Annotated in this window: 43 protein-coding genes and 2 pseudogenes (2 of these 45 cut by a window edge); 22 read left to right on the forward strand and 23 right to left on the reverse strand. The window is 72.2% G+C overall.

The window, feature by feature from the left end:
- On the reverse strand, positions 1–151 hold the 5' portion of the coding sequence (locus tag ACTJJZ_RS02760; protein ID WP_440719636.1) for a winged helix DNA-binding domain-containing protein. Its footprint begins 920 nt before the window's first position; 151 of the gene's 1,071 nt are visible here — the first part of the coding sequence; its start codon is at positions 149–151; its stop codon lies beyond the left edge, outside the window.
- Positions 152–339: 188 nt separating this feature from the next.
- Here ACTJJZ_RS02760 and ACTJJZ_RS02765 point away from each other — a divergent pair, with 188 nt between their 5' ends.
- From ACTJJZ_RS02765 to ACTJJZ_RS02775, 3 genes are all read left to right on the forward strand, one after another.
- Positions 340–1,749 carry a ferredoxin reductase family protein gene (locus tag ACTJJZ_RS02765; protein WP_440719637.1) on the forward strand — a complete coding sequence of 470 codons (1,410 nt, stop codon included), beginning with the start codon at positions 340–342 and terminating at the stop codon, positions 1,747–1,749.
- Between the two features lie 19 nt (positions 1,750–1,768).
- Positions 1,769–2,332, forward strand: coding sequence for an FMN-binding protein (locus ACTJJZ_RS02770; protein WP_440719638.1), 564 nt, complete (start codon positions 1,769–1,771; stop codon positions 2,330–2,332).
- A 77-nt stretch (positions 2,333–2,409) separates the two neighbouring features.
- The gene (locus tag ACTJJZ_RS02775; RefSeq protein WP_440719765.1) at positions 2,410–3,171 is read left to right on the forward strand and encodes an FAD:protein FMN transferase; all 762 of its coding nucleotides are present in this window, start codon (positions 2,410–2,412) and stop codon (positions 3,169–3,171) included.
- Between the two features lie 11 nt (positions 3,172–3,182).
- Here the strand turns inward: ACTJJZ_RS02775 and ACTJJZ_RS02780 are convergent, their stop codons facing one another.
- The 6 genes from ACTJJZ_RS02780 to ACTJJZ_RS02805 form a co-directional block, all read right to left on the reverse strand.
- On the reverse strand, positions 3,183–4,196 hold the full coding sequence (locus tag ACTJJZ_RS02780; RefSeq protein ID WP_440719639.1) for a sensor histidine kinase: 1,014 nt from the start codon (positions 4,194–4,196) through the stop codon (positions 3,183–3,185).
- A complete protein-coding gene (locus ACTJJZ_RS02785) occupies positions 4,193–4,861 on the reverse strand; it encodes a response regulator transcription factor (protein WP_440719640.1) in 669 nt (222 codons plus the stop codon). Before ACTJJZ_RS02785 ends, ACTJJZ_RS02780 begins: the two co-directional genes overlap by 4 nt.
- Before the next feature lie 149 nt (positions 4,862–5,010).
- The gene (locus ACTJJZ_RS02790) at positions 5,011–6,462 is read right to left on the reverse strand and encodes a glyceraldehyde-3-phosphate dehydrogenase (protein ID WP_440719641.1); all 1,452 of its coding nucleotides are present in this window, start codon (positions 6,460–6,462) and stop codon (positions 5,011–5,013) included.
- A gap of 276 nt (positions 6,463–6,738) precedes the next feature.
- Positions 6,739–7,713: an N-acetylmuramic acid 6-phosphate etherase gene (gene murQ / locus ACTJJZ_RS02795; RefSeq protein WP_440719642.1), complete on the reverse strand. Its 975-nt coding sequence runs from the start codon at positions 7,711–7,713 to the stop codon at positions 6,739–6,741.
- Positions 7,703–8,596: an N-acetylglucosamine kinase gene (locus ACTJJZ_RS02800; protein ID WP_440719643.1), complete on the reverse strand. Its 894-nt coding sequence runs from the start codon at positions 8,594–8,596 to the stop codon at positions 7,703–7,705. The genes murQ and ACTJJZ_RS02800 overlap by 11 nt, the downstream gene beginning before the upstream one ends.
- 56 nt (positions 8,597–8,652) lie before the next feature.
- Positions 8,653–9,303 carry a hypothetical protein gene (locus ACTJJZ_RS02805; RefSeq protein ID WP_440719644.1) on the reverse strand — a complete coding sequence of 217 codons (651 nt, stop codon included), beginning with the start codon at positions 9,301–9,303 and terminating at the stop codon, positions 8,653–8,655.
- A gap of 91 nt (positions 9,304–9,394) precedes the next feature.
- Between ACTJJZ_RS02805 and ACTJJZ_RS02810 the strand changes: the two genes are divergently transcribed.
- Entirely contained in the window at positions 9,395–9,979 is a 585-nt protein-coding gene (locus ACTJJZ_RS02810; protein WP_440719645.1) for a TetR/AcrR family transcriptional regulator, read from the forward strand.
- Between the two features lie 322 nt (positions 9,980–10,301).
- Positions 10,302–12,296 carry a primary-amine oxidase gene (locus tag ACTJJZ_RS02815; protein WP_440719646.1) on the forward strand — a complete coding sequence of 665 codons (1,995 nt, stop codon included), beginning with the start codon at positions 10,302–10,304 and terminating at the stop codon, positions 12,294–12,296.
- A gap of 342 nt (positions 12,297–12,638) precedes the next feature.
- On the opposite strand, the gene ACTJJZ_RS02820 is transcribed toward ACTJJZ_RS02815, so the two are convergent.
- On the reverse strand, positions 12,639–13,568 hold the full coding sequence (locus tag ACTJJZ_RS02820) for a LysR family transcriptional regulator (RefSeq protein WP_440719647.1): 930 nt from the start codon (positions 13,566–13,568) through the stop codon (positions 12,639–12,641).
- A 77-nt stretch (positions 13,569–13,645) separates the two neighbouring features.
- On the opposite strand from ACTJJZ_RS02820, the gene ACTJJZ_RS02825 reads away from it, so the two are divergent.
- The 7 genes from ACTJJZ_RS02825 (at position 13,646) to ACTJJZ_RS02855 (ending at position 22,337) form a co-directional block, all read left to right on the forward strand.
- Positions 13,646–15,412, forward strand: coding sequence for an FAD-binding protein (locus ACTJJZ_RS02825; protein WP_440719648.1), 1,767 nt, complete (start codon positions 13,646–13,648; stop codon positions 15,410–15,412).
- A 246-nt stretch (positions 15,413–15,658) separates the two neighbouring features.
- A complete protein-coding gene (locus ACTJJZ_RS02830) occupies positions 15,659–16,615 on the forward strand; it encodes a helix-turn-helix domain-containing protein (protein WP_440719649.1) in 957 nt (318 codons plus the stop codon).
- Between the two features lie 145 nt (positions 16,616–16,760).
- Entirely contained in the window at positions 16,761–17,579 is an 819-nt protein-coding gene (locus ACTJJZ_RS02835; RefSeq protein WP_440719650.1) for a MoaF C-terminal domain-containing protein, read from the forward strand.
- Between the two features lie 130 nt (positions 17,580–17,709).
- Positions 17,710–18,876: an ABC transporter substrate-binding protein gene (locus ACTJJZ_RS02840; RefSeq protein WP_440719651.1), complete on the forward strand. Its 1,167-nt coding sequence runs from the start codon at positions 17,710–17,712 to the stop codon at positions 18,874–18,876.
- A 119-nt stretch (positions 18,877–18,995) separates the two neighbouring features.
- Entirely contained in the window at positions 18,996–19,856 is an 861-nt protein-coding gene (locus ACTJJZ_RS02845; RefSeq protein ID WP_440719652.1) for a branched-chain amino acid ABC transporter permease, read from the forward strand.
- Positions 19,843–21,648, forward strand: coding sequence for a branched-chain amino acid ABC transporter ATP-binding protein/permease (locus ACTJJZ_RS02850; RefSeq protein WP_440719653.1), 1,806 nt, complete (start codon positions 19,843–19,845; stop codon positions 21,646–21,648). The genes ACTJJZ_RS02845 and ACTJJZ_RS02850 overlap by 14 nt, the downstream gene beginning before the upstream one ends.
- Positions 21,645–22,337 (forward strand): ABC transporter ATP-binding protein, encoded by a 693-nt coding sequence (locus ACTJJZ_RS02855; protein WP_440719654.1) that lies wholly within the window; start codon positions 21,645–21,647, stop codon positions 22,335–22,337. Before ACTJJZ_RS02850 ends, ACTJJZ_RS02855 begins: the two co-directional genes overlap by 4 nt.
- 59 nt (positions 22,338–22,396) lie before the next feature.
- Here ACTJJZ_RS02855 and ACTJJZ_RS02860 read toward each other — a convergent pair whose 3' ends face one another.
- Complete coding sequence (locus ACTJJZ_RS02860; protein ID WP_440719655.1) at positions 22,397–22,738, reverse strand: GNAT family N-acetyltransferase; 342 nt, start codon at positions 22,736–22,738, stop codon at positions 22,397–22,399.
- Positions 22,739–22,858: 120 nt separating this feature from the next.
- On the opposite strand from ACTJJZ_RS02860, the gene ACTJJZ_RS02865 reads away from it, so the two are divergent.
- Positions 22,859–24,286: a DUF222 domain-containing protein gene (locus tag ACTJJZ_RS02865; protein ID WP_440719656.1), complete on the forward strand. Its 1,428-nt coding sequence runs from the start codon at positions 22,859–22,861 to the stop codon at positions 24,284–24,286.
- A gap of 211 nt (positions 24,287–24,497) precedes the next feature.
- Here the strand turns inward: ACTJJZ_RS02865 and ACTJJZ_RS02870 are convergent, their stop codons facing one another.
- Positions 24,498–24,983 carry a DUF3465 domain-containing protein gene (locus ACTJJZ_RS02870; protein ID WP_440719657.1) on the reverse strand — a complete coding sequence of 162 codons (486 nt, stop codon included), beginning with the start codon at positions 24,981–24,983 and terminating at the stop codon, positions 24,498–24,500.
- A gap of 76 nt (positions 24,984–25,059) precedes the next feature.
- Here ACTJJZ_RS02870 and ACTJJZ_RS02875 point away from each other — a divergent pair, with 76 nt between their 5' ends.
- Positions 25,060–25,872: a potassium channel family protein gene (locus ACTJJZ_RS02875; RefSeq protein ID WP_440719658.1), complete on the forward strand. Its 813-nt coding sequence runs from the start codon at positions 25,060–25,062 to the stop codon at positions 25,870–25,872.
- A 57-nt stretch (positions 25,873–25,929) separates the two neighbouring features.
- On the opposite strand, the gene ACTJJZ_RS02880 is transcribed toward ACTJJZ_RS02875, so the two are convergent.
- Together ACTJJZ_RS02880 and ACTJJZ_RS02885 are read right to left on the reverse strand one after the other, a co-directional pair.
- The gene (locus tag ACTJJZ_RS02880) at positions 25,930–26,739 is read right to left on the reverse strand and encodes an SDR family NAD(P)-dependent oxidoreductase (RefSeq protein ID WP_440719659.1); all 810 of its coding nucleotides are present in this window, start codon (positions 26,737–26,739) and stop codon (positions 25,930–25,932) included.
- A gap of 49 nt (positions 26,740–26,788) precedes the next feature.
- Positions 26,789–27,535 carry an SDR family NAD(P)-dependent oxidoreductase gene (locus tag ACTJJZ_RS02885; protein ID WP_440719660.1) on the reverse strand — a complete coding sequence of 249 codons (747 nt, stop codon included), beginning with the start codon at positions 27,533–27,535 and terminating at the stop codon, positions 26,789–26,791.
- Between the two features lie 260 nt (positions 27,536–27,795).
- Here ACTJJZ_RS02885 and ACTJJZ_RS02890 point away from each other — a divergent pair, with 260 nt between their 5' ends.
- The 3 genes from ACTJJZ_RS02890 (at position 27,796) to ACTJJZ_RS02900 (ending at position 31,915) form a co-directional block, all read left to right on the forward strand.
- Positions 27,796–29,238, forward strand: a complete 1,443-nt coding sequence (locus tag ACTJJZ_RS02890; RefSeq protein ID WP_440719661.1) for an APC family permease — start codon at positions 27,796–27,798, stop codon at positions 29,236–29,238.
- A 195-nt stretch (positions 29,239–29,433) separates the two neighbouring features.
- Positions 29,434–30,267: a molybdenum cofactor biosynthesis F family protein gene (locus tag ACTJJZ_RS02895; RefSeq protein WP_440719662.1), complete on the forward strand. Its 834-nt coding sequence runs from the start codon at positions 29,434–29,436 to the stop codon at positions 30,265–30,267.
- Position 30,268: 1 nt separating this feature from the next.
- A complete protein-coding gene (locus ACTJJZ_RS02900; protein WP_440719663.1) occupies positions 30,269–31,915 on the forward strand; it encodes an amidohydrolase in 1,647 nt (548 codons plus the stop codon).
- A gap of 130 nt (positions 31,916–32,045) precedes the next feature.
- Here ACTJJZ_RS02900 and ACTJJZ_RS02905 read toward each other — a convergent pair whose 3' ends face one another.
- The 3 genes from ACTJJZ_RS02905 to ACTJJZ_RS02915 form a co-directional block, all read right to left on the reverse strand.
- Entirely contained in the window at positions 32,046–32,678 is a 633-nt protein-coding gene (locus ACTJJZ_RS02905; RefSeq protein WP_440719664.1) for an HAAS signaling domain-containing protein, read from the reverse strand.
- Positions 32,675–33,034, reverse strand: coding sequence for a PadR family transcriptional regulator (locus ACTJJZ_RS02910; RefSeq protein WP_440719665.1), 360 nt, complete (start codon positions 33,032–33,034; stop codon positions 32,675–32,677). Before ACTJJZ_RS02910 ends, ACTJJZ_RS02905 begins: the two co-directional genes overlap by 4 nt.
- A 74-nt stretch (positions 33,035–33,108) precedes the next feature.
- Positions 33,109–34,362, reverse strand: coding sequence for an FAD-dependent monooxygenase (locus ACTJJZ_RS02915; protein ID WP_440719666.1), 1,254 nt, complete (start codon positions 34,360–34,362; stop codon positions 33,109–33,111).
- A gap of 107 nt (positions 34,363–34,469) precedes the next feature.
- Between ACTJJZ_RS02915 and ACTJJZ_RS02920 the strand changes: the two genes are divergently transcribed.
- The 4 genes from ACTJJZ_RS02920 (at position 34,470) to ACTJJZ_RS02935 (ending at position 39,098) form a co-directional block, all read left to right on the forward strand.
- On the forward strand, positions 34,470–35,051 hold the full coding sequence (locus ACTJJZ_RS02920; protein WP_440719667.1) for a TetR/AcrR family transcriptional regulator: 582 nt from the start codon (positions 34,470–34,472) through the stop codon (positions 35,049–35,051).
- Between the two features lie 68 nt (positions 35,052–35,119).
- Complete coding sequence (locus ACTJJZ_RS02925; RefSeq protein ID WP_440719668.1) at positions 35,120–36,658, forward strand: class I adenylate-forming enzyme family protein; 1,539 nt, start codon at positions 35,120–35,122, stop codon at positions 36,656–36,658.
- Positions 36,655–37,944, forward strand: coding sequence for a beta-ketoacyl-[acyl-carrier-protein] synthase family protein (locus ACTJJZ_RS02930; protein ID WP_440719669.1), 1,290 nt, complete (start codon positions 36,655–36,657; stop codon positions 37,942–37,944). The genes ACTJJZ_RS02925 and ACTJJZ_RS02930 overlap by 4 nt, the downstream gene beginning before the upstream one ends.
- A complete protein-coding gene (locus ACTJJZ_RS02935; protein ID WP_440719670.1) occupies positions 37,941–39,098 on the forward strand; it encodes an acyl-CoA dehydrogenase family protein in 1,158 nt (385 codons plus the stop codon). Before ACTJJZ_RS02930 ends, ACTJJZ_RS02935 begins: the two co-directional genes overlap by 4 nt.
- Before the next feature lie 136 nt (positions 39,099–39,234).
- Here the strand turns inward: ACTJJZ_RS02935 and ACTJJZ_RS02940 are convergent.
- The 3 genes and pseudogenes from ACTJJZ_RS02940 to ACTJJZ_RS02950 all read right to left on the reverse strand — a co-directional run.
- Positions 39,235–40,734: pseudogene (locus ACTJJZ_RS02940) on the reverse strand (GMC family oxidoreductase); the annotation flags it as partial.
- Complete coding sequence (locus ACTJJZ_RS02945) at positions 40,731–42,164, reverse strand: aldehyde dehydrogenase family protein (RefSeq protein ID WP_440719671.1); 1,434 nt, start codon at positions 42,162–42,164, stop codon at positions 40,731–40,733. The pseudogene ACTJJZ_RS02940 and the gene ACTJJZ_RS02945, both read right to left, overlap by 4 nt.
- Before the next feature lie 111 nt (positions 42,165–42,275).
- A complete protein-coding gene (locus tag ACTJJZ_RS02950; RefSeq protein WP_440719672.1) occupies positions 42,276–43,415 on the reverse strand; it encodes a DUF998 domain-containing protein in 1,140 nt (379 codons plus the stop codon).
- Positions 43,416–43,480: 65 nt separating this feature from the next.
- Between ACTJJZ_RS02950 and ACTJJZ_RS02955 the strand changes: the two genes are divergently transcribed.
- Positions 43,481–44,131, forward strand: a complete 651-nt coding sequence (locus tag ACTJJZ_RS02955; RefSeq protein WP_440719673.1) for an HAD-IA family hydrolase — start codon at positions 43,481–43,483, stop codon at positions 44,129–44,131.
- A 54-nt stretch (positions 44,132–44,185) separates the two neighbouring features.
- Here the strand turns inward: ACTJJZ_RS02955 and dhaM are convergent, their stop codons facing one another.
- The 5 genes and pseudogenes from dhaM to ACTJJZ_RS02980 form a co-directional block, all read right to left on the reverse strand.
- A complete protein-coding gene (gene dhaM / locus ACTJJZ_RS02960) occupies positions 44,186–44,995 on the reverse strand; it encodes a dihydroxyacetone kinase phosphoryl donor subunit DhaM (RefSeq protein WP_440719674.1) in 810 nt (269 codons plus the stop codon).
- A 21-nt stretch (positions 44,996–45,016) separates the two neighbouring features.
- Positions 45,017–45,661: a dihydroxyacetone kinase subunit DhaL gene (gene dhaL, locus ACTJJZ_RS02965; protein WP_440719675.1), complete on the reverse strand. Its 645-nt coding sequence runs from the start codon at positions 45,659–45,661 to the stop codon at positions 45,017–45,019.
- A gap of 109 nt (positions 45,662–45,770) precedes the next feature.
- Positions 45,771–46,766, reverse strand: a complete 996-nt coding sequence (dhaK, locus tag ACTJJZ_RS02970) for a dihydroxyacetone kinase subunit DhaK (RefSeq protein ID WP_440719676.1) — start codon at positions 46,764–46,766, stop codon at positions 45,771–45,773.
- 107 nt (positions 46,767–46,873) lie between these two features.
- Positions 46,874–47,383, reverse strand: a complete 510-nt coding sequence (locus ACTJJZ_RS02975; protein ID WP_440719677.1) for a phosphoribosyltransferase — start codon at positions 47,381–47,383, stop codon at positions 46,874–46,876.
- A 77-nt stretch (positions 47,384–47,460) separates the two neighbouring features.
- Positions 47,461–48,640, reverse strand: a pseudogene (locus ACTJJZ_RS02980) (DEAD/DEAH box helicase); it runs 948 nt beyond the window's last position.

Consider the following 48,640-nt stretch of genomic DNA (forward strand, 5'->3'; position numbering starts at 1 on the left):
GGGCACCGGACGAGCGGATCCCGAGCGCCCAGCGCCCGCCGAGGAATTCCTGGCCCTGCACGGCGAGCATGTGCCTGGCGGCGGCGACCGGCGTGCGGGCGGGGGCGGTGAGCCGGTGCGAGCGCAGCCGTTCCGAGAGCAGGGCCGTCATGAGGACATCCTGCCCGGTGCCACCGACATCGCGCGCTCCTCCGAAAGACGAGAGCCCGACCCGGAGCGGGCGCAACCGAAGCCCCGGGACAGGCTCAGGGACCGGCTTATCCGATGAGTTCCCTATGGGCGCGCTCAAGGGGGCCGATTCTTGGACTTCTCTGTCAAGCCGGCACGGACGATGGTGCCATGGCAACGCTCACCTCTCCCGCACCGGCGCCGCGGCTCGTCGCGGCACCGGCTCGACGGCGCCCGACGCTGTGGCGCCTGGCCGCGGTGACGCTGATCTGGGCGACGAGCCTGTTCGTGCTCGCGCTCTGGGTGAGCGGCGCCGGGATCCAATCGCTGATCGCCGTCGACGGCGACACGCTCACGACGCTCGGCCGGCTGACCGGGCTCGTGTCCGCGAACCTGCTGCTGTACCAGGTGCTGCTGATGGCGCGCGTGCCCGTGTTCGAGCGAGGCTTCGGGCGCGACGGCATCACCCGGATGCACCGGCTCGTCGGATTCTGGTCGTTCTGGCTGCTGTTGGCGCATCTCGCGCTCATCACGGCCGGCTATGCGATCACCTCGCACACGAATGTGCTCGTGCAGGCATGGGACTTCGTCTGGGATTACCCCGGCATGCTCCTGGCCACCGCCGGGACGGGTCTGCTGATCCTGGTCGTGGCGACGTCGATCCGCCGCTCCCGCCGCCGGTTGCGGTACGAGTCCTGGCACCTGCTGCACCTGTACGGCTACCTCGGCGTGGGCCTCGCGATCCCGCACATGCTGTGGACCGGCGCCGACTTCACCGCCTCGGCCGGCGCGACGTTCTACTGGTGGGCGCTGTGGGCCGTCACCGCCGCATGCGTGCTGTGGTTCCGGATCGCCGTGCCGCTGATCCGCAGCGCGCGGCATCGGCTGCAGGTGGTCTCGGTGCAGCCGGACGGGCAGGACGGCGTCTCAGTCCGCATCGCGGGCCGAGACGTGCAGCGCCTGGGCGCGCAGGCCGGGCAGTTCTTCATCTGGCGCTTCCTGGACGGTCCTGGCTGGTCGCGCGGTCACCCCTTCTCGCTCGCAGCCGCGCCCGCGGGAGGCGAGCTGGTCATCGCGGCGCGTCGCGTCGGCGACGGCACCGAGCGCCTCGCCGACCTGCGGCCGGGCACCCGGGTGATGATCGAGGGCCCGTACGGCCACATGACCGGCGAGCGCAGGAGCGGGTCCCGCCTGCTCATGCTCGGGGCCGGCGCGGGCGTCGCCCCGCTCGTGGCGCTGCTGCAGTCCGAGCCGTACGCGCCGGGCGAGGCGATCCTGATCACCCGCGACCACTCCGCCGGGCACGGTCTGCGCCGCACCGAGATAGACCGGCTGGCGGTCTCCCGCGGGCTCGTGCACTACACGCTCCACGGCCGGCGCGCGGACACCGGCACGACCTGGGTGCCCGAGACGCACGCCCGCTGGGACGGCGCCGAGCTGCTGCGCCGCGTCGCCGGAGACCTCGCGCAGTACGACGTGTACCTGTGCGGCCCGATCCCGTGGATGCGCAGCATCCGTCAGGACCTGCGCGCGGCCGGAGTGTCGCCCGACCGCATCCACAGCGAGGCGTTCGCCGTCTGAACGCGGCAAGGAGAGAACCATGAAGAAGATCGTCTACGCCATCCTCGCCACCGTCACCGGACTGGTGCTGCTGTTCAGCTACCGCACCTCACTCGACGTGGTCGCCCCCGCGGCGAGCGGCGCGAAGACCACCACGACTCCTGGCGCGTCGTCCTCCGGATCGACCTCGAGCGGGTCCGGATCCTCAGGCTCGTCCAGCGGGTCGAGAACGGGATCCTCGACGTCCTCCGGCTCGGGCGCGACGTCCGGATCCTCGACCTCGTCCGGATCCTCGACGTCTGGATCCTCGTCGTCGAGCGGCCTGAAGGACGGCACGTTCACCGGCCAGGCCGTCGACACGCGCTACGGCGCCGTCCAGGTGCAGATCACGGTCTCCGGGGGGCAGATCACGGACGTGTCCGTGCCGCAGTACCCCAACACCGAGCGCCGCGACGAGGAGATCAACGCGCAGGCCGTTCCGCAGCTGATCGCGGAGACGAAGAGCGCGCAGTCGGCGCAGATCGACATGGTCTCGGGCGCCACGTTCACCTCGGACGGCTACGCGCAGTCCCTGCAGAGCGCGATCGATCAGGCGAAGTCATGAGCCCGCCGGCGAGCGCCGCGACCGACCCTCAGCGGCTCGGCACCTCCCCACACCGGCACGTCCGCACCGCGGAGCTGATGGGCACCGTCGCGAGCGCGCACGTGCTCACCGCCCGGGCGGTGCCCGGTGCAGCGCTGTCCGCACGCATCGCCGACGCCCAGGCGGCCGCGCTCGACGAGCTGCAGGAGCTGGACGCCCTGTTCTCGCCGTTCCGCCCGGACTCGCAGATCTCGCTCCTGCGCGACGGGGCGCCGGCACCCGGCGCCCTCGACCCGCGGATCCTCGAGGTCTCTGCGGCGTGCGAGCGGCTCGCGAGCGCGAGCGCCGGGCGCTTCGACGCGCGCCGGCAGGGCTGGTTCGATCCCACCGGCTACGTGAAGGGCTGGGCGGTCGAACGCGCCGCCCGCCGCCACCTCGCCCCGCTGCTCGCCGAGGACGGCGTGGTCGCCGCAGGGCTCTCCGCGGGCGGCGACATGCAGCTGTTCACCGCGCCGGGGGCGGACTGGACCTGGACCGTCGGCATCGCGGATCCGCTGCACCGCGGAGAGCTGCGTGCGCAGGTCGCGGTGCGNACCTCCGGAACCGCTGAACGCGGCGCGCACATCATCGATCCGCGCTCGGGGCTCCCCGTCGCGGACGCCCCGACCGCGACCGTGATCGCCGAGAGGCTGAGCGATGCGGACGCCTGGGCCACGGTCGCCGTGGTCGCAGGATTCGACGACCTCACCTGGCTGCGCGGCGCACCGGACACGTCGGGCATGCTGATCTCGCCGGACGGCCGGGTCCGGCGCTGGGCGCACGGCGTGGAGATCGCCGACGCCGTGCGCTGGGGGCTGTGAGGAGACCCGCCTCACCGATCCGCGAGCGGGAGCCGGAGCACGAATGTGGTTCCCGCTTCCGACGTGCTCTCGATCCCGACGGATCCGCCATAGCGGTTCGCGACGTCGCGGACCAGCGCGAGGCCGAGGCCGAAACCGCGCTTGCGGCCGGTCTCGGGTCCGCGGGCGAAGCGGGTGAAGATCCGCTCCCGGTCCTCCGCGCGGACGCCGGGGCCGCGATCGGCGACCCGGAGTTCGGCGAACCGGTGTCCGCCCTCCCCGCGCGCGGCGCCGATCGTCACCGCCGAGCCGGGGGGCGCGTGCTGCACGGCGTTGTCGAGCAGAGCAGTGCAGAGCCGGGTGAGCGTGACGGGCGGCACGGCGACGGCGATCCCCGGCGCGACGGAGGTCTCGATCCCGACACCCGAGCCCTCGGCCACCGGCTGCAGCAGCTCGGCGGCGGCGCGCACGGCCTCCGCGGCATCCGCCACGGCGGACTCGGCAGGTCCCTGATCCGCCTGCGCCGCCAGCAGCAGCTCGGTGAGGATGTCGTCCATCGCCGCCGTGTCGTGGCGCAGCCGCTCCAGGGCGTCGTCGATCGGCTCGCCGCGCGCCACCCTCCGCTGCAGGATCTGCACGCGGCTGGACAGCGCGGTGAGCGGAGTGCGCAGCTCGTGGCTCGCATCGGCGACGAAGTCCCGCTGGGCCCGCAGCGCCACCTCGAGCGGGGCGACCGCACGTCGTGCCGTGAACCAGGCGATCAGCCCGAGCACGGCGACGCCGGCGACCCCGAGCAGGATCACCCACGGCAGCACGCGATCCACGTCGACCACGACGTGATCCGGGTTGCCGCCGCCGAGCCTCCCGCCGGGGAGGCCGGGACCGAGCCGCCCAGCGTCATCGCCCAGCGGGCGCGAGGTGGCCACGATGACCACGATGAGGATCCCGACGCCCGCCGCGATCACCACCGCCGACGCGATCCCGGTCCACAGACCGATCTGACGGGCAGAGCGGCGCACACGCTCCCGGTCGGCGGAGCCGCTCACGACGGCACTCCCGCCCGGTAGCCGCGCCCGCGAACGGTGTCGATCATCTCGGGCGTCGTCTTGCGGCGGATGTAGTGCACGTACGTGTCGACCGTACCCACGCCGTCGGCCGAGGTGAACACCGCGCGCAGGATCTCCTCGCGGCTGAACACCCGCTCCGGGCTTGCGGAGAGGAACTCGAGGAACGCCGCCTCGGTCGCCGTGAGCGCGACCCGCAACCCGGTCGGCGAGTGCAGCGCCCAGGAGTCCGGGACGAAGATCCAGTCGCCGATCGCCCGCCGCCGCCCCTCGGCCTGGAAGCCCCGGCGCAGCGCGCGCAGCCGCGCGAGCAACTCGTCGAAGTCGAAGGGCTTCGTGAGGTAGTCGTTCGCGCCCGCATCCAGTCCCTCGACCCGGTCCGGCACGGCGCCGAGCGCGGTCAGCATGAGCACCGGCGTCGTGATCCGCGCGGTGCGGACCGCCTCGACGAGGCTCGCCCCGTCCATCCCCGGCAGCCGCCGGTCCACCACCATCACGTCGTAGCGCTCGTCGAGGGCCCGCCGCAGCGCGACAGCGCCATCGGTCACGTGGTCGACGTCGTACGCCTCCGAGAGCACCTCGAGCGTCATCTCGGCGATGTCCGCGTCGTCCTCGACGTAGAGCAACCTCGGGCGGACGTCGATCATGCGGGGCCTCCTGTCCTCCCCCACGATCTCACCATGCGGGCTCCCAGACGAGACCAAGGAATGGTCTCACCGGGTCGTCGAGGTCTCCGCGCGCGCTGGTGTCCCGATCCGGTCCCGTCGAGAAAGTCGAGGACCGGATCGGAGAGCCTTCACGCCTGCAGCGTGACCTCGCGGCGGACGGGCAGCACGACCGGATGCGAGCCGGCCATGACCTCGAGCACGCGGATGACCTGGCTCGAGTAGCCGTACTCGTTGTCGTACCAGACGTACAGGATCACGTCGGTGCCGTTCGCGATCGTGGCGAGCCCGTCGACGATGCCGGCGCGGTGCGAGCCGACGAAGTCGGTGGAGACGACCTCGGGCGACTCCACGTAGTCGATCTGCTGGCGCAGCTTCGAGTGCAGCGAGATGCGGCGCAGGTAGTCGTTGATCTCCGCCTTCTCGGCCGGCCGCTCGAGCGTCAGGTGCAGCACGGCGAGCGACACGTCGGGGGTGGGCACGCGGATCGAGGAACCGGTCAGCTTGCCGGCCAGCTCGGGCAGGGCCCGGGCGACGGCCTTCGCGGCGCCGGTCTCGGTGATGACCATGTTCAGCACGGCGGAGCGCCCGCGCCGGTCGCCGGAGTGGAAGTTGTCGATGAGGTTCTGGTCGTTCGTGAACGAGTGCACCGTCTCGACGTGGCCGCGGACGATGCCGTACGCCTCGTCGACCGCCTTGAGCACCGGGGTGATCGCGTTGGTCGTGCAGGACGCGGCGGACAGGATCCTGTCGGTGTCCTCGATCGTCGTGTGGTTGATGCCGTGCACGATGTTCTTCAGCTCGCCCTTGCCGGGCGCGGTGAGCAGCACGCGGGCGACGCCGGTGGACTCGAGGTGGCGGCTGAGACCGGCCTCGTCGCGCCAGCGGCCGGTGTTGTCCACGACGATCGCGTCGTGGATGCCGTAGGCGGTGTAGTCGATCGTCGCCGGGTCGTTCGAGTAGATGACCTGGATCCGGGTGCCGTTCGCGATGAGCTGCGAGTTCTCCTCGTCGACGTCGACCGTGCCTTCGAAGCGGCCGTGCACCGAGTCGCGCAGCAGCAGCGAGGCGCGCTTGACGAGGTCGTTGTCGGATCCCTTGCGCACCACGATCGCGCGCAGGCGCAGGCCGCTGCCGCCGCCGGTGTGCGCGATCAGGATGCGCGCGAGCAGCCGGCCGATGCGGCCGAAGCCGTACAGCACGACGTCGGTGGGCTCCGCCGGCGACGCCTCGCCGAGAGCCGGGGCGAGCTCGGCGCGCAGGCGCTCGATCGGGTCGGAGGAGTCGTGCTGCGTCGCCTCGACCAGCCGTCCCACATCGAGCGAGGCGGCCGAGGGCGCGAGCTCGCGCAGCGCCTCGAGCACGGCGAGGGTGTCCTCCAGGGCGAGCTCGGCGTGCCCGAGCGCGGCGACGCGCTCGTGCACCTCGAGGATCTCGGTCGTGGACAGGCCGAGCAGACGGTGCCCGTGCAGCGACGTCACGACGTCGCGGTCCCGGTTCAGTCCGCCGATCAGCGGGATCATCCGCTCGGCGAGTTCTTCTCTGGCCTTCCAGTCGTCGCGGCGCGCGGCGAAGTCGTTCATCTGAGTCCTTGCGTGCAGGGGTGCGCCCGGGGGATGTCGGCGCGGGATCGGGAGGGCGGATCGCCCACTTTCAGGGTAGGCGAACGACGGGCACTGCTCCGGCCGATCCGGTCCGTAAGAACGGTGACTTTTATGATTTCCGTCAAGCCACGGCACGGAATACCGGATTCGGGGCGCGCAAAGTGCCGGGGTTTCGTGGGCGGCGGCCCCGGGTCCTCGGGCCGACCTGGCTGCTCCGCCGGTGGAGCGGCGACCGGGGAGCGCGGCCGTGGCGCCTCAGCTCAGTGCGGCGATGGCGTCGCGGAGGATCCCGTCGGCGGCGGCAAGGGCCGGGGCCGCCGTCTCGGCGGAGGCGTCGGTGAACAGCAGCAGCAGCGCGAGCTTGACCGATCCGTCCGCCTCGGCGAGCGCGCGCACCGCGTCCTCCTGAGAGGCGCCGCTGAGCTGGATCAGGGTGCGCACGGAGCGGGCGCGCAGCTTCTCGTTCGTGGCCCGGAGATCCACCATCACCCCGCGGTAGGTCTTGCCGAGCCGGATCATCGACAGCGTCGAGAGCATGTTGACCACGAGCTTCTGCGCCGTTCCGGCCTTGAGGCGAGTGGATCCCGTGACGAACTCGGGACCGACGACGACCTCGATCGGGACGTCGGCGGCCGCGCCGATCGCAGACCCGGCGTTCGCGGCGATCGCGACCGTGAGCGCACCGACCTCGTGCGCGTACGCCAGCCCGCCGAGCACGTACGGCGTGCGACCGGAGGCCGAGATGCCGACGACCGTGTCGTCCGCGCCGAGGTGCAGGGCGCGGAGCGATTCGGCCGCCGCGCGGTCGTCGTCCTCGGCGTTCTCGACCGCGTTGCGGATCGCTGTCTCGCCGCCCGCGATGAGCCCCACGACCATGTCCGGATCCGTGCCGAACGTCGGCGGGCACTCCGAGGCGTCGAGCACGCCGACACGGCCGGCCGTTCCCGCGCCGAGGTAGACGAGGCGTCCGCCGCGGCGGAACCGCTCGGTGATCCCGTCGACGGCGGCGGCGATGTTCTCGGCCTGCGCGGCGACGGCCTCCGGGATGCGGCGGTCCTCGGCGTTCATCGCACGTACGAGGTCGAGCGTCGGCAGCAGGTCCAGGTCGCCGCGGGAGGTGTCGGCCTGCTCCGTGGACAGGTGCGACAGCTCCCCGATCAGCGCAGCGAGGCGGTCGTCCTCTTCGGCGGCGCGGGCCGGGTCCGCCCCGGATGCGTTCTCAGTCGGCACGGTGCACGAACCTTTCATGAAGAGGGGCGCGCCCCTCGGCGATCATCGCGGCGCCGTCCAGCGCATCGCCGCGCGCCGGCACGGCCTCAAGCCCCCGCGCCGCGAGCGCGGACGTCACAGCCGCACGGAAACCGTCGTGGGCCGTCAGGCCACCGTGCACGGCGACCGTCGAAGCCGCTCCGGACGCGGCGAGCGCGGTCTCGGCGAGCAGCCGGGCCGCTTCGTCACGGATCCCGACCGCCACCGCGTCGCCCTGCTCCGCCCCGTCCAGCACGGCGGGCGCGAAGGTGGCCAGCAGCCGTGCGGGAGCGGACGCGCCGCCCACCCAGGCGACCGGCGACCCCGCGTCGCCGATCAGCGGCGCCAGGGCGTCGGTGAGCACGGTGGGAGCACCGAGGCCGTCCCGGGCGCGCAGCGCGGCCCTGACGCCCTCGCGGCCGATCCACGAGCCGCTGCCGAGGTCGCCGAGCTCGGGACCCCACCCGTCGACGATGCGGTAGGACGCGACGGCGACCCCGAGCGCCACGGCCCCGGTGCCGGCGACCAGCAGCACGCCCTCCTCGCCGCCGAGCGCTCCGGCGTGCGCGGTGACCACGTCGGACGCGACCGCCACGGGCGCCCGGTGCTCCTCGGCGAGCGCGCGGGCGAGCGCCACGGCCTCGGCCGCGGCGTACATCGCCCCGGCGGCGCCCACTCCGATGCGCGCGGGACGGACGTCGGCGAGCAGCGGCCGGATCGCCTCCAGCGCGAGCGCGACGCCGCCGCGGGCCGCGATTCCCGGGGCCCCTCCGCCCTCTCGCCGCACGACGGCGTCGCCGTCCGTGAACCGGGCGCGACACAGCGACTTGCCGAGATCGATCGCCACGGTCCCGGAGAAGGTCATGCACCAGAATGTACGGGATCCTAACGATGCGGGAAAGCTCGGTCGGCGCGCCCGGTTCAGGGCGTCAGCACCATCGCCGCCATGACGATCAGCGAGATCGCCATCGCCCCGCCCTCCGCCTCGAGGAGGATCGGTCCGCTGAGCACGCCCCGCCGCAGCACCGGCGCACCGACCTCCGCGCCTCGCAGACCGGCAGCGCGACTCGCATCCACGCGGCCGACGACCGTAGCGCGCCGGCCGAGGCCGCCGCGCTGTCGCGCACGCGCGACGAGCATGAGCCCGAGCAGCGCCAGGACGCCCGCGCCCGCCGCCCACGACATCGGCACCAGCGCGCCGTGCCCCGCATGCCCGGAGTCGGCCGGCACCGGAGCGGACGGTCCGAGTCGTGCGCCCGCCACCGCCAGGGCGCAGAGGGCCATCACCACGCAGCCGAGCGCGCGGTGGAAGCAGGCGTCCGCGTGCGCACGGCCGCGCGTGCCCACGACGCCGAGCATCGCGGACGCGATCCCCGCCGCCGCGACCAGCAGCGGCACACGGGCGTCGCCACCACCGGCGCAGAGCGCCACCATGCCGAGCGCCATCACCACCGCGCTCTGCCGCGACTGCCACGGCACCGCGGGCGGCGCCAGGCCGCCGGCGACGAGGCAGCACGCGGCGGCCGTGATCGCCGATCCGGTCATCAGCAGCAGCACCGCCGCATGGAGCATGGGACCAGTGTTCTTGATCGATCGCTCAAAAACAAGAGCTCGGCGGCATCGGATCCACGACGAACGCTCGGGTCTGCGCCAGGATGGACCCATGCCCCGAGTCGTCGATCACGACGCGCGCCGCCGCGACATCGCCGCCGCGCTCCTCGCCGTCGCCGCGAGAGACGGCCATGACGGCGTCAGCTCCCGAGCCGTGGCGCGCGAGCTGGGCGTGGCCGTGGGATCCCTGTGGCACTACTTCGACGGCTTCGACGACGTGATCCGCGCCGCCGCGGCCGAGGTCACCCGCCGCACCGAGGACCGGATCCGCGTCGCGACCGTGGGCCTTCGCGGACTCGCGCGCCTCGAGGCGATCATGCGCGAGGTGCTCCCCGTCGACGCCACCACGCGGACAGAGGCTCACGTGGTCGTGGGGTTCTGGGGGCGCCTGGCCTCGGTGGCCCCCACGGCCGACGCCGCGGCGCCCACCATGCCGCTCTGGCGCACGGAGACCGCTGAGGCGCTGGCGCAGGCGGTCGCCGACGGCGAGCTGCGCACGGACACCCCGGTCGACGACGTGCTGGCCCTGTTGCGCGCGATCACGTACGGGCAGCAGATCGTCGAGGTCGCAGAGCCCGCCGACGCCGAGGCCCATCTGCGCGTGCTCGCCGCGATCCTGGATCCCTGGCGGGCCTGACCACCCGCCGGATCGCCGCCGCGCACTGTCCCGTTCTCAGGACGAAAGCACGGATCGACCGCCCGAAGCGCCCGGAATCCGGCGTTCGCGGAAATCGATCCTGAGAACGGTCCACGGCCGGCCGGATCGCTCTTCTCCGGCACGACGATCAGGGACTGCGCAAGCGGCAGCTCCCCGCGCCACTGCGCCCGCCGATCGCGACCGCGCGCGGATCCGCCCATTGCGCCCGCGACCCGCCCATTGCGCCCGCGCACCTCAGGGCTTACCATCGAGCCAACCCGTTTCTTGAGCGATTGCTCAACTAAACCTGCAGAGGTCAACGATGTCCCACGCCGCGCCGCAGCCGATCTCCCTCGACAGGATCCCGACGCCTCACCCGCTGGATCCGCTCACCGGGGAGGAGATCGCCGCCGCGCGCGCGATCCTGGAATCCGAGGGGCTCCTCGGCGAGACCGTGCGGGTGCCGATGCTCCTCCCCGACGAGCCCACGCGGCAGGAGCTCACCGCCTGGGCTCCGGGCGCGCCGACCGACCGCCGCGTCGACGCGACCCTGCTCGACACCGCGACCGGCGTCGCCACCGATGTCGTCGTCTCGCTCACCCGCGGCGAGGTCGTGCGCGCCGTACGCGTTCCGAACGACGCCCCGCCGTACGGGCAGCCGCAGTACCTGTTCGAGGAGTACGAGCGCGCCGAGGCGATCGCCAAGGCGTCCCCCGAGTGGCGGGCCGCGATGGAGCGCCGCGGTCTGGCCGCGCACATCGAGCTCGCGTTCTGCGCGCCGCTGGCTCCGGGCTTCACCGGCCGCGCCGACGAGGTCGGGCGGCGCGTGATCCGCTCGCTCACCTTCCTCCGCTACGACGAGCACGACTCGCCCTGGGCGCACCCGGTCGAGGGCCTCGTCGTGCACATCGACCTCACCGCGAACGGCGTCATCCGGGTCGAGGACGTCGGCGACGTGCCGGTGCCCGCCGGGCACGGCAACTACTACCCCGAGGTGCAGGGCGAGGCCCGTACGAGCCTCAAGCCGATCGAGATCGTGCAGCCCGAGGGCCCGAGCTTCTCGGTCGCCGGGTCCCTCGTCGAATGGGAGAACTGGTCGATGCGGGTGAGCTTCAACGCCCGCGAGGGCCTGGTGCTGCACGACGTGCGCTTCGACGGCCGGCCGGTGCTGAACCGCGCGAGCGTGCCCGAGATGGTCGTCCCCTACGGCGACACCGCGCCGGGGCGTTTCTGGATCAGCTACTTCGACGCCGGCGAGTACCTGCTCGGCAAGAACGCGAACCATCTCGAGCTCGGCTGCGACTGTCTCGGCGTGATCCGCTACCTCGACGGCTACGTCGCCGATGACCACGGCAACCCGGTGCGGATCCCGAACGCGATCTGCATGCACGAGGAGGACGCCGGGATCCTCTGGAAGCACACCGACCTGCAGGGCCGGTCCGACGTGCGCCGCTCGCGGAGGTTCGTCGTCTCGTACTTCGCCACGATCGGCAACTACGACTACGGCTTCTACTGGAACTTCGGCCTGGACGGCACGATCGAGGTGATCGCGAAGGCGACCGGCATCGTGTTCGTCGGCGCCGGCGAGCCGGGCGTCCCGCAGCGGCACGCGACCGAGCTCGCGCCGGGCGTGTTCGCCCCCGTGCATCAGCACCTGTTCTGCGCGCGGCTCGACGTGGCGGTCGACGGATCCGGCAACCGCCTCGTCGAGATCGACGCGCAGCGCGTGCCGATGGGACCGGAGAACCCGTTCGGCAACGCGTTCAGCTGGACCGAGACGGTGCTCGGATCCGAGTCCGCCGCGCAGCGCGAGGCCGACACCGCGGTCGCCCGGGTCTGGGAGGTGCAGAGCGCGTCGCGCACGAACGCCGTGGGCCGCGCGACCGCGTATCAGCTCGTGCCGCGGCCCACCGCTCTGCTCATGGCGGATCCGGCCTCATCCGTCGCGGCGCGCGCGGCGTTCGCGACCAAGCACCTCTGGGCGACCGCGCATCGCGAGGGCGAGCTGTGGCCGGGCGGCCGGTTCCCGAACGCGCACCAGGGCGGATCCGGGCTGCCGGAGTACTCCGCCGGCGACGCGCCGCTGGACGGACCCGAGGGCGCCGACCTCGTGCTCTGGCACACCTTCGGGCTGACACACTTCCCCCGGCCCGAGGACTGGCCGATCATGCCGGTCGACACCGCCGGCTTCGCGTTCCGCCCCTACGGCTTCCTCGACCAGAACCCCGGCATGGACGTGCCCGAGTCGTCCCAGGCCCACGCGGTGGCCGGATCCGCCTGTTGCGGCGGCGGGGACGCCTGCGCCTGCGAGCACTGACCGGGCGTCCGGGGGTTTCGAGGAGCGATGTTTGCGCTCCACGGGACCATTCGGCAGCAAACATCGCTCCTCGAAACGCGACCCGGTCAGCCCTGCACGCGGCCCGGCCAGGGGCCGGATCCTCGCGGATCGGGCCGCCGAGTCGATCTATGTGAGCGGGCTACTGCAGACGGCCGCGCTGGACGTCGTCGCGCGGCCGGGCTGGCGCACGCACCTGCGCGGCGCGCGGGAGCAGCTGCGCGCCCGCCGCGACCTGCTGCTCGCCGTGCTCGAGGAGCATGCGCCGCAGGCGACCGTCGCGGTGCGTCCGCTCCGCGGTGCTCGCGGCCGGCTCCTGACCGCTCAGGTCGCCCGGGTGACGAAGCCGCCGGAGCCGACCAGCGCGTCAGCGGTCGCGATGATCGTGGCGCGCAGAGCCGCAGCGGCCCTGGTCGGCGTCATGTCGGCGCGGTGCGCGAGGCTCACGGTGCGGGTGAGCTTCGGCGTCGCCAGCGGGGTCGCGCGCAGCTGGGGCCGGCCGAGCGCGACCATCGCCGGGACGATCGCGACGCCGACGCCGCGCTCGACGAATCGGAGCACGGTGTCCATCTCGGGGCCCTCCACGACGACCTCCTCGGTGAGCCCGGCCGCGATGAACGCGGCGTCGGTCGCGGCGCGCAGCTCGTAGCTGCGCGGAAAGGCGATGAGCGGCAGATCGGCCACCGCGGCGAGCGCGATCGCCTGCCCGGAGCAGATGTCCGGGCGCGCGGCCGAGGAGATCACGACCAGGTCCTCTGCGAGCAGGGGCGTGCGGGTGAGGCTCACCGGCGATGCCGCGGCGGCGTCCGAGGAGGCGAGCAGGGCCAGGTCGAGCACGCCCTCGGCGAGCGCCGCCACGAGGCCGCGGGATCCTCGTTCGGTGATCTCCAGCTCGATGCCGGGATGCGCGGCCCGGAAGGAGCTCACCACGTCCGGCACGATGCTGCCGCACAGCGAGGGCGGCGCGCCGAGGCGCACCCTGCCGCGACGCAGCCCTGCGATCTCCGCCATCTCCCGCCGCACCGAGGCTGCGTCCGCGAGCATCCGCCGGGCGTAGGGCAGCAGCACTTCTCCTGCGGCGGTGAGCGAGATGTTGCCGCGGGCGCGATGGAACAGCTCGGAGCCGAGCTCGCGCTCCAGGGTGGAGATCTGCCTGCTCAACGACGGCTGGGCGAGATGGAGATCCTCCGCGGCGCGGGTGAAGTTGCCGACCCGCGCGATCTCGACGAATCCGCGCAGCTGCTCGAGGTTCATGACCATAGAGTACGCCTATCCAGATCAGCACGATTATGCATTGGAGTTATCGACAGCAGGTTCCTAGCGTGGAAGGCATGAACGAGAAGACAACCCGCGAGCGCCTGGTCGCCACGACCGTGCTCGTGATCGGGACGGGCGGATCCGGCCTGCGCGCGGCGATCGAGGTCGCCGAACAGGGCGTCGACGTGGTGGCGGTCGGCAAGCGACCTCGCCACGACGCGCACACGTCGCTCGCCGCGGGCGGCATCAACGCGGCGCTCGGCACGATGGATCCCCAGGACAGCTGGCAGCAGCATGCCGCCGACACGATCAAGGAGAGCTACTTCCTCGCCGATCCGCGCACCGTCGAGATCGTCACGCGGGGCGCCGAGGAGGGCATCCGGGATCTGGAGCGCTACGGCATGGGCTTCGCGCGCGAGGAGGACGGCCGGATCTCGCAGCGCTTCTTCGGCGCGCACACCTTCCGGCGGACCGCCTTCGCCGGCGACTACACGGGCCTCGAGATCCAGCGCGCCCTCGTCGACCGCGCGGAGCGGCTCGAGATCCCGATCCTCGACACCGTCTACATCACCCGTCTGCTGGTCGAGGATGCCCCGGGCCCCGACGGCGGCACCGTCCCGCGGATCTTCGGCGCGTACGGGTTCGACCTCATCGACGGCACCCGCTACCTCATCCACGCCGACGCCGTGATCCTCGCCGCCGGCGGGCACACCCGGATCTGGCGGCGCACGTCGTCCCGTCGGGATGAGAACACGGGCGACTCCTTTCGCCTCGCGGTGGAGGCGGGCGGGCGGATCCGCGATCCCGAGCTCGTGCAGTTCCACCCCTCCGGCATCATCGAGCCGGAGAGCGAGGCCGGGACGCTCGTCTCGGAGGCCGCCCGCGGCGAGGGCGGGATCCTGCGCAACGCGCTCGGCGAGCGGTTCATGCAGCGCTACGATCCGGAACGGATGGAGCTGTCCACCCGCGATCGCGTGGCACTGGCGGCCTACACCGAGATCGCCGAGGGGCGGGGCACCCCGAACGGCGGCATCTGGCTGGATGTGTCGCACCTGCCCCGCGAGACGATCATGACCAGGCTGCCCCGCGTGTACCAGACCATGCTCGAGCTGCAGATGCTCGACATCACCCGGGACCCGATCGAGATCGCGCCGACCGCGCACTACTCGATGGGCGGCGTCTGGGTGCGCCCGGAGGACCACCGCACCGACGTGGACGGGCTGTACGCGATCGGCGAGGCGTCGAGCGGCCTGCACGGCGCGAACCGTCTCGGCGGCAACTCGCTCATCGAGCTGCTCGTGTTCGGTCGGCTGACCGGCCGGGCGGCGGTCGCCCACGCGAAGGGCCTGGGCGCGCAGCTGCGTTCCGCGTCCGCCGTCGACCGGGCCCGCACCGAGATCGACGATCTGCTCGCCGCCGACGGACCGGAGAACGTGCGCGCCCTGCAGCGCGCGATCCGCGACACGATGACCGCTCACGCCGGAGTCGTGCGCGACGAGGAGGGGCTCATCGCCGGGCTCGCCGAGCTCGACGCGATCGAGGAGCGGATGACGCGGATCGGGATCCACCCGGACATCGCCGGCTTCCATGACCTCGCGCACGCGTTCGACCTGCGCTCCTCGGCCCTGGCCGCCCGCGCGACGATGGAGGCGGCGCTGGAGCGCCGGGAGACTCGCGGGTGCCACAACCGCAGCGACTATCCCGCGATGGATCCGGCGCTGCAGGTGAACCTGGTCTGGTCCCCCTCCACCGGCGTCGTGCGCGAGGAGATCCCGCCGGTCCCCGCCGAGATCGACGCTCTGATCCGGGAGGTCGACACCGCGGGCAAACTTGTCGAGTAGGACCCGCCACCGACTCCGCAGTCCGACCGCGAGACTGCACCTGCGTTACGAGACTGCAGCACGATCGTGCTGTCTCGCGACGCCGTTGCAGTCTCGCGGTGAACTGTCCGCCGCGGGTGGATGGCAGGGATCCTCACCGCAGACAGCACGACCCGTTGTCCCCGCTCCGCGCCTGCGGTGGTAGCATGCCGGAACGGATCGTATACAAAGTCGTCGATCCTCCGACCTTCCCCGAGGTGATCAGCCGTGGCAGGAGTACCCGTCTCCCCCGCAGAGTCCGTCTCGACGCTCGTCGCGCGCAGCATCAGCGACTTCCGCGCCGCCGTGTCCGACTCGTTCGTCCCGCTGCAGGTGAGCGACGGAGGTCCGAGTCCGTTCCGCGGCCTGATCCGCGGCGCGGCGGTCGACGAGGTGCACGTGAACGACGTGCGCGCGACCCGGCACGTGGTGGAGCGCACGCCCGAGCTCATCGCGCGCGGCGACCGCTCCTATTTCAAGGTGAGCCTGATGCTCGCCGGCACGGGACTGCTCATCCAGGACGACCGCGAGGCCGTGCTGACGCCGGGCGATCTGGCCGTGTACGACACCGATCGGCCGTACTCGCTCGTGTTCGACGAGGACTTCCGCACGATGGTGGTGATGTTCCCGAAGCACCTGCTGAGCCTGCCGCCGGAGATGGTCGGCCAGCTCACCGCCGTGCGGATCTCGGGACAGGAGGGCCTCGGCGGCATGGTCGTGCCGTACCTGCGCCAGCTCGCGGCCAACCTGGACCAGCTCGCCGGATCGACCGGCGCCCGCCTCGCGCACAGCGCGCTCGACCTCGTCTCGACGGTGTTCACGCGCGAGCTCGGCCTCGACGAGGCCGCCGCCGACCCGCACCGCGCCCTCATCCAGCGCATCCGCGGCCACATCGACCGCAACCTCGCCTCGACAGAGCTCGGCCCCGCCTCGATCGCCGCGGCGCACTTCATCTCGACCCGGCACCTGCACGGGCTGTTCCAGGAGCAGGGCACGACCGTGTCGACGTGGATCCGGACCCGCCGCCTGGAGCAGTGCCGCCGCGACCTGCTCGACCCGATGCTCGCCGACCGTCCCGTCGCCGCGATCGCCGCGCGCTGGGGTTTCGTCGACGCCGCGCACTTCAGCCGGGCGTTCAAGACCGCCTACGGCGTCTCCCCGAGCGAGTACCGCTCCGCGCGCTGACACCCGCCGGTCTTGCCCCTGGGGGCACGCCGGTTGACTCTCGGCGCGGGATCCTGCCGGGGTTGTTGAGCGCCGGATCGACCACGGCACAGCATGGGCTCAAGGCCCCGCGCTCCCGCGGGGCTCGGATCGAAGGAGCTCCGCTGTGTCCGACGACGCCACCGCAACCGCCGCCGATCTGCTCCCCGCGCCCGCCGACGGGCTCGACGAGTGGCGGACCTACGACGAGTTCGCCGCGGGCATCGACGCCTACCGGCTGCCGAACGCCGACCTCACCGGCACCGCGCTGAAGCTCACCCTGGACGGCGGCGAGACGCTGAGCCTGACGTTCGGCCCCACGTCGGTGGAGTGGGCCGGCCTGGGCGCCTCCGGCACGGACCCCTATGACGCGGTCGCCGTCCGCGACGACGTGATCTTCGTGAACCTCCCGCTCGCCTCCCGCGAGCGCGAGGCGCTCACCGTCGTCTACTCCACCCGCAGCCACCGCGCGACCGTGGTCCGCTCCCGCATCGCCGCCGAGGCCGTGGAGGGCACCCCGCAGGTCGGCCAGGAGTTCTGGGCCGCCGTCACCGACGGCGGAGAGCCGAGCGGAGAGGTCCCCGGCCCGAGCCGCGACCTGATCGGCAAGCGCAACGTGTACCGGTACAGCCCGCAGCACCTGTACGAGCACGTCTACGTCTCCAGCCTGCGGTACGCCTGGCAGTGCCTCGAGGGCGTGCAGCGCGGGCACGGCGACATGGATCTCTCCACTGTCTGGAAGTTCTCCGACGGGCTGTACCTGTTCTGCTTCCGGGAGTTCCGGATCGCGGTCGCGAGCGTCTGGCTGCACGACCTCGGCTACCAGCTCAGGACGACCGGCATCTTCCTGGGCCTGAACGGCGCCGGCGCCTCGGAGCACTCCCGCGCCGGCGGCCACATCTACCCGCTCGGCACCGTCGCCTACCCGGACGCGCAGCCCGTCTGACCCCCGGGAGCACCCCATGACCGACGCCGACGTCATCCGGACGCACCAAGCGGCCAGCGACTGATCCCCACTGCACCACCCGGCTCGCATCACCCGCGGGGTCCGCCCCGCATCGAGAGACAGGAATCACATGAACAAGCGCATCACCGCCGCAGCAGCGCTGCTCGCCGCGGGCGTGCTGGCCCTGGCCGGCTGCTCGGGATCCGGAGGAGGCGGAGGATCCACGGATCCGATCGTCGTCGGATCCGTGAACACCATCAGCGGTCCGGCGACCTTCCCCGAGGCGTCGCAGGCCGCGAAGGCCGTGTTCGACCAGTTCAACGCCTCCGGCGGCCTGAACGGCCGCAAGATCGACTACAAGGCGCTGGACGACAAGGGCGACCCGGCCACCGCGACCGCGAACGCCCGCGAGATCGTCGGATCGGACAACGCCGTCGCGATGGTCGGCTCCGCGAGCCTGATCGAGTGCGACCTGAACAAGAAGTACTACGAGCAGGAGGGGATCCTCTCGATCCCCGGCATCGGCGTCGACACCGGATGCTTCAACAGCAAGAGCATCTCGCCCGCCAACGTCGGCCCGTACAACGACATGACCCTGACGCTGATGTACGGCTCGCAGGTGCTGCACCTGCAGGACATCTGCGTGCTGCTCGAGATCGCCGGATCCACCCGCCCGAGCTATCAGGCCGCGATCGACAAGTGGACCAAGCTCACCGGGCAGAAGCCGAAGTACGTGGACGACACCGTGCCCTACGGCGCCAGCGACTACACGCCGTACATCGTGAAGGCGCGCGCCGCCGGCTGCAAGGCGCTCGCGGTGAACCCGATCGAGCCGGACGCGATCGGCCAGATCAAGGCCGCCAACGCGCAGGGCTGGAACGACGTGACCTGGCTGCTCCTGACCAGTGTGTACAGCGAGAACTTCGCTCAGGCCGTGGACAACGCGGGCGCCGGCGTCTACGTGCCCGCCGAGTTCTACCCGTTCACCGACGACAACGCCATCAACAAGGGCTGGCGCGACCTGATGACGAAGGACAAGATCCCGCTCACCTCGTTCAGCCAGGGCGGCTACCTCGCCGCCACGCACTTCATCACGGCGCTGAAGAGCATCAAGGGCGACATCACCCGCGACAGCGTCACGCAGGCGCTGAAGAGCATGAAGCCGATCGACGACAAGATGATCGGCACCCCCTACACCTTCGGCGTCGACAACAACGCCGGCTGGCCGATCGTGCTCAAGAGCGGCACCCACAAGTGGGAGAAGGTCGCGGACGACTGGTTCCGCATCGGCAAGTGATCCCCGGATCCGGTCTGCTCCATCCCTGAGCCTGTCGAAGGGCCCGAGCAGACCGGATCCGCCCCCTTCCCGGGCGCTTCGACAAGCTCAGCGACCGGAACCACAGAAAGGACGACGCCATGCTTCAGGGCGCCATCGCCGGCCTCGCTGCCGGCGGCCTCTACGCGGTGCTGGGCGTGTGCCTCACCCTGATGTCGCGGCTGGTGCGGGTGGTGAACTTCGCCCAGGCCGCCACCGGCATGTTCGGCGCGTTCACGGCCGTCTGGCTCGTGCGTCAGGCGGGCCTGCCGATCTGGCTCGGCTCGACGATCGGCGTGCTGATCGCGGGCGTCCTCGCGGTCGCGATCGGCTGGATCGCGGCGACCTGGCTCTCCGAGGCGTCGACCACGACCCGCTCGGCGATGACGGTCGGGCCGCTGCTGCTGCTGATCTCGCTGTCGTTCATCCTGTTCGGCAACAAGCCGCAGCCGTTCGCGCCGATCATCGCCGGCCCCGCGTTCTCGCTCGGCGGCGTCGTGGTCAGCCAGGTGACCGTCGCGACCGTGCTGATGGCGATCGTGACCGCGCTGGTGGTCAAGCTCGTGCTGAGCCGCACCAGGGTCGGCATCCAGCTGCGCGCGCTGTCGGAGCGTCCCACCACCGCCGAGCTGCTCGGGATCCGGTCCCGGCCGCTCTCGATCGCGGTGTGGTTCGTGACCGGGGTGATCAGCGCGATCGCGATCATCATCGTGGCGCCGTCGCAGTCCAACGACGCGACGGGCCTGGCGATGCTGATCGTCCCCGCCGCCGCGGCCGCCCTGCTCGGCGGCTTCAAGCGGCTCGATCTCTCGGTGGCCGGCGGCCTCGTGCTGGGCGTCCTCGGCGGCCTGGTCGCACAGATCGACGAGGTCGCGCTGATCCGCAACTTCCTGCCGTTCCTGTTCATCGTCATCCTGCTGCTCTGGACGCAGCGCAAGGAGGTGTGGGATGCCGCACGCTGACCGCCCGCTCGGGTCGAGCCGGCCCTTCACCGAGAGCCCGCTGTTCCGCAACGCCTGGCCCTTCGCGGTCGCGGCGGTCGCGATCGTCGTCGGCCTCGTGCTCTCGAACACGCTGTCGGGCTACTTCGTCTTCCTCGCGATCAGCGCCGTGACGGCCGCGATCGCGATCCTGGGACTCGGGATCGTGACCGGATCCGCCGGCATGATCGCGCTGTGCCAGCTCACGTTCGCCGCGATCGGGGCGTGGGTCGTGTCGCTCTTCAACGTGTGGCACGTCGGCGGCGGCTTCCTGGTCTGGCTCGTCGCCGGCGGGATCGCTGCGGGGCTGGTCGGGATCCTCGTGGGCCTGCCCGCGCTGCGCCTGCGCGGCGTCAACCTCGCGGTCGTCACGCTCGGGTTCGCCGCCGCAGCCGACGTCACGCTCGTGCAGATCCAGTTCCCCGGATCCGCCACCGGCATCTCGGTGGACCGGCCCGCCGGCTTCACGAGCGACAAGGGCTTCTTCCTGCTCTCGATCATCGTGCTCGTGGTCTGCGGCCTCGGCGTGTTCTTCCTGCAGCGCGGCCGCTGGGGCGCGAGCTGGAAGGCCGTCGCGTTCTCCGAGCGCGGCACGGCGGCGGCTGGGCAGAGCGTGCAGAGCGCCAAGCTCACCGCGTTCGCCGTCTCCGCGGCGCTCGGCGGGATCTCCGGCGGGCTGCTCGCCGGTCAGGTGCAGCTGCCCTTCGCCTCGAGCTTCACCCCGCTGCAGTCGCTCGCACTGTACGTGCTCGCGATCATGTCCGGCGCGCACCTCATCGACATGGCCGTGTTCGGCGGCATCCTCTGGGTGCTCGTGCCCGAGCTGCTGAAGCGCTGGGGCATCCCGCAGGACTGGGGCTTCGTCGTCTTCGGCGTGCTGGGCGTGCAGGCGCTCACCGGTGGATCCAACCTCGGCCAGGCGATCCGCTCGCTCCTCTGGAAGCGGCAGGACCGCAGGACCGCGAACGCGGAGCTCACCGCGCTGCCGCCGGACGCCGACGAGGACGCGGAGGAGATCCGCACGACCACGACCGCGGCGCTGGATCCCGCCGTGCTGACCGGCGAACCCGTGCTGACCGTCGAGCATCTGACCGTGCAGTTCGGCGCCCTCAAGGCGCTGGACGACGTGTCGTTCTCCGTCCCGGCGGCGTCGATCATGGGCCTCATCGGCCCGAACGGCGCCGGCAAGTCGACCTTCGTCGACGCGATCAGCGGCTTCCTGCCCAAGCACGGCGGCCGGGTGCTGCTGGGCGGGCAGGATCTCGCGGGCCTCTCCCCCACGCGACGTGCACGCCGGGGACTGCGCCGCACGTTCCAGCAGGACCGCGTGCCGCCGCTGCTCACGGTCGGCGCCTACGTGCGGTTCGTGGCGCGGCGGCGGCTGTCGCTCGCGGACATCGAGGAGACGCTCGCGTTCTTCGGCTGCCCGCCCGCCCGGGCGCGGCTGTCGAGCGTCGACGTCGGCACGCGCCGGCTGGTCGAGGTGGCCGCGGCCGTGCTGTCGCAGCCGCGGCTGGTCATCCTGGACGAGCCCGCCGCCGGCCTCTCGCACGAGGAGCACCTGGCGCTCGCGGCCCGGCTGCGGGAGCTGCCGGACCGCTACGGCACCGCGCTCATCATCATCGAGCACGACCTGGACCTGGTCCGATCGGTGTGCCCGATGCTGACCGTGCTGAACTTCGGCTCGGTGCTGGCGAGCGGCCCGCAGGGCGAGGTGCTCGCGAACCCCGACGTCGTCAAGGCCTACATGGGAGAGACGGAGCTGCTGTCATGAGCGAACTGGTGCTGGACGGCATCACCGTCAGCCGCGGCGCGGGCCCGGTGATCTCCGACGTCTCGCTGACCGTGCACGGCGGCGAGGTGCTCGCCCTCGTCGGCCCGAACGGCGCCGGCAAGACCAGCCTGATCGAGTCGATCTCCGGCGTGGTCGGGCATTCGGCCGGATCCCTGACGCTGGACGGGGAGCGGATCGACCGGCTCTCCCGGGTGGCGAGGGCGCGCAAGGGCATCGTGCACATCGAGCAGGGGCGGGCGGTGTTCCCGTCGCTCACGGTGCGGGAGAACCTGTCGCTGACCGCGCGCACCCCGGCGGAGGTCGACGCCGCGCTGGCGCCGTTCCCGGAGCTGGAGAAGCGGATCGACTCCCCCACGGCGCTGCTGAGCGGCGGCGAGCAGCAGATGGTGGTGCTCGCGCGCGCCTTCGCCGCGAAGCCGCGGATCCTGCTCATCGACGAGATGTCGCTCGGGCTCGCGCCGGTCGTGTTCATGCGGCTCGTGCCGATCGTGCAGTCGATCGCGGAGTCCGGCGTCGGCGTGCTGCTCGTCGAGCAGTTCACGCAGCTCGCGCTGGGCATCGCCCGGGAGGCCGTGGTCGTCGCCGGCGGGCGCGTGTCGTTCCAGGGCACGGCCGAGGATCTGCAGGCCGATCCGCAGCTGCTGCACCGGGCTTATCTGGGCGGGTGAGCGGATCCGGGATGTGCAGCCGCCCTGCGGCACCGGTCAGAGCGTGAACGGATCCGGGATCACATCCGGGGCGCACCCAACCCCAGCTGGGCGAGGGCGAGACCGGCACCGCGCACGGCGATCGTCCAGTCGGGTCGCACGAACCGTGCCCGTACCAGCCGTAGCCGCTGTTCGTCGACGGCTTCCCCGGGTCGCGGCGCCACCCGGGTGACGCCGTTGGGCTCGTAGCCGAGCTTCCGTGAGACGGCGAGGGATGCTTCGTTCCAGCTCGCCGCACCGGACTCGGCCCATTCTGCTCCGAGCACGTCGAACGCGAACAGGAGGAGCGCGGCGCGCATCTCTGTCCCGATCCCCCGCCCGTGCGCGCTCCGGGTGAGCCAGGAGCCGGTGGCGACGTTCATCGACCGCTGAAATCGGGGCTACCAAGCAGATTCCGAGTCGTGACCGTTCTGTTACTTTCTTTGCCCTGATCTGGCTCTTTTGGGCCCGGGAATGTCGGTGGCCCCGGATTGAATAGGGGTATGACGAGCTCGACCGGCAAGGTTTCGGATCCCGGGGTGGACCCGGTGGATCCGGCCGTCGTGCTGGCCGCGCTCGTGGACGGGTTGGCGACCACCGAGGCGACGATCATCCAGTTGCAGGCGTTGAAGGAAGCGCACCTCGCGGTCGCGCAGCGGCTCGCCGAGGACCTCGCCGCGACGGAAAGTGCCTCGGGGATACGGGGTGAGTCGGTGGATCTCGCCGCACGCAGCGTCGCGGCGGAACTCGCCGGGGTGCTGCACATGTCGGACCGGGTCGTGCAGGCTCGGATGGCCCGCGCCGCGGAGCTCGTGGTCCGGTACCCGGCGACGATGCGGGCGTTCACGGACGCGCGGATCAATGCCGCGCACGTGCGGCAGATCCAGGACGCCGGCGCCCGCCTCGACAGCGACGAGGTGCGGGCCGAGTTCGAACAGTTCGCGGTCGCTGCCTCCGAGGGTGAGACTCCGTATCGGGCGAAGCGGGTCGTGGAGCGGGTTGCGGAACGCCTCGCCCCACGATCGCTGACCGAACGGCATCGGGACGCGCAGGAGGACCGTCGGGTGTGGCGGGAGGATCTCGGCGATGGGCAGAAGATGCTCGGGCTGATCCATGCGGCTGCCATCGTCGACGGGATCTACGACCGGCTCACCCAGCAGGCCCGAACAGTGCAGGTCGCGAACGCCCAGGCTGTGAAGGACGCCGCCGAATGCGCAGCGGACGCGCTCGGCGATCCGACGGACGACCGCGCCATCGACCAGCTCCGTGCGGACCTCTGCGCGGACACCCTGCTCACTGGTGCCCCGTCCGGGCACGATACGACGGACGGGCTGCTGGGTGCTATCCAGGCGCGGGTCGAGATCACCGTTCCCGTGCTCACGATCATGGCGGTCGACACCACGAACGCCCCTGATCACCGTTCATCCCTGAGCACGAAGCCGACCTTCGGGATCCGCACGGAGCAGCCCGGCGAACTCGCCGGCGGGCACCCCATCGACACGCACACCGCCCGGATCCTCGCCGGCAGTGCCACCGCCTGGGAACGAGTCCTCACCCACCCCGTCACCGGGGCGATCCTCGCCGTGGACCGCTACCGCCCCAATACGGACCTGCGCAGGCTGCTGCACGCCCGCGACTCCCGCTGCCGATTCGTAACCTGCGGACTCCCACCCCGCGCGCAAGACCTCGACCACACCATCGACGCCGCCCACGGCGGACCCACCGAAGAAGGAAACCTCGGCGGACTCTGCCGMCGACACCACGTCCTCAAACACCAGACCGCATGGACAGTGAAACAACTCGGCGCCGGGACCCTGGAATGGACCAGCCCCACCGGATCCACCTACATCGACAAACCACCCACACCCGTCACCTTCACCATCGACGACTCACAAGCCGATCCCCCACCGGACGACCGCGCGCCCTTCTGACGACGGCCGACGACGGCGACCGTTCCGATGGATCCCGAGGTCGACTGCTCGACTGCTCGATTTGCTCGACTGCTCGACGGCTCTCCCATGCCCGTCGCGCTGACCGTCGCTCTGAGCGCGCCGTGTCGACAGTCTCTGCGACGGGAGCTGCGCCAGACCGCCCGAAGACAATGGGAAGGACGAGGTGGAAGCCACAAGAGTGCGCGGCTGCTCAGGCGTAGGTGCGGCCGTTCCACTGCAGCCACCCGCGCTGATGCTGTCCGGACGGGTCGTGGTGCGTCCAGTGCACGGTGCCGCCCTTCTCGCTCCACTCGTAGTCGCCGAGGAACTCCACCGTGTCGCCGACCGACAGTCCGTCGAGCCGCGGCGCGATGTCGATGTTGTGCGCGATCAGGATCGTCACTCCCCCGGGCGTCGTCAGCAGGAACCGCTGATGCCGTGAGCCCTGGTCGTCGTCGGAGAGGATCCGGGAGACCACCCCGCGGCCCTGCACCTCGACACCGCTGCGCCGTCCGTCGAACAGCGCCCGGACGGGGTCGGCTGACGAGCCGGACGCCGAGCCGGACGCGGGCGCCGTCCCGACGGTCGCGGGAGGGTCGGTCACCGTGCCGAACCACTGCTGCGCAGATCCCAGCACCGCGATCGCGGCGAGCGCGCAGATCGCCACGATCACGCCCCAACGACCCTTCCGTGCCACGGCGTCAGCCTAGCCGTGCTGCTCACGGCCCCGCCGTCGACCTGCCACCGCGGCCCGGGCGGCGATACGATGGCGCATGACGTTGGAGCGCTGGCGGCGGATCACCGAGTGGCCGCTCATCGTCGCGTCCCTCCTGTTCCTCGTCGCCTACTCCGTGCAGGTGATCGCGGATCCGCGCGGCGATCTCGGCGCACTGCTCGAGGATCTGCTCTGGGTCTCCTGGGGCACCTTCCTGGTCGACTACGTGGTGAGCCTCGTGCTCGCCCCGAGACGGTGGCGGTGGTTCCTCACGCACCTGTTCAACCTCGCGACGGTCGTGCTGCCGATGCTGCGCCCGCTGCGGGTGCTGCGCGTCATCACCCTGCTCACGGTCCTGCAGCGCACCGCGGGGCGGGCGGTCCGCGGGCAGATCGTGATCTACGTGAGCGGCGCGACCCTGCTTCTGGTCTACGTGGCGTCGCTCGCCGTGCTCGACTCGGAGCGCGCCGGCGGGGGCAGCATCTCGACGTTCGGCGACGCGATCTGGTGGGCCTTCGCGACGATCACGACCGTCGGCTACGGCGACATCGCACCGGTCACGCTGGAGGGCCGGATCATCGCCGTCGGCCTGATGTTCAGCGGCATCGCCCTGCTCGGTGTCGTCTCGGCGACCTTCGCCTCCTGGATCGTCGAGAAGGTCTCCGCGGAGAACACCAGCCGGCAGGCCGCCACCGTGGCCCACGTCGACGCGCTGCGCACCGAGATCGCCGAACTGCGGGCCGTGCTCATGGCGATGAACCCGGATCTGCAGGTCGCCGAGCCGGCGCCCCTGGAGACGCCGCAGCAGGATCCCCCGCCGCTCGCCCCGCAGAAGCAGGATCCGCAGCGCCCGCTCCCCGACCGCTCCTGAACAGCGGGCCCGCTCGGCAGGCGCGAACGCCCTGCGAGCGGGCGGCCTCCGCCCCCGTTACATCCCGGCGTGCTCGAACGCGGTGGTAGGCAGGTCGACGATGTGCGCGCCGCCGTCGACGACCAGCACGGATCCGGTCATGTAAGAGGACTCGGACGACCCGAGGAACCGCACGACGCTCGCGATCTCCGCGGGTTGCGCGGGCCGGTGCAACGGCACGTCCGCCGTGACCGTGGCGTACGCCTCCTCACGAGAGCCGAGCCCGGCGTGCTCCGCGAACTCGTCCATCTCCTCGTCCGCCATCGGCGTCTGCACCCAGCCGGGGCAGACCGCGTTCACGCGCACGCCGTGCTTGCCGTAGTCGCGGGCGAGCGTGCGAGTGAGACCGATCAGCGCGTGCTTGCCGACCGTGTACCCCGCCACCGACGGCCCGGCGAAGAGCCCGGCGAGCGAGGAGATCACGACGATCTGCCCCTTCGCCTCGATGAGCGCGGGCAGCGCCTCGCGGGCCGTCACGAACGCCGTCGTGAGGTTCGCGCGGATCGCGCCCTCCCATCCGGCGTCGTCGGTCTCGCCGACCGGTGCGAAGCCGTGCCCGCCCGCGTTCGCGACGAGCACGTCGATGCGGCCGAACGTCGCCAGCACCTCGGCGACCGCGCGCTTCGCATCGGGGGTCGAGGCGGCATCCGCGATGACCGGATGAGCGCCCACCGCGCGCTCGACCTCGCGGAGCGGCCCCTCCCGGCGCCCGACGACGACGACATGCGCACCCTCGGCGGCGTAGCGGGCGGCGATCGCCGCGCCGATGCCGGTGCCGCCGCCGGTGATCACGACGACACGTCCGGTGGATCCTGCGCTGATGGTCATGGGGTCTCCTGTCGGGGAAAGAGAGGTCGGAGGTCGGAAAGGAGGGGACTCAGGCGGGGAAGCCGGAGCGGGCGCTGTAGCCGAAATCGCTGAGGATCCCGGATCCGTTCACCGCGCGGGCGCGCGGTGAGGCGAGGTAGACGACGTGCGCGGCGATCTCCTCGCCGCTCTGCACGGGGAAGGCCGGCGCGGCGAACGCGTCGTCACCGAGGTCGCCGCGGCTCATCGCGGTGTCCACGATCGACGGCGACACCGTCGTCACGCGCACGTCGTCCCCGGCGAGGTCGACGCTGAGCGCCCTGCCGAACTGCACGAGCGCGGCCTTCGAGGCGCAGTACGGCGCCATGCCGGGCGAGGCGACATACGCCGAGTCGCTCGCGATCAGCACGACGGAGGCTGCCGGCGCCGCCCGCAGGGCCGGCAGCGCAGAGCGCAGCACGAGGAAGGCACCCGTGACGTTCACCGCGAAGACGGCCTGCCACTGGGCGAGCGAGATCTCGTCGATCCCGGATCCGACCGGACCGGAGATGCCGGCGCTGCACACCACGGTGTGCAGCGCGCCCAGCCCGTCGGCGGCGGCGGAGACGGCGTGCGCCACGGCGGACTCGTCGGTCACATCGGCGATCACCGTGAGGGAGCCGGGGCAGAGCGCGGCCGTGCCGGCCAGGCCCTCCGCGTCGCAGTCGAGCAGGGCGACGCGGACGCCTTCGGCGGAGAGCGCCTGCGCGACGGCACGCCCGATCCCGCCGGCGGCGCCCGTGACGAGGGCGGTCCTGCCCTGCAGCTGCAGCTCCATCGCCGCTCCTTCCCACCGGAGACGACGAATCGAGCGCCTCCGCTCCGCCATCCTGCTCTCGCGCATGCCCCGAGACGAGGGGCGCGCACACGCCTGTGCACGCTGACACCATCGTCCTTCGCTGGTGAGCAAGCCGTCCGCCGCGCTGACGGGCAGACTCGGCTGTGTTCGATATCGCAGGCCCTCCGCACAGCACGCCGTCTCGCTGTGCAGCCCGAACCGGGTGGAGGGATGCGCTGTCACCGAGCGAAGGAGCCGCCGTGACTGCCGTACCCGACCAACAGACCCACACCGAACTGCGATCAGGGGCCCTCGGGGTCGCCGGGATCGTGTTCCTGGTGCTCGCCGCCGTCGCCCCGCTGACCGGGATCGTCGTGGTCGCGTCGCTCGCGATCGCGCTCGGCAACGGCGGCGGCGCCCCGATGTCGTTCTTCCTCGTCGCCGTGATCCTGCTGCTGTTCGCCGTGGGCTACGCGCAGATGTCGAAGCAGCTCGTGAACGCCGGCGGCTTCTACGCCTTCGTCGTGCGCGGTCTCGGCCGCACCGGCGGCCTGGTCGCCGGGCTCATCGCGACGCTCGGCTACAACTTCTTCGTCGTCGGCACGATCGGCACCAGCGGCTTCTTCATGCAGACGATCATCAAAGACCTCACCGGCTTCGACCTGAGCTGGATCGTCTGGGGCCTGCTCTCGATCGCGGTCTGCTTCGTGCTCGCCCGCATCGGCGTCGACTTCTCCTCCAAGGTGCTCGGCGTCTGCCTGGTGCTGGAGACCAGCATGCTGGTCGTCTTCGACATCTCGGTGCTCGTGCAGAAGGGCTACGACTTCGCGGCGTTCAGCCCGGAATGGGTGTTCTCCGGATCCCTGCCGATCGGCATGCTGCTCGCCGCGACCGGCTTCCTCGGCTTCGAGGCCACGGCGCTGTTCGGCGAGGAGGCGAAGGATCCGCTGCGCACCGTCCCCCGCGCGACCTACACCGCGATCGTCGCGATCGCGGTCATCCTCGGCGTCACCACCTGGGCCGTGGTCAGCGCGATCGGCGTGCCGAAGGCGCAGAAGGCCGGCCTCGACCACCTCGCGAACGGCGACCTGATCTTCTCGCTCGCCCAGCGCTACCTGGGCGGACCGCTCACCACGGTCATGATGATCCTGCTGCTGGTCAGCCTGTTCGCGGCCATGCTCGCCTTCCACAACTCCGCCAGCCGCTACCTCTACGCGCTCGGCCGAGCGCGGGTGCTGCCGCGCGTGCTCGCCCGCACCAGGGCGAGCGGATCCCCCGCGGTCGCCGGCATCGTGCAGGCCGGGTTCGCCGCGATCGTCGCGCTGATCTTCTTCATCGCGGGAGCGGATCCGATCCTCACGGTCGTGCCCGCGATGCTCGGCTTCGGCACCCTCAGCGTGCTGATCCTGCAGGGACTCGCCGCACTGTCGATCGTGGTCGCGTTCCGGCGCCAGCAGGACGGCCGCTGGTGGAGCACGTTCATCGCGCCGGGCCTCGGCTTCCTCGGCATCACGGCGATCTCGATCCTCGCGATCGTGAACTTCGACATCGTCGCGGGATCCGATGCGCTCGCGATCCGGCTGATGCCGCTGCTGCTCCTGCTCGCCCTGATCGGGGGCATCGGCTACGCGGCCTACCTGAAGCGGGCGAAGCCGGCCGTGTACGACGGCCTCGCCACCGACCTGGAGCGATTCCCCGCCTGACCTCCGCCCGGTCCCTGAGCCGGGCACCCCGCGCCCGGTCCCTGAGCCCGATACCCCGGTCCCTGAGCCTGTCGAAGGGACCCCACCTCACCGCCACCGGTCCCTGAGCCTGTCGAAGGGACCCCACCCCACCGCCACCGGTCCCTGAGCCTGTCGAAGGGACCCGACCCCCGCCGCCCGACCCAAGGAGATCCCATGTCCATGAACCCCGCCGACACCTCGACCTGGCTGCCGCTCGACGGCCTCGCCCCCGGCTTCGACGCCAACAAGGAACCGCACACGACGGCGCTGGCCGGTCGCCGGATCGATGTCACCGCACCGAACGGCACCCGCATCTCGCACGTGTTCGCCGAGAACGACGTCACCTGGACCTACGCCCCCGGCGAGGGCGATGACACGGCCGCGGCGTCGGACACGGACGCCTATGAGGCCATCGAGGTCGACGAGGAGCTGTTCTACGTGCAGTTCCACCACAACTACAAGCCGAACGAGGCCGTCTCCCTCATCCTCGACCTGCGCGCGGGCCGCGTGCTGTCGATCATCAGCGAGATCCTGCCCACCGCCGAGAAGGGCCGCACCCGGGTGCAGCACCGCTTCGGCACCGCGACGATCGACGGCATCGAGGCGACCGGATCCGACTTCGCCCCGACCACCGCGCTGATCGGCCGCCGCGTCGAGTGGGTGTACAGCGAGATCCACGCGTACGAGCACGTCTACCTCTCCGAGCGCTGGTACACCTGGCAGTGCCTCGCCGGGCCCGAGCGCGGCCTCGCCGACACGGACGAGAACAGCGTGTGGGAGATCCGTCCGGGCATCTACATGTTCGCCTGGCGTGAGAAGGTCATCCCGTGCGCCTCGATCACGGTCGCCGACCACCGCGACATCACCAGGATCCGCTCGCACGGCGTGCTGTTCGGCCTCGACGAGACCGGCGAGATCCCGACGCACTTCACGTTCGGCGCCTGGGGCCGGCTCATCTCCATGACCGGCCACGCCCCCGAGCTCGAGCCCGCGAACTTCGGAGCCTGACATGACCGCCCCCGCCGACCTCATCGTCGTCGCATCGACGATCCGCACCCTCGACCCCGCACGACCGCACGCCGAGGCCTTCGCCGTGCGCGACGGCCAGATCGCCGCCGTCGGGCTTCGGTCCGAGGTCGAGGCCCTCCGCGGCCCCGGCACGCGGGTGCTCGAGCTCGGCGGGGCGGTCGTCTACCCCGGGTTCGTGGACGTGCACAACCACCACGCCCTGGCCGGGCGCACCGACCTGTTCGAGCTGTCGCTGCCGACCTCGCTCACCCTGGACGAGGTGCTCGACCGGGTGCGGGAGAAGGCGGCGACGCTGCCCGAGGACGCCTGGATCATCGGCGGCGCGATCGCGAGCACCATGCTGCCGACGCTCGCCAACACGGCCGCGCGGCTGCGGCTGGATGAGGCCGCAGGTGGGCGGGCGGTCATGCTCATGGAGGACTCCCGACACAATCGCTGGGCGAGCTCGCGCGCGCTCGAGCTCGCCGGGATCGGCCCCGACTCGATCCCCGACGGCGGCGTCACGATCCTCGACGAGGCCGACGGCACCCCCACGGGCGTGCTGCTCGAGGCGGCCGGGATCCCGGTGCAGGAGGCGTACGACCGCTCCGGCGGGCTGACCGCCGCGCAGCACCGCGCCGCCTCTGCCCGCGGCGTGCAGCTCGCGAACTCGTTCGGCATCACCGCGTTCCAGGACGCCGGTGTCTCGACCGACATCCTCGGCGCCCTGGCCGCGCTCGACCGCGACGGCGACCTCGACGCCTGGGTGGTGTCGTCCCTGCTCGTGAACGATGAGATCTTCGGCTTCGACCCGGTCGGATCCCCGCTCATCGAGCGCGGCGAGGACTTCCGCACCGCGCACCACCGGCCGGACTTCGTGAAGATCTTCCTCGACGGCGTCCCTCCCGCGCGCACCGGGGCGTTCCTGGAGCCGTATGTGGCCGACGCCGCGCACGGCGCGCACTTCCATGGCGAGACGACCATGACCTTCGATGAGCTGTACGGCTGGATGCGTCAGGTCGCGGAGCGCGGCCTCGGCGCCAAGGTCCACTGCACCGGCGACGGATCCGCCCGGCTCGTCCTCGACGTCGCCGAGCGGCTGCGCGCCGAGGGCGTCACCACGCCGATCCAGATCGCGCACGGCCAGTTCCTCGCCGACAGCGACGTGCCCCGGCTGGCCGCACTGGACGTCGTGGCCGACATCTCGCCGTTCCTCTGGTTCCCCGGCGTGATCCCGACCATGCTCACCGAGGTGCTCGGCGAGCGCGCGGAGCACTCCCAGCCGAACCGCACGCTCATCGACGCGGGTGCGCTCGTCGCCGGCGGTTCGGACTGGCCGGTGAGCGAGTCGCCGAACCCGCTCGAAGGACTCCAGGGGCTCGTGACCCGGGCGGATCCGCTGCGCCGTGCCCCCGGCACGCTGTGGCCGGACCAGGCGATCACGGCGGAGGAGGCGCTGCAGGTGTTCTCGATCAACGCCGCCGTCGCGATGGGCCTCGGCTCCGAGACCGGCTCGCTCGAGGTCGGCAAGTCGGCCGACTTCGTGGTGCTCGACCGCGACGCGATCGCGGGCCCGGCCGACGCCATCATCGACGCGAGGGTGCTGTCGACGTGGTTCGCGGGACGCGAGGTCTACACGGCGGAATGAGGCGGGCGCAAACGCGTCAGCCCGCAGAGCCGCGCATCCCGCGGAGAGATGAAAGACGCCGCTGCGGATCCGATCCCAGCGGCGTTTTCCATCCCTGCGCGGACGACCGCGGTCGGGTCGACCCGTCGTGTCAGCGCAGAGGCGCGTCCCGGCCGCGCAATCTCCAGAGGAGCCAGAGGGCGCCGACAGGGATGAGGACGAGCGCGATGATGAACCCGGAGCGGGCGAGGTCGTACGACGCCGGGAGCAGCGGGTTGCTCGCGCCGCCGTCGTCGGGCGTCGTGACCCAGATGAGCTTCGCCACCGCACTCGCGGCGTAGACGAGGGCCCAGACCCCGAACGGCAGCAGGATCGCCACCGCCTTCTCCCACCGGCGCCAGAACCGGCTCGAGGTCACGAGTCCGATCCCGATGATCCATCCGCCGACCGGGAACAGGAGGGAGCCGAAGCCGAGCGCCAGCGCGCCGACGATCGCGAACCACTTCGCATCGACCGCCGGCGGTTTGGCAACGGGCGCCTGAGCCACGACCACGACAGGAGCGGGAGGCGTGGAACCGCTCTCCTCCCCGGCAGCCGCGGCGATCTGCGCCGGATCGCCGAGCTGCGCGATCCGTGCCCGCACCGCCGCAGCGTCGAGCCCGTCGAGCTCTTCTGCGATGCCGCTGCGCAGCTCGTTCGCGACGCGCCAGGGCAGGTCGGCGATGGCCGCGTCGAGCCTGCTCAGGTAGTCCTCGCGCAGCTGCTGCGCCTCGAGATCGATCATGATGCCCCCTCTGTCTTCGCCCGCGCCCGCGGGTCCTCGGCGATCAGCTCCGCCACGCTGCGCGCGAACGGCACCCACGACGACCGGAACCGCTCCAGCTGCTCCTTGCCGCTGGGGGTGAGCTCGTAGTAGCGGCGCACCGGGCCGGACGCCGACGGCTGCTCGAAGGTGCGCACCCAGCCGCTCTGCCGCAGCCGGGAGAGCAGCGGGTAGAGCGTGCCGATGCTGGCGATGAGCCCTTCTGCGATGAGCCTCTCGGACAGCTCCCAGCCGTACATCGCACCGCGCGCGAGCAGCCCGAGCACGCAGTACTCGACCACGCCCTTGCGCAGCTGCGCCCCGACGTCCGCTGTCATGTATGACAAGCTAGCTTGCATGGCAAGATGAGGCAAGGAATGCGGCCTTCATCGACCGCGGCGCTGCGGACCGCTCACCCGGCGATGGCCGCCGCGTCGGACCCGGCGGCGGGCGCCGGCAGCGGCAGCTCGTCCGTCGCATTCGTCGCGAAGGCGCGCTTGACCAGGGGCAGGAACGGCTTCGACAGCATCACGCGCGTCGCGATCCTTCCGAGCGCTGCCGCGGTCCGCGTCTTCGGGACCGCCCGCTCCAGGCTGCCGAACGGGATCTTCTTGCCGTCGGCGATGAACGGGTCGATCCGCCGCGCGTAGCGCTGGAGCGCCGCGGGGATCCCCTCCGCGCCGGCCCCGACCAGCTCGCCCGCCACCACGTACGCCCCGACGAGCGCCATCCCCGTGCCCATCCCGCTGAGCGGCGTCCCGCAGTAGCCGGCGTCGCCGACGAGTGCGACCCGCCCCGCGGCGACCTGCGGCACGTCCACCCGCGCCAGCTCGTCGAAGTAGAAGTCCTCCGCGCCCGCCATCGCGGCGAGCACCGCCGGCGCCCGCCAGCCGGCCTGGGCGAGGATGCGACGGATCAGCGTCTCCTGCGCAGCCCGGTCGCCGCGCAGCGCGGGGTCGTGGTCCACGCGCAGGGTGAGCATCGCCTTCGACGTCGCAGGGTCGCGGTCCGGACGGATCCCGAGCATCGCGCCCGGCACGACCCGCATCGAGAACCACCCGTCCTCGATGCCGGCCGGCGTCGGCATGGTGAAGAACGCCGCGTACCCGCCGAGCCGCGTGGCGAACTGCTCCTCCGGCCCGAACGCCAGGCGCCGGGTGGCGGAGTGCACGCCGTCGGCGCCGAGGAGCGCGTCGAAGCGCCCGCCCTGACCGGACACGAAGCGCACCGCCACCCCGTCCGGATCCTGCGCGAGGGATTCGACGCGGTCCCCGTAGCGCAGTTCGAGAAGCCCGGGCGCCTCCTGCGCGGCGGCGGCGAGCGCGTCGAGCAGCACCTGGTTCAGATCGCCCCGCGCGATCTCCACGTCCGCGACCGCGCCGCGGCCGTCGAAGAGCTCCACCGGCATGCGGCCGTAGGAGCGCCCACGGCCGTCGACGTAGATCATCCCCTTCTCGTGCAGCTGATACGCGCCGATCGCGGGCATCAGCCCCATCCGCTCGGCCGCCTCGCGGCTCGCGCCGCGGAGGTCGACGGCCTGGCCGCCGGCACGCGGCTCGGGCGCACGCTCCACCACCGTGGTGCGGATGCCGCCGCGGACGAGCTGCAGGGCGGCGGCGATCCCGGCGATGCCGGCGCCGGAGATGAGGACGTGGGGTGCGGACATGATGAGCTCCTCGATTCAGTGTCAGACATTTGTCTAAGACGAATGTCTACACTGTCTTTGGACATCTGTCTAATACGAACGTCTGAATCCGGGCTAGGCTGACAGCCATGGGCAATCGTGAGGACCTGCTCGCCGGGGCACGGCGCGTCATCGTCGCGCGCGGCGCCGCGAACGTCACCGCACGCGACATCGCACAGGAGGCCGGGGTCAGCCTCGCCGCGATCGGCTACCACTTCGGCTCCAAGGAGAACCTCATCACCGAGGCCCTCCTGGAGGCCCTGGGCACCGGGATCGGCGACGGCATGGAGGCGGCGATCCGGGACGCGAAGGATCTCCCCCGGCTCGCCGGCTTCGCCGCGCTGTGGAACCGCATGCCCGCGGTGTTCGCCGAGAACCGGGACGCCCTGCTGGCCGGCATGGACAACGCGGTGCGCATCATGCGGGATCCGGAGGGGCAGATGCGCATGCAGGCCGCCGTCGCAGAGGGGTACCGGGGCGTGGCCGAGAGCCTCCGCACGGCCTACCCTGACCTGTCCGAGGAGCAGGCGCTCGCCCTGGCGCAGCTCGAGTTCGCACTGTCGCAGGGCCTCGGGATCCTCTCGCTGCTCAGCCCGGACGGGCGGATCCCCGACGGCGACACCCTGGCCTCGGCCGTCGCGCTGCTGCAGGACCGGCCGGCCTCCCGCTGACCCCGTCCGCGCACGGGGACCGGTCCTAGACTGGGTCGGGCGCGACGGCGCCACGGGAAGGGTGCGGGATGCCGATCACGAGGACGGTGCTCGAGACCGCGGCCGAGCATCCGGACCGGCCGGCGATCGTCGGCGACGACGGCGCCCTGAGCTACGCCGAGCTGGTCGAGGACTCCCGCCGCGTGTTCGCCGTGGTCGACGCGGTGCACCGTGCGCAGGCCGCTCCCCCGGTGCCGGCGCCGGAGACCCGGGGCATCCCGATCAGCGCCGTCAGCATCGCGAGCGCCTTCCACGCCGCGCGGATCGTGGCCGGGCTCGCCGGGTACCGCAGCGTGTCGGCCACGATCGACCCGCAGTGGCCGCTCGCGCATCGGCTGCGGGTCATCACCACCGCCGGGATCGGCCTCGTGATCAGCGATTCCGCCGAGCTCGGCGCAGGCCTCGACGCGGCTGGCTGGACCGGCACGATCCTCACCCTCGCCGAGTTCCGGGCGCGGGAGGAGCCCCTGCGACAGGCACGGGGGCCGCTCGCGGGTCCGCCCGCCGTGCGCGACGGCGACGAGGCGTTCCTGCTGCTGTTCTCCTCCGGCACCACGAGCGACCCGAAGGCCTTCCTGAAGACCCGCCGGCAGTACCGCGAGAACGTCGCCGTCTCGAGCGCGCACCTGGAGCCGCGGCCGGGCGTGCAGACCCTCGCCCCCGGTCCGCTCTCGTACAGCCTCACCCTGTACGCGCTCATCGAATGCCTCGCGACCGGCGGCGGCGCGCACCTGGCCGATGCGTTCGACGCCGCCGGTCTGGCCCGGCGCGTCGCGGCGGAGGGGATCACCCGCATCGTCGCGGTCCCGGCGGTGGTGCAGGTGCTCATCGACGCGGCGCGCAGGGACCCGGCCTCCTTCCGTCGCCTCGAGCTCGTGGTCACCGGCGGCGCGAACCTGCCCGCCGCGCTGCGCGACGGCCTCGCCGCCGTGCTGCCGCACGCGCGACTGATCAGCTATTACGGCGCGGCCGAGATCGGGTTCATCGGCGACAGTCGCGGCGGCGACGGCACGCTCCTGGACGTGTACGAGGGGATCGGCGCCGAGGTGCGCGACGACGCCGGCGACCCCGTGCCCGACGGCGACCTCGGCACCCTCTGGATCCGCGCCGCGGCCTGCTCCGACGGCTACCTCGGCGCCACCACCGATGCGGTGCTGCGCGGCGAGGGCGGCTGGGCGACGGTGCACGATGTGGCCCGGATCGTCGAGGGGCGGCTGCAGCTGGCCGGCCGCGCGGGGGACATCGTCGCCACGGGCGGGCACAAGGTCTCCCTGCCGGAGGTCGAGCGGGCGTTCGCCGGCTTCCCCGGGATCGGCGCGGTCTGCGCCGTGGCGCTGCCGGATCCGCGCCTCGGCAGCGTCGTCGCGCTCGTGGTCGAAGAGGCGGATCCCGGAGCAGCCGCGAAGGCGGAACTGCAGGAGTGGGCGCGCGCCCGCCTCGCCCCGCAGTTCGTGCCGCGGCGCTGGTACCTCGCCGAGCGGCTGCCGCGCACCGCCGGCGGCAAGATCCGCCGCTCCGCCACGGCCGCGCTCGTGACCGGCCGCGACGCCAGGGCGGTGCGGCTGTGAACCGGCGCGTGGTCGTCACCGGGCTCGGCGCGATCACGCCGAGCGGTCTCGACGTGCCCGCGCTCTGGGACGCGGCCGCGGCAGGGCGGAGCGCGATCTCGGTGCTGGACGGGCAGGAGTTCGCGGCGCTCCCCGTACGGATCGGCGGCGTGGTCCGCGGCTTCGATGCGACCGGTCTGGTCGATCCGCCGCTCGTGCGCCGGCTCAGCCCCGTGCAGCTGTGGGCGATCGCCGCCGCCGATCAGGCCATGGCGCAGGCCGGGCTGGATCCGCAGGGCCTCCGCACGGGCGATCCGCTGCCCTGGGACGCGACCCGCACCGCGGTGCTCGCGGCGACCGGATCCGGGCCGATCGATGCGATGCAGGCCGCCACCCGCGCCCTCGACGCCCGCGGCCCGCGCGGCGTGCCGCTGAGCCTGGTCGTGCACGGCGCACCCGACGCGGCCGCCGCCCTGCTCAGCGAGCGCTACGGCGCGCGCGGCACCGCGCACGGCGTGACCGCGACCTGCGCGTCGAGCGCGATCGGGCTGGGCGAGGCGCTGCGGCGGATCCGGCACGGGTATGCCGACGCCGTGCTCGTCGTCGGCATGGAGGACTGCCTGAACCCGGTCAACCTGGCGTCGAACGCGAACCTGCGTGCGCTCGCGACCGGGTACGAGGAGGATCCCACCGCCGCCAGCCGCCCGTTCGACCGCGGCCGGCGCGGGTTCGTCATGGCGCAGGGGGCCGCCGCCCTGCTGCTCGAGGCCGAAGACGTCGCGGCCGCGCGGGGCGCGACGCCTCTCGCGGTGCTGGCCGGGTTCGGCGAGTCCAGCGACGCGCATCACCCCACCGCGCCGCATCCGCGAGGCCGGGGCGCCGCGCAGGCGGTCGCGGCGGCTCTGGCCGACGCCGGGCTCGACCCGCATGCCCCGGCCGGCATAGACCACGTCAACACGCACGGCACGGGCACCCCCGCGGGCGACGCGGCCGAGCTCGCCGCTCTCGAGGCCGTGTTCGGCGAGCACGCCCGGCGGATCCCGCTCACCGCGACGAAGTCCAGCACCGGGCACCTGCTCGGCGCGTCCGGCGCCGTCGAGGCGGTCCTCGCGATCCTGACCCTGCGCACCGGCGTGATCCCGCCCACGATCAATCTCGACGATCCCGAGTTCGACGGCTGGGACATCGTCCGCGGTTCCGCCCGCGCGGCCGGTCCGATCCGCCGCGTCCTCTCCCCGTCGTTCGGCTTCGGCGGCCACAACGGCGCCCTCGTCTTCGAAACACCCCATCCCCAGGAGGTCCGATGACCGACCGTCTCACCCGCCACGCGGAACTCGCCGAGCGCTACCTGCCCGACGACCTGCTGGACCGTCTCCGTGAGCGTGCGGCGGTGTACGACCGGGAGAACCGGTTCTTCGACGAGGACCTCGCAGAGCTCGCCGAGCGCGGGTACCTGCATCTGTTCGTGCCCGCGGACCGCGGCGGCCCCGGCCTGAGCCTCGACGAGGTCTCCCACCTGCAGCAGCGGCTCGCGACCGCCCTGGCGGTGAACATGCACCTCATGTGCACGGGTGTCGCGAAGGCGATGGCGGACCGCGGCGACCATTCCCTCGACGGCATCTTCGACGAGGCGCTGGCCGGCGAGATCTTCGCGTTCGGGATCAGCGAGCCCTCCAACGACTGGGTCATGCAGGACTCGAAGACCGTCGCGACGCCGCAGGACGACGGCGGCTACACGCTGCGAGGCGTGAAGATCTTCACCTCGCTCTCTCCGGTGTGGACCCGTCTGATCGCGCACGGCCGCGACGACACGGATCCCGACGATCCGATGCTCGTGTACGGCTTCCTCGAGCGGGACACCCCCGGCATCACGGTCTCCGACCGCTGGGACGTGATGGGCATGCGCGCGTCGCAGAGCCGTGCCACGATCCTGGAGGACGTCCGGATGCGCCCGGAGCGCGTCGTGCGCCGGATCCCGCCGGGGCGGGTGCCGGATCTGCTCACCTTCGCGATCACGAGCAACTTCCAGCTGCTGATCGGATCCGTCTACGCCGGCGTCGCCCGGCGTGCGCTCGAACTGGGCGCCGCCGGACTGAAGGCCCGCACATCCGCCAAGTCCGGGGCGACCTACGCCGAGGTTCCCGAATCGCGCGCCCGTCTCGCCGACGCCCACCTGGAGTACCTGTCCGTGCCGGCGCAGCTCGAGGCCTGCTGCCGGGACTTCGACGACCTGCTCGACCACGGCGCGCGCTGGCCGCTGCTGCTCGTGGCCGCCCGGCTCAACGCCTCCACCGCCGCCCGCCGCGCCGCCGAGGCGGCGCTCATGTGCACAGGCGGCTCGGGCTTCGACAACGGCCACGAGCTGAGCCGGCTCTACCGCGACGCCACGGCGGGACTGTTCCACCCGCCGAGCGCGGACGCCGCCCGGCCGATGTTCGCCGCAGCCCTGCTGGACGACTGAGGGCCCGCGGGCTCCTCCCCGACGGCAGCCGAGGCCCCCTCGCAGCACCCGGGCCCCCTCGCAGGAGCGTCGCTGCGAGGGGGCCCGGGTGCTCAGAGGGGGCGTCNGCCGAGTACGACCGCGAGGGGGCGTCCTCGAGCAGGAACCGCGCACCGCGCTCGCCGATCACCGCAGCCGGGGCGTTCGTGTTGCCCGTGGTGATGGTGGGCATGACCGCGGCGTCGATGACGCGCAGGCCGCCCACGCCGTTCACGCGCAGACGCGCATCGACGACGGCTTCGGCATCCGATCCCATCCGGCAGGTGCCGACCTGGTGGTGGTACGTGATCGCGGTGCGGCGGACCCAGTCCTCCACGTCCGCGTCGCCGACCTCGGGGCCCGGATACGTCTCGACCGCGCCCCAGCCGTCGGCGAGTGCGGGGCGGGCGCCGATCCGCCTGGCCTGCCGCACGGAGGCGGCGAGCGCGGCGATGTCCCGCTCGTCCTCGAGGGCGGCGAGGTCGATGAGCAGCGGATCCGCCGTGCCCGGTCCCGAGATCCGCAGCGTTCCGCGGCTGTAAGGGGTGACGAGCCCTGCCATGAGCGAGAAGCCGTCGCCGGGGCCGTGGGCGCCGGGACGCGGGTCGAGCTCGCCCCACATCGGCACGGAGAAGTGGATCGGCTGCGTGTCCGGCTCGGCGAGGTCGTCGCGCGAGCGCCAGAACAGGTGCGTCTGCGTGACGGAGACGCCGGGCTGCGGTGCCCCCACCGGCTTCTCGGTCGTGAAGATCACCGGGGAGAGCAGATGGTCGTGCAGGTTCGCGCCGACCGCGGGGAGGTTCCGCACGACGTCGATGCCGAGCTCCTCCAGATCGGCGCGCGGTCCGATGCCGCTGCGCAGCAGGATCGCCGGGCTGCCCAGCGCTCCCGCGGCGAGGATCACCTCGTCGGCGCGCAGCTCGGACCCGCCGCCCGGCGAGGCCAGGCGCACGCCGACGGCGATCCCGTCCTCGACGATCACGGAGTGCACCTCGGCGTCGGTGACGATCCGCAGGTTCGGCGCGTCCTCGACCGGCCGCACGTACGCCATCCAGGTGTTCACGCGGCGGCCGCCCTGCATCGTGACCTGCTCCTGTGAGACGCCGTCCAGCGTGCCGGCGTTGTAGTCGGGGTTGTGCGCCAACCCCTCCTCCACCGCGGCGTCGATGATCGACTGCTGGACGGGCACGAGCGGATAGTCGTCCGTGACGGGCAGCAGGCCGTTCTCGATCGCCTCGTACACGGGCAGGACGTGCGCCCAGCCCCAGTCGGTCGCGCCCTGGCGCTCCCAGCCGTCGAAGTCGCTGGCCGCGCCGCGGACCCAGATCATGGCGTTCAGCGCATGGGATCCGCCGGTGACCTTGCCGCGCGGAAGGTGCAGGCGACGGCCGGCCGCGTGCTGCTGCGGCACGGTGAAGTAGTCCCAGTCCTCGGCCGCGTGCCACAACTCGCCGGCGCGGGAGGGTTCGTGGATCGCGGGGTTCGTGTCGTAGCCGCCGGCCTCGACCAGCGTCACGTCCCACCCGGCGTCGACGAGACGCCGGGTGACGATGCTGCCCGAGGTGCCGGCTCCGACGACGATCGCGGAGCGGGCCCCGGTCTCGTCGGACACGTTCAGCCCTTGCGGCCCGGGCCGGAGACGACCTGCGTCACGGACACGGACTTCAGGCCCTCGACGCCGAACTCGAGCCCGTATCCGGAGCCCTTCACGCCGCCGAACGGGACCATCGGGTGGATCCCGCCGTGCGAGTTGATCCACACCGTGCCCGACTGCATCCGGGTCGCGGCCTCACGCGCCTGCTCCGGATCGCTCGACCACACCGACGCCCCCAGACCCGCATCGATCCCGTTCGCCCACGCGAACGCCTCGTCCACGTCGGAATAGCGGACCACCGGCAGCGCGGGGCCGAACTGCTCCTCCTGCACCAGGTCGGCGTCGTTCGGGATGTCGGCGACGATCGTGGGCCGGTAGAACAGCTCGCCCAGCTCCGGGGCCGCCTCCCCACCGGTCACGATCCGCGCGCCGCGCGCCTTCGCGTCCTCGACCAGGCGGGAGACGATGTCGAACTGCGGCTTGTTCTGCAGCGGGCCGAGCACGTTGTCCTCGTCCAGGCCGTTGCCCATCGGCATGCTCGACGCGATCCCCGCCAGCGCATCCACGACCTGGTCGTAGATCGATTCGTGCACGTACAGGCGCTTCAGCGCCGCGCACGTCTGCCCGGTGTTCAGGAACGCACCCCAGAACAGGTCTTCCGCGATCGCCGCCGGATCCGTGCCAGGCAGCACGATCCCCGCGTCGTTGCCGCCCATCTCCAGGGTCAGCCGGGCGAGGTTGCCGGCGGATGCCTCGATGATCTTGCGACCGGTCGCGGTGGATCCGGTGAACATGATCTTGTCGACGTCGGGGTGCGACGACAGCCGCGCGCCGATCTCCCGGTCGCCGGAGATGCCGATGAGCACGTCGGCAGGGAGCACCTCGTTGATGACGGAGAGCATCGCCAGCACGCTCAGCGGCGTGTACTCGCTGGGTTTGACGACGACCGTGTTGCCCATGCGCAGGGACGGGCCGATCTGCCAGATCGTGATCATGAGGGGCCAGTTCCACGGGCCGATCGCGGCCACGACGCCCGCGGCCTTGTACACGAGCTCCGCATGCATGCTCTCGTCGTCGATGAGCACCTCGCTCGGCAGCTCCGTGGTGGCGTTCGTGCGCAGCCACGCCGTGCACGCCCCCAGCTCGAAGCGGGCGTTCGGGCCGTTCAACGGCTTGCCCTGCTCCCGGGAGAGGATGTGCGCGAGCGCCTCGGCGTTCGCGTCGATCGCATCCGCCGCGGCCAGCAGCAGTTCGCTCCGCCTCCCGTGTCCCAGCGCCTCCCACCCCGGCTGCGCGGCCCTGGCGCGCGCGATCGCGTCATCGAGATCGGCGACAGTCTGCACCGGAGCGCGGCCGATCGTCTCCCGGGTGGCGGCGTCCGGGATCTCCCGGCCCTCCCCCTCGGGCGCCTGGATGCGGTCGAGCAGCGCGGACGCTGCGGACGAGTCGGTCATCGGTCTCTCCTTCGAGCATTCGGTCGACGATGCGTCCTCACCATTGTCGATCCCGCTGTCTGCGCCGGCTTGTCGCCGAGCGCTCCGCCCATGACTCGGCGCGAAGGGATCTCAGTCCTGCTCGATCCGCTGCTCGCCGCGCGCCGCGCGGACATCGGCCAACGGGTCGTGCTCGCGGTCGGCGCTGGCGGTGCGCAGGAACACGATGATCCAGCTGAAGATCAGCACGGCGGCGATCAGTTCGACGGCGGTCAGGTTGTAGTAGCCGGTGGCGAAGAAGACGCCGAGCAGGGCGATCACGAGCACGTAGATCCAGCCCAGGACGACGAACACGCGTGAGATCCTCCGGAGCAGCCACGGCAGGGCCAGCACGATGATCGAGAAGACCACGGTCATGCCGGTCGCGACGGTGTTGTGCACCAGGAAGAACGCGTCGACGGGGAAGATCCCGGCGCACGCGAGGAACACCCCGATCAGGATCAGGCCGATCCGCACGATGTCACGTCCGCGGCGATCCCGCGGCTCCCGGACGGAGAGGGCCGCCGTCGCGTAGCGGGCGATCGTCGTCACCATCACACCAGCCACGATGAGGGTGCCGTTGAACGCCGCCGCCGAGGCGTTGCGCACCATTCCGAGCGCCGAGAGGTTCAGCCGCCACCAGTGCGGATCCGTCGCCCCGAGCATCGCCGTGAGCGCGCCGATGACGAGGAAGACCGCCAGGATGAGCGAGATCGACGACGGGCTGAGCATCGCCCCGCTCAGCGAGCACACGTAGGCGGTGAGCGCGAGCGCGACCCCCACCAGCACCGCGCCGGGGAACGGGAACACCGGCGCATCGCGGAAGCTCGCCTCGAGCAGCTCCGCCAGTCCGGACAGCGCGAGCAGCGCCACCGCTCCGTGCGCGAGGGCGATCGCGGTGAGCTCGTACCAGCGCAACCGCTGCCCGTCGACCGCGAGGGCGTCGGCGCCCTCCGCGCCCGCGACGGTCAGCTCGCGCCGCAGCGCGACGCGGCCCAGGGCGAAGCCGAGCACGGCGACCGCGGCGCCGCCGATCGCGGCGACCGCGCCGACCGACCAGGCCCCGGTGATCGAGAGCGTGCGGTGCCAGAAGATCGCGAGGGAGACGAGGAAGCCGAGCACGAACGCCGCCACGCCGGACAGCAGGGCGTCGCTCTCCTGCGTCTGCCGAGACGACGCGGTGGCACGCGACGCGCGCAGCCGCTCGATCAGACGGTCCCACTCAGCTCGCATCCCTGCCTCCGCGTCCACCCTAGAGCGGCGCTCCCGCACAGGGCCCCCGCGACTAGCCTGAAAGCGTGACCCAGACGTTCCGCGCCCGCGCCGCCCTGCTCGACATGGACGGCACCCTCGTCGACTCGACCGCCGTCGTGGAGCGGCTGTGGCTGGAGTGGGCGGAGCCGCACGGGCTGGACCCGGACGTCGTGCTCAGCGTCGTGCACGGCCGGCAGGGCCACCAGAGCATGGCGATCATGCTGCCCGACCGCCCGCACGAGGAGAACATCGCCGAGAACAAGGCGATGCTGGCGAAGGAGAGCGGCGACGTGGACGGCGTGGTCGAGGTTGCGGGGGCCGCGGCGTTCCTCGCGGCGCTCGCGCCGTTCCCGCACGTGATCGTGACCTCCGCCGACGACCGGCTGCTGCGCGCGCGGATGGGCGCGGCAGCGCTCGATGTTCCGGTGGACCCCGTCACGGCCGAGCACGTCGAGGCGTCCAAGCCCGATCCCGAGGGCTTCCTGCTCGGCGCGCGGCGCCTGGGTGTCGACGCCGCGGACTGCATCGTCTTCGAAGACTCCGAGGCGGGGATCCAGGCCGCACAGGCGGCAGGGATGCGCGTGATCGGCGTGGGCGCCGGAGCCGCCGCGCACTCCCCCGACGCCGTCGTCGCCGACCTGACGCACGTGTCGATCGCGCCGGACGGCGACGGCTTCCTGCTCACCGTGAGCTGAGGTCGCAAGGTCCCCCGTCGCGAGTCCGGACCGACGCGCCGCGAGAAGCCCGGATCAGCCCGGCTGCGGCGCCTCCGGCAGCTCCCCGAAGCCCGCCTCGAACAATCCGGCGACCCGGTCGACGGCGTCCGGATCCCCCCGCAGTTCGATCTCGTCGCCCTGTTTCGCGCCGGACGCGAGCAGGCGCATCATGCTGGACGCGGGCACCGGATCGCCGTCCGGCAGCCGGCGCAGCCACAGCGCGGCGCCCTGCGCGGCCCGCACGATGAGCGACGCCGGGCGCGCGTGCATGCCCATGGGATTGCGCACTTCGACGACCCGGGTCGCGTCCGCAGAGCCCGTGGTCGGCGGGTCGGGTGCGTGCGCGGGCGCGACGCCTGCGTCCACCGGGCTCGCAGGACCGTCGCCGTCGTCCACGGCCGGCGCCGACACGTCGTCCTCCTCGCCCAGGTGGGCGGACTTCGCGACGAGCGCTCCCTCCGCCTCGGCCGCGACCTGCGTCAGCGGCGCCCCCTGGGCCGCGGTGACGGAGGCCGCGAGCAGCCCCTCCACGAACGGCGCCGACGACAGCCGCACCGGCACGTCGCTCGTCCGCAGCTCGAGCGCGAACTCCGCACTCATCACCGCGGATCCGAGATCCATCAGCACCAGCACCCCGTCGCAGAGGTCGGCCAGATCGTCGATCGCCTCGGCGACGCGGGTAGCGTCGGTGCCCAGGATCGGCGTGCCGTCCGGATCCGTCCCGGCGCCCGCCGCGAGGCGGATCGGCACCGACCCGCCCGGCACCATCTGCTCGGCGAGCTCGAGCGCCGCCTCCGCCAGCCGCGCGCTGTGCGAGACGACCACGATCCCGATCGTGTTCATCGGCTGCCCCCGGACCCGGGCTCAGCTCGCCGCCGCGACAGCGGACGCGAGTGTCTCGAACAGCATCGTCGCCGACGCGGAACCGGGATCCAGGTGCCCCGCGCTGCGCTCCCCGAGGTAGCTCGCGCGCCCCTTGCGCGCGACCAGGTCGATCGTCGCGTCGCGGCCCTCCGCCGCAGCGGCCGCGGCCCGCGCAGTCGCCGTCGCCGGATCCGCCCCCTCCGCGACCGCGGCGTCGAGCGCGGCGCGCGCCGGCGACATCGCGTCGAACAGGGTCTTGTCGCCCGGCTCCGCCTTGCCGCGCGCGACCACGCCGTCCAGCCCCGCCCGCAGACCGGCGGCGAGCGCCTCGGGCCCGACGGCGGTCTCGGTGCCGAGGGCCGCGCCCAGGCGCAGGAAGAACGTGCCGTACAGCGGGCCGCTCGCGCCGCCGACGGTCGACACCAGGGTCATGCCCACGGTCTTGAAGAGCTCGTCCGTCGTCGCGGGGGAGGTCTGCTCGACCTTCTCGACCGCGGCGGTCATGCCGCGCGCCATGTTCGCGCCGTGGTCGGCGTCGCCGATCGCCGAGTCCAGTTCGGTGAGCCAGTCGCGCTTGTCCACCACGGCATCGCGGTAGCGGTGCAGCCAGTCGGTCAGCGCGGCGATCGGGATCGTGCTCGGCATCGGTGCGTGCTCCTTCGGATCTGGTTCGGGCCCCGATCGCGAGACGCGCCGTCCTCCGGGCGGAGGCCGGCTCTCGCGATCGCAGCGGGTTTCGTGCGCGTGCGGAGACTCAGGCTCCCCAGCGCAGGCCGGGCGTGACGACGGGCGCGTCCCACAGCCGCAGCAGCTCGTCGTCGGCCTTCAGCACGGTGACCGAGCAGCCGGCCATGTCGAGCGAGGTGATGTAGTTGCCGACCAGGTTGCGCGCGATCGTCACGCCCGCCTTCTCCAGGAGCGCGGCGACCTCGCCGTACATGAGGTAGAGCTCGATGAGCGGCGAGGCGCCCATGCCGTTCAGCATCACGATCGTGGGGGATCCGGTGACGTCCAGATCGGCGAGGATCGGCTCGACCAGCTGCGCCGCGATGTCCTTCGCGGGCGCAAGCGGCTCACGGTGCCGGCCCGGCTCGCCGTGGATCCCGATCCCGATCTCCATCTGGTCGTCCGGCAGTTCGAACGTCGGCCGGCCGGCCGCCGGAACGGTGCAGCTCGTCAGCGCCATGCCCATCGAGCGGCCCTGCCCGTTCACGCGGGCGGCGAGATCTGCGACGGCGGCGAGATCCCGCCCCTCCTCGGCGGCGGCGCCAACGATCTTCTCCAGCAGCACCGTGAGGCCGACGCCGCGGCGTCCGGCGGTGTACAGCGAGTCCTGCACCGCGACGTCGTCGTCGACGACGACCGAGCGCACCTCGATGCCGTCCATGCCCGCGAGCTCCGCGGCCATGTCGAAGTTCATCACGTCGCCGGTGTAGTTCTTCACGATGTGCAGCACTCCGGCGCCCCGGTCGATCGCCTTCGTCGCCGCCTGCATCTGATCCGGGGTGGGCGAGGTGAACACCTCCCCCGCGCAGGCCGCGTCGAGCATGCCCGTGCCGACGAACCCGCCGTGCAGCGGCTCGTGCCCGGATCCGCCGCCCGAGAGCACGCCCACCCTGCCCTCCGGCTTGGGCGTCGCTCGCAGGATCACGCGGTTCTCGAAGTCGACGGACAGCTCGGGATGCGCGAGCGAGAGTCCCCGCAGGGATTCCGCGAGGACGTCCTCCGGGGCGTTGATGAGCTTCTTCATGCCGCTTCCTCCTCGAGCCGGGTGAGCGCACGGGGTACGCACTTCCGAGGATGCGCGGACGCGACGACGCTGTCAACGGTGCGCGGACGGAAAGGGCGCGGCCCGGATCAGGCGGTCGGCGCCAGGCCCAGGTCCTCTTCGCGGACCGTGCCCTTGGCCGACCACGGGAAGTCGATCCAGCGGTCGGTGTCCTTCCAGGCGAAGTCCGGCTGGATGATCGTGGTCGGCTTGGTGTAGATCGTCACGGAGCGGACGTCGGCGCCCTTGTCGCGCAGCAGCTGCACGGCGAGCGCCAGGGTGCGTCCGGAGTCGGCGACGTCGTCGACCAGCAGCACGCGACGGCCGTCCAGGTACTCCATGTCGAGCGCCGGCGGCAGCACCTCTGGGGCGTCCAGCACCGTGCCGATGCCGGTGTAGAACTCGACGTTGATCGCGCCGCAGTTCTTCGCGCCCAGGCCGTAGGCGATGGCGCCGGCGGGCAGCAGTCCGCCGCGGGCGATCGCGACGACCACCTCCGTCTCGAAGCCCGATGCGAGGATGGTGCGGGCCAGGTCCCGTGTCGCCTCGCCGAAACCGTCCCACGTGAGCACTTCGCGCTCGATCGCCGTATCCGTCATGGATACATTCTGCCCTTCTCCGGCGGGGTCGCCGTCCACGCGATCCGCAGGCGGCCCTCTCGCTCCGGGCGCGCGGATCAGCCCCGCAGGGCGAGCACGAACGGCAGCACGTCGGTGGCGCCCGCCCGGCGGAGCAGGCGCGCGGCAACCGTGAGCGTCCACCGGCTATCGGCCAGGTCGTCCACGAGCAGCACGGGGCCGGAGGGGATCTCGAGGCCGTCCGTGCGGAAGCGATCCCAGGTCCCGGCGAGACGGAAGACGCTGTTGCCGCCCGGGCCTCCGGTGGGCCCGCCGTCGACCAGGCCGAGCTCCCCGAGGTACGGCAGCCGGCCGATCCCGGCCAGGCCTCGTGCCAGCGAGTCGACCAGCAGCGGACGCGAGCGCGATGGCAGCGCGACCACCGCGACGGGGCGCTCGGCCCAGCCCCAGTCGGCGAGCACGCGGACGCAGGCGGCGAGCACCTGCGCGCCGATCGGCGCGTCCGCGGCTCCGGCCGCGAAGAGCTCGCGCAGGGTCCCGCCCCAGCCCAGGTCGGTGAGGCGGGCGAGGGCGCGCCCCTCCCCGGCCTGCTCCGCCGCGCCGATGCGCCCCTTCACCGGCACCCCGAGCCGGTCGGCGCCTGTCGGCCAGGCGCGCCGCGGCTCGATCGGCACGCCCACCCGGTCGAGGGAGGACGTGGCGGCGGCGGTCGCGGCGGATCCGATCTCCGTCGGGAACCAGACGCCCGCGCAGTTGTCGCACCGCCCGCAGGGTGTCGCGGTCGCGTCGTCGAGCGTGCGCTGCAGGAACTCCATGCGGCAGCCGCCGGTCTGCTCGTACTCGGTCATGTGCTGCTGCTCGGCCAGGCGATCCGCGGCGATCCGCGCGTAGCGCTCGGCGTCGTAGAGCCACGGCTCCCCCGTGGCGACCCAGCCGCCCTGCACCCGGCGAACCGCCCCGTCGACGTCGAGGACCTTCAGCAGCAGCTCGAGCGGGGTGCGCCGGATGTCGACCATCGCCTCGAGTGCGGGCGTCGACACCGGCGCATCGCCGAGCGCGGCGATCACCCGCTCGGCGCGCTCGCGATCCGGCATCGAGGCGGTCGCGAAGTAGTGCCAGATGTCGCGGTCCTCCGGCCCGGGCAGCAGCAGCACGTCGGCGCTCTCGCTCGCGCGGCCCGCGCGGCCCACCTGCTGGTAGTACGCGACGGGCGACGAGGGGGCGCCCAGATGCAGCACGAAGCCGAGATCCGGCTTGTCGAAGCCCATCCCGAGCGCG

It is taken from the genome of Microbacterium sp. 22242 (genome assembly GCF_052045495.1).
Lineage (GTDB): Bacteria > Actinomycetota > Actinomycetes > Actinomycetales > Microbacteriaceae > Microbacterium.

Bases quoted from the DNA above. Each gene is read 5' to 3' on its own strand.
- ACTJJZ_RS02855 (WP_440719654.1), top strand. From the start codon at position 21,645: ATGAGCGAACTGGTGCTGGACGGCATCACCGTCAGCCGCGGCGCGGGC.
- ACTJJZ_RS02975 (WP_440719677.1), bottom strand. From the start codon at position 47,383: ATGACGGATACGGCGATCGAGCGCGAAGTGCTCACGTGGGACGGTTTC.
- ACTJJZ_RS02950 (WP_440719672.1), bottom strand. From the start codon at position 43,415: ATGCGAGCTGAGTGGGACCGTCTGATCGAGCGGCTGCGCGCGTCGCGT.
- ACTJJZ_RS02785 (WP_440719640.1), bottom strand. From the start codon at position 4,861: ATGATCGACGTCCGCCCGAGGTTGCTCTACGTCGAGGACGACGCGGAC.
- ACTJJZ_RS02790 (WP_440719641.1), bottom strand. From the start codon at position 6,462: ATGAACGACTTCGCCGCGCGCCGCGACGACTGGAAGGCCAGAGAAGAA.
- ACTJJZ_RS02900 (WP_440719663.1), top strand. From the start codon at position 30,269: ATGACCGCCCCCGCCGACCTCATCGTCGTCGCATCGACGATCCGCACC.
- ACTJJZ_RS02765 (WP_440719637.1), top strand. From the start codon at position 340: ATGGCAACGCTCACCTCTCCCGCACCGGCGCCGCGGCTCGTCGCGGCA.
- ACTJJZ_RS02800 (WP_440719643.1), bottom strand. From the start codon at position 8,596: ATGACCTTCTCCGGGACCGTGGCGATCGATCTCGGCAAGTCGCTGTGT.
- ACTJJZ_RS02880 (WP_440719659.1), bottom strand. From the start codon at position 26,739: ATGACCATCAGCGCAGGATCCACCGGACGTGTCGTCGTGATCACCGGC.
- ACTJJZ_RS02840 (WP_440719651.1), top strand. From the start codon at position 17,710: ATGAACAAGCGCATCACCGCCGCAGCAGCGCTGCTCGCCGCGGGCGTG.
- ACTJJZ_RS02815 (WP_440719646.1), top strand. From the start codon at position 10,302: ATGTCCCACGCCGCGCCGCAGCCGATCTCCCTCGACAGGATCCCGACG.
- ACTJJZ_RS02845 (WP_440719652.1), top strand. From the start codon at position 18,996: ATGCTTCAGGGCGCCATCGCCGGCCTCGCTGCCGGCGGCCTCTACGCG.
- ACTJJZ_RS02875 (WP_440719658.1), top strand. From the start codon at position 25,060: ATGACGTTGGAGCGCTGGCGGCGGATCACCGAGTGGCCGCTCATCGTC.
- ACTJJZ_RS02935 (WP_440719670.1), top strand. From the start codon at position 37,941: ATGACCGACCGTCTCACCCGCCACGCGGAACTCGCCGAGCGCTACCTG.
- ACTJJZ_RS02895 (WP_440719662.1), top strand. From the start codon at position 29,434: ATGTCCATGAACCCCGCCGACACCTCGACCTGGCTGCCGCTCGACGGC.
- ACTJJZ_RS02885 (WP_440719660.1), bottom strand. From the start codon at position 27,535: ATGGAGCTGCAGCTGCAGGGCAGGACCGCCCTCGTCACGGGCGCCGCC.
- ACTJJZ_RS02805 (WP_440719644.1), bottom strand. From the start codon at position 9,303: ATGCTCCATGCGGCGGTGCTGCTGCTGATGACCGGATCGGCGATCACG.
- ACTJJZ_RS02925 (WP_440719668.1), top strand. From the start codon at position 35,120: ATGCCGATCACGAGGACGGTGCTCGAGACCGCGGCCGAGCATCCGGAC.
- ACTJJZ_RS02825 (WP_440719648.1), top strand. From the start codon at position 13,646: ATGAACGAGAAGACAACCCGCGAGCGCCTGGTCGCCACGACCGTGCTC.
- ACTJJZ_RS02770 (WP_440719638.1), top strand. From the start codon at position 1,769: ATGAAGAAGATCGTCTACGCCATCCTCGCCACCGTCACCGGACTGGTG.
- ACTJJZ_RS02820 (WP_440719647.1), bottom strand. From the start codon at position 13,568: ATGAACCTCGAGCAGCTGCGCGGATTCGTCGAGATCGCGCGGGTCGGC.
- ACTJJZ_RS02910 (WP_440719665.1), bottom strand. From the start codon at position 33,034: ATGACAGCGGACGTCGGGGCGCAGCTGCGCAAGGGCGTGGTCGAGTAC.
- ACTJJZ_RS02850 (WP_440719653.1), top strand. From the start codon at position 19,843: ATGCCGCACGCTGACCGCCCGCTCGGGTCGAGCCGGCCCTTCACCGAG.
- ACTJJZ_RS02810 (WP_440719645.1), top strand. From the start codon at position 9,395: ATGCCCCGAGTCGTCGATCACGACGCGCGCCGCCGCGACATCGCCGCC.
- ACTJJZ_RS02905 (WP_440719664.1), bottom strand. From the start codon at position 32,678: ATGATCGATCTCGAGGCGCAGCAGCTGCGCGAGGACTACCTGAGCAGG.
- ACTJJZ_RS02915 (WP_440719666.1), bottom strand. From the start codon at position 34,362: ATGTCCGCACCCCACGTCCTCATCTCCGGCGCCGGCATCGCCGGGATC.
- ACTJJZ_RS02860 (WP_440719655.1), bottom strand. From the start codon at position 22,738: ATGAACGTCGCCACCGGCTCCTGGCTCACCCGGAGCGCGCACGGGCGG.
- dhaK (WP_440719676.1), bottom strand. From the start codon at position 46,766: ATGAAGAAGCTCATCAACGCCCCGGAGGACGTCCTCGCGGAATCCCTG.
- dhaM (WP_440719674.1), bottom strand. From the start codon at position 44,995: ATGAACACGATCGGGATCGTGGTCGTCTCGCACAGCGCGCGGCTGGCG.
- ACTJJZ_RS02920 (WP_440719667.1), top strand. From the start codon at position 34,470: ATGGGCAATCGTGAGGACCTGCTCGCCGGGGCACGGCGCGTCATCGTC.
- dhaL (WP_440719675.1), bottom strand. From the start codon at position 45,661: ATGCCGAGCACGATCCCGATCGCCGCGCTGACCGACTGGCTGCACCGC.
- ACTJJZ_RS02945 (WP_440719671.1), bottom strand. From the start codon at position 42,164: ATGACCGACTCGTCCGCAGCGTCCGCGCTGCTCGACCGCATCCAGGCG.